Raw genomic sequence first — 57,671 nt, forward strand, 5'->3', positions numbered from 1 at the left:
GATCCCACTCACGCCAGGGCGCAATGACCTTGACGCCAGGCTTGAGGGCATAGGCACCCAACTCGAAGCGCACCTGATCGTTGCCCTTGCCGGTCGCACCGTGTGAAATGGCATCGGCACCGGTTTCATTGGCAATTTCAATCAGACGACGCGCAATCAACGGACGGGCGATGGACGTACCCAGCAGGTACTCGCCCTCGTAGATGGTGTTGGCGCGAAACATCGGGTATACATAATCGCGCACAAAGACTTCACGCAGATCCTCGATGTAGATTTCCTTCACGCCCAATGCTTCAGCCTTGGCCCTGGCCGGCTCTACTTCCTCGCCCTGCCCCAGATCGGCAGTGAAGGTCACCACTTCACAGTCATAGGTTTCCTGCAACCATTTGACAATTACCGAAGTGTCCAATCCACCTGAATAGGCAAGAACGACCTTCTTCACATCGGACATGCTTTTCTCCTCGTTGATGATGAAGCTCACGAAAATAGCGTATCGCTTTATTACGCGCAGGCGCCAGTTTCAATGATTATAACGTCCCTCTCCCGTGGCGAACACCGCTTCTGCCTACGCACGTGAGACGGCCCCATGATCACCTGTTACACTTTGCACTAACCCTTTTCACTTCACGTTTCATGTGTGTGCCCAGCGCGGCCTCCCAGTAAGGATACTTTATGACCGATGCCAGCCCGGCAGCTTTAATGGCTCGTCGTTTTCGTGGCTTCCTGCCGGTGGTAATGGACCTCGAAACAGGTGGCTTCAACTCGAAAACAGATGCCATTCTCGAGATTGCGGCCACCACCCTGACCATGGATGACCAGGGCAACCTGATGCCCGACGAAACATGGGCATTTCATATCACGCCCTTTGAGGGCGCCAATATCGAACAGGCCGCTCTTGATTTCACCGGCATTCAGCTGGACAGCCCGTTTCGAAAGGACATTGCCGTCAGTGAAAAGGAAGCGCTCGATGCACTGGTCAAGCCTGTACGCAAGGCCATCAAGTCACATAACTGCACACGAGCTATTCTGGTAGGCCATAATGCCGCCTTCGATCACGGCTTTTTAAATGCCGCTATCGAACGCCAGGGACTCAAACGCAATCCCTTTCATCCCTTCTCGAGCTTCGACACGGCTACTCTGGGTGGCTTCGTGTACGGCCAAACGGTTCTGGCACGCGCCTGTCGCGCTGCAGGTATTCCCTTTGACAGCCAGTCAGCTCATTCCGCCCGATACGATACAGAGCGTACTGCCGACCTTTTCTGCGCCATGGTCAATCGGTTCAAGGACCTTGGCGGATGGGAACAGGCACTCACTGAACAGCGCATGGATGACGAAGGCTGATACCGCCACGGACCTATGGTTACCATGGTTATGCCAAGCCACAGACCGATTCTGACACAATCGAGCAGACATAAAAAAAGCCGCCCCGAAGGGCGGCTTTTTAGCGGCAGTCATTCCCTGATCAGGAATCCTGCTCCATCTGCTGCTTGATCAGATCGCCGATGGTAGTCGGGCCTGATGCTGTATCAGCAGTGCTGTCCTGATCACGCATGGTACGCATGGTCTTGCGCGTATCAGACTGATCCTTCGCCTTGACAGACAGGTTGATGACGCGGTTCTTGCGGTCAACGTTAACGATACGTGCTTCGACGCTATCGCCTTCGTTCAGCACATTACGTGCGTCTTCAACACGGTCAGCGCTGATTTCAGAAGCCTTCAGCACTGCAACAACATCAGTTGCCAGTTCGACAAGCGCTTCCTTGGCATCAACTTCAACAACGCGACCCGTTACGAGAGCGCCCTTGTCGTTCACTGCCAGGTACTCGGATACCGGATCGCTTTCCATCTGCTTGATGCCAAGAGAGATACGCTCACGCTCGGGATCGATGGACAGGATGAGTGCTTCAGCTTCATCACCCTTCTTGTAGTTGCGAACCGCTTCTTCACCCGTCTCGGACCAGGAAATGTCGGAGAGGTGAACAAGACCGTCGATGCCACCGTCCAGACCGATGAAGATACCGAAATCAGTAATGGACTTGATGGTACCAGTGACGCGATCGCCCTTGTTGAAGTGCGTGTTGAACTCTTCCCAGGGGTTCGGCGTGCACTGCTTGATACCCAGGGAAATACGACGACGCTCTTCATCGATATCAAGAACCATGACACCTACGTCATCACCGACCTGAACAACCTTGGACGGATGAATGTTCTTGTTGGTCCAATCCATTTCGGATACGTGAACCAGACCTTCAACGCCTTCTTCCAGCTCGGCAAAGCAGCCGTAGTCGGTCAGATTGGTGACGCGTGCTTCAACACGTGTACCTTCCGGATAGCGCGCCTTGATGTTGACCCACGGATCTTCACCCAGCTGCTTGAGACCCAGGGAAACACGGTTACGCTCACGGTCGAACTTCAGCACCTTGACGTTGATTTCATCACCAACGGCAACGATTTCGCTCGGATGCTTGATACGCTTCCAGGCCATGTCGGTAATGTGCAGGAGGCCATCAACACCACCCAGATCAACAAAGGCACCGTAGTCAGTCAGGTTCTTGACGATACCATTGATCTGCTGGCCTTCCTGAAGGGTAGCGAGAAGCGCTTCACGCTCTGCACTGTTTTCAGCTTCCAGAACCGCACGACGTGATACAACGACGTTGTTGCGCTTCGGATCAAGCTTGATGACCTTGAACTCAAGTTCCTTGTTTTCAAGGTGAGTCGTGTCACGAACCGGACGAACATCTACCAGTGAACCCGGCAGGAAGGCACGGATGGAGTTGACGTCGACAGTGAAACCGCCCTTGACCTTGCCATTGATGATGCCCTTGACGACAGCATCATCCTCGAACGCAGCTTCAAGCTCTTTCCAGGCTTCAGCGCGCTTGGCTTTTTCGCGGGACAGACGAGTCTCGCCGAAACCGTCTTCAACGGCTTCCAGAGCGACCTTGACTTCATCGCCCACACTAATTGTCAGTTCACCATTGTCGTTTTTGAACTGAGCAGCCGGAATCTGGCCTTCGGATTTCAGACCGGCGTTAACCGTGATCCAGTCACCGTCAACATCAACCACTGTAGCCATGACAATGGCACCGGGTTCCATGTTGATGTCCTGAAGGGACTGCTCAAATAGTTCAGCAAAACTTTCGCTCATGATGTTCCTATGTCTCAACGTGAAGCGGCATTAACCGCCTGCTCTCCGCACCACCAGCAAGCACGGGCCAGTATAAAATCCCCGGGAGTGTTAGCGCTGGTTAGACGTGAACATGTTTTCTGATACGTACATGCTCACCCCATGACACTGTACCGGGGCCTTCGAACAAGGTAGGCGTTACGTCAGTTGCCGCGCCTGGGCAAGGCTCATGACGTGTGACACGACATCCTCGATGGAACTCGACGTGGTATCCAGGACGATGGCATCTTCAGCCGGCACCAGTGGTGACGTACTGCGTTCCATGTCCCGGGCATCACGCGTTTGAATCTCTTTCAGAAGATCGGGCAGGCTAGCATGTATGCCTGCCTCCTGCAACTGACGCCACCGGCGCTGCGCTCGCTCATCGGCGCTGGCGGTCAGGAATATCTTGAGTGCCGCCGTCGGGAAAACCACGGTCCCCATGTCGCGCCCGTCGGCTACCAGCCCCGGTGACATGGCGAAATGACGCTGACGATCCAGCAGGGCCTGCCGAACCGATGGCAGGGAAGCCACACGGGAGGCATCACCTCCTGCCTGCTCGGTTCGAATCGCACAACTGACATCTTCGCCACCGAGCAGGACACGAGTGGTAGCCTCCTCCGGCTCAAAGGCAATATCGAGAGCCCGAGCGAGCTCAGCTACCCGACCCTCATTATCCAGTGCCACCCCCTGTCGGCGACAGGACAGCGCGGCAAGCCGGTAGATGGCACCGGAATCCAGCAAATGCCAGCCAAGTGCTTCGGCCACAAGGCGGCTGATAGTGCCCTTGCCCGCACCGCCTGGCCCATCGAGCGTAATAACCGGGTAGCTCATTACGCCTCCTCGGCCTGCACACGCATCCCGATGGATGCTGACAGCGACAGAAAATCCGGAAAGGACGTCGCGACGTTTGCGCAGTCCTGAATCGTGATGGCTTCACTGGCGCAAAGTGCGGCCACGCTGAACGCCATGGCAATACGATGATCTCCCAGACTATCTACCGTACCCCCGCCATACTGACCGCCAACAATATCGATACCATCTTCCAGTACCGTATGCTCAATACCCAGCACGGCCATCCCATCAGCCATGGCCTGGATACGATCCGACTCCTTGACCCTAAGCTCTTCGGCGCCGCGCAGACGTGTCTTACCTTCCGCATTGGCAGCGGCGATAAACAGAACAGGGAACTCATCAATGGCCAGAGGAACCTGATTCGGGTCGATATCAACACCCTTGAGTGGCGCGTAGCGAACATGAATATCTGCTACCGGCTCACCGCCGACTTCCCGTTCATTTTCAAGACGCAGGTCAGCACCCATCGCCTGAAGAATGGCAATCACACCGGTACGCGTAGGATTCACACCAACGTGTTCGAGCACAAGGTCTGCGCCAGGAGTAATGGACGCCGCCACCAGGAAAAAGGCAGCAGATGAGATATCTGCCGGCACATCAATCGGCCCACCGGTCATGCGGCCACCACCTGCAAGGCGCGCCTCATTGCCGCTGCGCTCTACCGGATAGCCAAACCCGTTGAGCATCCTTTCCGTATGGTCGCGAGTCGGGGCTGGCTCGCGCACCCGGGTTTCACCTTCGGCATACATGCCTGCCAGCAGAATGCAGGATTTGACCTGTGCGCTTGCCATGGGCAAATCGTAATCCAGCCTTTGAAGCACCTGCCCCCCCTTGATACGCAGCGGCGGCCGATCACCCTCGCTCGCCTCGATGTGTGCTCCCATCAGGCGCAGCGGATCAACCACCCGCCCCATGGGGCGACGTGTCAGCGAAGCGTCACCAGTCAGCTCGGTATCAAATGCCTGGCCAGCCAGCAGACCGGCAAAAAGACGCATGGCGGTTCCCGAATTTCCTACATACAACGCGCCAGCCGGAGCCTGAAGGCCATGCATACCCACACCATGAATCACGACGCGACCATCATGAGGCCCTTCAATCACCACACCCATTTCGCGAAATGCCTGCAGCGTGGCCAGGCTGTCCTCGCCCTCGAGAAACCCGTCGACCTCGGTAACACCGTCTGCCAGCGCTCCAAGCATGATGGACCGATGAGACATCGATTTGTCGCCCGGCACACGAATACGGCCCTGCACATGACCGCCAGCGCTCGCACGATAGGTAATATTGCGTTGTTCCATTGACTGATAGCTCGCTTGATTCAACAATGTTTCAAAATAATGTCGCGCATGGCTCGCCCGTGAGAAGGCCCCCAGCATGGCATCATCATCGTCAGCCTCGATCGCCTGGCGAAGCCGTGACACTCCCTGCTCAAACTCATCGAGCGCGCCCAGCACTGCTGTCTTGTTGGCCCTGAACACATCACGCCACATCACCGGGTCACTACCGGCAATTCGAGTAAAATCGCGAAATCCGCCCGCGGCATAACGGAAGATGTCCAGTCGCTCATCCTGGCGCGCCAGCGTATCCACCAGCGAGAATGCCAGTAGATGCGGCAGATGACTGGTACGGGCAAGCACATCATCGTGGCGCTCAACGCCCATCTCGAGCACATCCGCCCCCAGCCGTTGCCACAACGCATGTACTCTGGCCAGCGCCGAACGACAGCTATCTGCCTCTGGTGTCACAATAACCTTGTGACGCTCAAAGAGGCCTGCCTGCGCCGCCGTCACGCCACTGCGCTCGGACCCGGCAATGGGGTGCCCCAGTATCATGTTCGGCGGTATATATCCAAACACCCGCGCCACCGACTGTCGCACGGCCTGCTTGGTACTACCGACATCCGTTACAACCAGATCATCGCGCCATAACGGAGCCATGGCTTCCAGCACGGATTCAATGGCAAGCACCGGCACGGCAATAACCACCAGCGTTGCCTGGGGAATCAGCTCGTCAAGCGGTCCACTGCCATCGATGATCCCCATCGACAGACCGGTCTGAATATCAGCCTCGCGCCGGTCACTTGCCAGCACGCGCCCACCAAAACCGACAGCCTTCAGACCGGCTGCCACCGAAGCCCCCATCAGTCCCAGCCCGATGACAAGCACGGTTTCCCGGTCGAGTGCACTCGCTGGCACAAAGGCTGTCACAACACCCCCACCGGATAGGACCCCAGCACCTTGAGTTCGGCAGCACAGGCCTGAGCCTCATCCAGAGCAGCCCGGACCTTTTCGTCATTCTGGTGCCCCTTGAAGTCTATGAAAAAGACATAGCTCCAGGCGCCATTGCGGGAAGGCCGACTTTCGAGACGAGTCATGTCGATGCCATGGCGCTGGAAAGGCTCCAGCAGATCATGCAGTACACCGGGCTTGTTCCGCATCGCGGCCACAATGGATGTCTTGTCGTCACCGCTCGGTGGTACATCGTGGGTTCCGATGATCAGGAAACGGGTTGAATTGTCCGGCTGGTCCTCGATCTTTTCAGCTACCCGCTCAAGCCCGTAGCGTTTGGCCGCCATGTCTCCGGCGATGGCGGCACTATGCCATTCGCTTTTCACCAGGCGCGCGGCTTCAGCATTGGACGACACGGCAATACGCTCGGCGTGCGGATAATGAGCATCAAGCCATTTACGGCATTGAGCGAGCGACTGGCTGTGCGAGTAAATACGAGAGATCTGATCTCTCCGGGTACGTTCGGAAACCAGCAGATGCTGGTGAATCCGCAGAACGACTTCACCGTTGATCTTCAGCGATGGCGAGGCAGCCATGAACGAGTCCAGCGTGTGGCTGACGATACCTTCAGTGGAGTTTTCCACCGGCACGACCCCGTAATGGGTCGCACCAGCCTCAACCTCACGGAAGACTTCATCGATGGCATTGGTGGACACATGCACTGCACTGCCCCCGAAGTGTTTCAGGGCAGCCTGCTCGGTAAAGGTACCTTCCGGCCCCAGATAAGCCACGCGCACCGGCTGCTCAAGCGCCAGACAGGACGACATGATTTCGCGGAAAAGGCGCGCCATTTCCTCGTTGCTGAGCGGCCCCTGGTTGAGCTCCATGATCCGACGCAACACTCCTGCTTCCCGCTCGGGACGATAAAAGATGGCATCGGGGTTTTCAGCCAGCTTGACGTTGGCCACGTCCTGCGCACAGCGGGCGCGCTCACTGATCAGATTCAGAATATCCTGATCGAGCCGATCAATACGCTGCCGAAGCGTGTCCAGCGTCTCGCTATCCTGTGAAGGCATGTGATCCGACATACGGTTTACCCTTTCCAGTGACGTTGTTCAAAGGCTGCCATGAAATCTACCAGCGTATCCACGCCTTCTTCCGGCATGGCGTTGTAAATGCTGGCCCGCATGCCACCCACACTGCGATGCCCTTTCAGCGTCAACAGTCCTGCAGCTTCACTTTCCCGCAGGAAAGGATCATTCAGAGCCTCATCCTTCAATGTGAACGGTATATTCATGATGGAGCGACTACCCACAGCAATCGGGTTGTCATAAAGGCGACTACCATCGATGGCACGATACACCTTCTCCGCCTTCCGGCGATTGACGACAGCCATTGCCTCTACTCCACCCTGCTCCTTCAGCCACTCAAAGACCAGACCGGCAAGGTACCAGGCATAGGTAGGGGGAGTGTTATACATCGAGCCGTTTTCAGCCATGACCTTCCAGGACAACATGGACGGAATGCTGTCCTGCGCCTGCTCCAGAAGATCATTACGCACAATCACCAGAGTCAGGCCGGCCGGGCCGATATTTTTCTGGGCGCCGGCATAGATCACGCCATAGCGGGAAATATCCAGCGGGACAGATAGAATGGAAGACGACATGTCACAGACCAGAGGTACATTCACCTCGGGCAGGCGATCAAACTGAACACCGCCGATGGTCTCGTTATCGGTAAAGTGCAGATAGGCCGCATCATCGCTGAGCTGGATGCTGTCCGACGCCGGCGTGGCCGTATAGCCATTGGACTTGCTGCCTCCAGCAAGATGCGCCCCTGTCAGGCGCTCGGCTTCAGCCATCGCCTTGCGCGACCAGATGCCGGTATCAAGAAAGTTGGGCGTACCACCCCTGCCGGTCAGGTTAAGCGCACTGGCCGAGAACTGCGTTGCCGCGCCACCCTGCATGAACAGCACACTATAATTGTCCGGCACCCCAAGAAGGTCGCGGAAATCCGCTTCGGCCTTTTCTGCAATTGCCATGTAATCGCTGCTGCGATGGCTCATCTCCATCACGGAAAGCCCCTTCCCACGATAATCGAGCATCTCGGATTGAGCGCGCTCAAGTACCGCAAGAGGCAGCGTGGCCGGGCCTGAACAGAAATTATAGTGTCGAGTCATCTGACGTGCGTCCTTCAAACCGGGAGGGCACGGCGGCCCTCCCCTGTAACGGAAGCAATGCAGGTCACGGACCTGCATTGCAGATCAAGTTAATACACGTGCCCGATGCACAGTGCCCAACAGCGTCTCGGGAAATAGCCCCGAGGCAAACCATCAGTCATCCGTGTCGGTAGTGTCCATCGAGGATTGCTCATCAACCGAAGTATCAGCCTGTTCTTCCGACTCGGTCGTCTCGCTTGACGGCTCTTCAACATCCAGCTCGTCCAGGCGCACGGTGGACACGAGCTGCTCATCGGTCGCCGTACGAATCAGGGTAACCCCCTGAGTGTTTCTGGAGCTGATCGAGACCTCACTGACACGCGTACGTACCAGGGTACCGCGATTGGTGATCATCATCATCTCGTCCTGCTCCGCCACCTGAATGGCTGCGACCAGAGCGCCGTTTCGCTCCGAGGTCTGCATGGCAATCACGCCCTGCCCGCCTCGACCCCGCAACGGAAACTCCTCAAGACGAGTGCGCTTGCCATAACCGTTTTCAGATGCGGTCAGGATATAAATCTGCTCGGACTGGCCATCCTGAGCTGACGGTACGGCTACCGTTTCATCAGCATCCTCGGCGTCTGCAGCAGCATCAATAACCGTGGAGCCCGGGATAATCAGGCTGATCACTCGAGCATCACCCAGCAGTCGCATACCACGCACACCGCGTGCGGTACGACCCATGGCGCGGACATCGTTTTCATCGAAGCGAATGGCCTTGCCATTGGAGGAGCACAGAATGGCATGATCACTGCCCGAAGTAATGGACGCGCCGACCAGCCGATCACCGTCTTCAAGGTCCAGGGCAATCAGCCCGGAACTGCGTGGCCGGGAGAACTGGTCCAGCGTGGTGCGCTTGACCGTACCGTTGGCCGTGGCAAAGAAGATATAGCTGTCTTCGCGGTATTCACGCACCGGCAGTATGGCCGTAATCCACTCGCCATCATCCAGCGGCAGCAGGTTGACCATGGGACGACCGCGCGAACCACGACTTGCCTGAGGCATTTCGTAGACCTTGAGCCAGTACACCTTGCCACGATCCGAAAACAGTAGAACCGTATCGTGTGTGGAAGCCACCAGCAGGTGCTCGATCACATCTTCGTTTTTCATGACCGTGGCCGACTTGCCGCGCCCGCCACGCTTCTGAGCCTGATAATCCGACAGCGGCTGCGTCTTGACGTAGCCGGAGCGGGACATGGTCACGACCATATCCTCTTCGTTGATCAGGTCTTCGATGGTGAGATCAAGCCGGCTCGTCTGGATTTCCGTACGCCGCTCATCACCATACTGGGCCCGGACAGCTTCAAGCTCCTCACGGATGACTTCCATCAACCGGTCAGCAGAGGCCAGAATGCGGGTAAGCTCGGCAATACGGTCAAGGATGGTCTTGTATTCATCCAGCAGCTTTTCGGTTTCAAGACCGGTCAGGCGGTGAAGGCGAAGTTCGAGGATGGCCTGCGCCTGAACCGGAGTAAGCCGGTATTCGGTGCGGCTGTCGGAAAGACCGAACCCGGACGGCATGTCATCCGGCTCACAGGCCGATGCACCGGCGCGGTCGAGCATGTCAAGCACCTGCCCCGGCGACCAGACGGCTGCAATCAGCTTTTCCTTCGCCTCTGAAGCCGATGGCGAGGCCTTGATCATCTCGATGACACTGTCGATGTTTGAAATGGCAACAGTCAGGCCCTCAAGGATATGCCCCCGGTCCTTCGCCTTTCTAAGTTCAAACAACGTACGACGGGTCACCACCTCACGACGGTGACGGATGAATGCCTCAAGCATCTGCTTGAGGTTCAGGGTACGGGGCTGTCCGTTATCCAGCGCCACCACGTTGATGCCGAATACGGTCTGAAGCTGCGTCTGTGCAAACAGGTTATTGACGATGACATCGCCACTTTCGCCCCGCTTGGCTTCAATCACGACGCGCAGGCCATCCTTGTCAGACTCATCACGCAGCTCGGCAATGCCCTCGATGCGTTTTTCCTTGACCAGTTCGGCAATCTTTTCGATCAGACGTGCCTTGTTGACCTGGTAAGGCAGCTCGGTGATCACGATATGATCGCGCCCGGTCTTTTCGTGATACTCAACGGTGTGGCGTGCACGCACATAGATTCGACCACGTCCGGTGCGGTATGCATCGATGATACCAGCGCGACCATTGATGATGGCTCCTGTCGGAAAATCAGGGCCGGGAATGTATTCCATGAGGTCATCAATGGTGAGCTCATGGTTATCAATCAGGGCCAGACAGGCATCCACGACTTCCGTCATGTTATGCGGCGGCACATTGGTCGCCATGCCGACAGCAATACCCGAGGCACCGTTGACCAGCAGATTGGGCACCCGTGTCGGCAGTACGGCGGGAATGCGCTCGGTACCGTCGTAGTTGTCGACCCAGTCAACCGTTTCCTTTTCCAGGTCGGAAAGAAGTTCGTGGGACAGACGCGCCATGCGTACTTCGGTATAACGCATGGCTGCGGCACTATCGCCGTCGATCGACCCGAAGTTCCCCTGGCCATCGACCAGCACGTAGCGCATCGAGAAGGTCTGCGCCATACGCACGATCGTGTCGTAGACGGCGCTGTCACCGTGCGGGTGATACTTACCGATCACATCCCCTACTACACGTGCAGACTTCTTGTAAGCCTTGTTCCAGTCATTACCCAGCTCGTGCATGGCAAACAGAACACGGCGGTGAACCGGCTTGAGGCCATCGCGCACATCAGGCAGGGCCCTCCCGATAATGACACTCATCGCATAATCAAGGTACGACTGCTTGAGCTCATCCTCGATATTGACTGGCAGAATTTCTCTGGCGATCTCACCCATGGGTCGTCGAATCCTTTATACAGCGTTCGGCAGGCGCAGCACCGCAAGCTAGGGCTCACACAGTAAGCTGGCTGCCTGATAACATGATCTCGTCACGGCACAACGTCTACCGACGCCCAAGACGGTTGGCAAACGCGACGAGTGTATCATATTCGAAGGTCGTGGCGGCACGCTCGCGTTGCGACGTATGGATCATCTTCGGCAAACCACAACGCTGGCCGAGCGCGCTTTCCTTCGACATAATATGGCGCTCTCAAAGGGAAGGTCATCATGTGGTTCAAGCATTTACATCTTTATCGCCTGCATGACGAGCAGGTTATACCGCTCGACGCGCTGGAAGACGCCCTCGACGCTCAGGCCTTCAGGCCGGTGGGGCCCCACGAAGCCAAACGCGCCGGCTGGTCTCGTCCGGCAGGTCGTCACGGCCGCTCGCTGGTACACGAAATTCAGGGCCATCGCCTGCTGACACTTAGCCGTCAGGAGCGCCTGCTGCCCTCATCAGTGGTCAAGGAACTGCTGGAAGAGCGTTGCCTTGAGCAGGAAGCTCGTCAGGGATACGCCGTCACACGCCGTGACAGGCTTGCCATCAAGGAAAAGCTGGTAGAGGAACTGTTGCCCCAGGCCTTCACCCGATCTACCCGGATCGATGTCTGGTGGGATACACGACGCCGGTTGATCGGCGTGCACTGCGCCAGCGTCAAGCGGGCCGAAGATACCCTTGATGTGCTCCGCCAGTCCCTGGGCAGCCTCAAGGTCACGCCCGTGACCGTTTCGATACCGCCAGGCAGGACCATGACGGAGTGGCTCACCAAACCTGAAACTCGCCCGGACACCCTGCTGCTGGGCGATCAGATCGAGTTGCGCGCTGCCAGCGAGGAAGAAGGGGTATTTCGCGGCCGCCAGGTCGATCTCGAGGGCGAGGAAGTGCAGGCAGCGCTCGATGCCGGCCGACGCGTCAGCCAGCTTCGGCTGTCCACGGAAGGCCAGATGAGTTTCACGCTTCACGAGGATCTTGCCATCAAGTCCATTCGTTTCAGCGATAACCTGGTGGATGAGGCCAATGACAGTACGGACGATGAAGATCCGATCCTCAAGCTCGATACCGAGTTCTCACTGATGGCCCATACCCTGACCTCCACACTCGGCCAGCTGATAGACTGGCTGGGCGGTGAAACAGAGACACCTCCTGCCACGCCATGATGACTGACACGACAGAAGACCCGTATGCCAGCATTCGCCCTTATCATGACGATGAGGTCGCTCCCGTCATCAAGCGCCTGACGGAATGTGACGAATTTCTGGGAACCATTACACGTTACCGGCTTCCCCGGCTGTCTCGTTATTCTCCCTGGCTTGCAAGGCGGCTGGTGAGCCTGGGCCTCAAGCGAAAACTGAAGGACGTCAATAGCGTCAAGGCGTTTCAACAGCATATCGCCTACTACATGGATCAGATGATCAAGCGCAGTACCGACCATTTCGAAGTGGAAGGGCTGGAAAAGCTTGATGGCAGTCAGGCCTGGTTCTTTATCGGCAATCACCGGGATATTTCCCTCGACCCGGCCTTTGTCAATTACGCCCTGTATCAGCAGGGACGTGACACCGTGCGCATCGCCATCGGGGACAATCTGCTGCAGAAGCCTTACGTGACCGACCTGATGCGCCTCAATAAAAGCTTTGTGGTGCCTCGCTCCGCCAAGGGCAAGCGTGCCATGCTGGCCGCTTACCAGATGCTGTCAGGCTACATCCGTCATTCCATTGTCAGTGATAATCACCCTGTATGGATGGCACAGCGTGAAGGTCGCGCCAAAAACGGGATAGACAGGACAGACAGCGCCATCATCAAGATGCTCAGCATGGCCGGCCGCCAGCAGGACAAGGAGTGCAGTGTAGGGCGTGCTGTATCAGAGCTGCATGTAGTGCCGATCTCGATCAGCTATGAATTCGATCCATGTGACATTCAAAAGGCGCGTGAGCTCAAGGCGGCAGACGAAGGCCAGCCCTATCAGAAAAAGCCCTTTGAAGACATCATGTCCATCGCAGCAGGTATCTCTGGCCACAAGGGACGCGTCAGACTGGTTTTCGGCACCCCACTGAAAGATCTTCCTGACAGCGCCGAGGCCATTGCAGCCGTCATTGATGCCCAGGTACTTGAGCACTACACCCTGTTCCCGAGCCACTATCTGGCTCTTGAGGCACTTGGTACTGCGCCCGAACTGGTCAATCATCAACACATCACCCCGGCCGATCGACTGCGATTCAAGGCGCGCCTTGACGATGTCCCCGAGGCACTCAGGCCCTGGTGGCTGATGCAGTATGCCAACCCGGTACTTAACAAGGCCGGCCGCCTGTAGCGATGATCATCAATTTAAAGGGGACGCTTAAAAGGCGTCCTTTTTTTATGTAAAAACACCGATTGTTCTCCCCTACCAAAGAAATTCTTTTACCGCCTTGCAGCCCTGAAGCCTGGGTCTACACTTTCCATAGGAAAAAACTTATTTAATAGTTTCCTTCAAACGAAGCGGGACGCTTATTGCCGAGAGCCTTTAAAGATGCCCACCAGACAGTCTCCGTTTAATGCATTTTTCAATCCGTTCGGCGCCCCAAATCTGGCAGGATTCGATATCCCCCTGTTCAGCACGGACACGATCCAGAAATGGTTTGCAGGATTGCCCGGCATGGAAGATGTGACACCACGGGAAAAGCACCCTGACTTTCCGCGAGTACCTCCGGACAAGCTGATGAGCCTCAGCAGTCAATACACCCTGGAGCTGACCCAACTCTGGCAAAATGTACTGATGGCCAGTATTCCGGCACTTGAAGATCCCCGCTTTTCCGGACCCGCCTGGCAGCAACCAGGCTACGGCTCCATAGCAGCGCTCTATCTTTTAAACGCCCGCTTTGTAATGAGTCTTGCCGACGCGTTGACCGGTGATGCCAAGACCTGCACCCGCATCCGCTTTTGTGTCGAACAATGGGTAGCTGCCAGTGCTCCCAACAACTATCTGGGTACCAACCCCGAGGCACTGGAGCAGATTGAAAAAACCGGAGGTGAAAGCCTGCGGCGTGGCATGGAGAATTTCTGGGCCGATCTGGCGCGCGGTCGAATTTCCCAGACCGATGAAGATGCCTTTGTTGTTGGCCGTGACGTGGCCCAGACGCCTGGGCATGTCGTATATGAAAACGACCTCATTCAGGTCATTCAATATACCCCCACCACGCAGAAGGTACATGAGACCCCCCTGCTGATCGTACCGCCCTGCATCAACAAGTTTTACATTCTCGACCTGCAGCCGGCCAATTCCCTGGTACGCTACACCCTGGACCAGGGGCATCAGGTCTTTTTGATATCCTGGCGAAATGCAGACCAAAGCCTGGCTCACAAGCAGTGGGATGATTATGTCGATGAAGGCGTAATCAATGCCATCAATGTGGTCACGGACATCAGCGGCACCAAAAAGCTCAATACCCTTGGATTCTGTATCGGGGGCACCCTGCTGAGCTGCGCATTGTCGGTACTCCAGTCTCGTGGGAGCAGACCGGCCAGCAGCATGACACTGTTGACATCCATGCTCGATTTCAGCGAAGCCGGCATTCTCGATGTATTCATCGACGAACAGCAGATCCGCTGGCGCGAACAGACCATCGGCGGTCAGGGCGGCGGGGCACCAGGCCTTCTCAAGGCGTCCGAGCTGGCCAACACCTTTTCATTTTTACGGCCCAACGATCTGGTCTGGAATTATGTAGTTGGCAACTATCTCAAGGGAGCCACTCCTCCGCCGTTCGATCTGCTTTACTGGAACAGCGACGGCGCCAACCTGCCAGGGCCCATGTTTTCCTGGTACCTGCGCCATGCCTACCTGCAAAACGATCTGAAAACGCCGGGCGCCGTCACTGTATGCAATGAACCGCTGGATCTGACCCACCTGGACGTCCCGGCATATCTTTACGCCTCGCGGAGCGATCATATCGTGCCCTGGCAAAGTGTTTACAACAGTGCCTGCGTGCTTGGTGGTACACCTCGCTTTGTTTTGGGTGCTTCGGGCCATATAGCCGGTGTCATCAACCCCCCGGTCAAGAACAAGCGCTGCCACTGGCTGGCAAATGACCCTTCCCTTCCGGATGACCCCGAACAATGGTTTGCGCAGGCTCAGGAGCTGCCTGGAAGCTGGTGGAACGATTGGTCAGAGTGGCTGAGTACCTTTGCCGGCAAACAGAAAGCCTGTCCGAAAAAAGCAGGAAACAGTACATATCGTCCGATCGAAGAAGCACCGGGGCGCTATGTTCGTGCCAGAGCCTGAAACCTGGCGATGAATATGTACCTACTCAACACACATACCATACGGTTGAATTCTTGATTGAAGGGAGTTGATATCATGGCACAACAGCGCATTGCATTTGTAACCGGCGGAATGGGCGGGATCGGAACCGCCATCAGTCAGCGCCTTTACAAGGATGGCTTCAGGGTCGTTGTCGGCTGCAGCGTGAATTCAAGCCGCAAGGAAAAATGGCTGGCAGATCAGAAGGCGGAAGGTTACGAGTTCGAGGTCAGTGAAGGCAATATCAACCAATGGGAATCGGCCAGGGAAAGCTTCCTCAAGGTGCGTGAGGAAATCGGCCCGATCAGCGTGCTTGTAAATAATGCCGGTATCACCCGAGACGCCGTGTTCAAGAAAATGTCTCCTGAAGACTGGAACGCTGTGATCAATACCAATCTGACCGGTCTTTTCAATACGACCAAACAGGTCATCGATGACATGCTGGAAAGCCAATGGGGACGCATCATCAACATCGCCTCAGTCAACGGTCAGAAAGGCCAGTTTGGACAAACCAATTACTCCGCTGCCAAGGCCGGTATCCATGGCTTTACCAAGGCGCTGGCACAGGAAGTCGCGTCCAGGAACATTACGGTCAATACCGTGTCGCCAGGCTACATCAAAACCGATATGACCTCCGCCATTCGAGAGGACGTTCTGGAAAAGATCACCAATGGCATCCCGACCAAACGCCTGGGGAACCCGGAAGAGATAGCATCCATTATCAGCTGGCTGGCTTCCGACGAAGCGGCCTATTCAACCGGCGCAGAGTTCTCGCTTAACGGCGGCCTGCACATGAGTTAGCCTATGGGGCAACTGCAATAATACTGATAAAGCCCGGCGCCGTCGGGCTTTCCTGCATGGACACCTCATGACAGAAAAAAATACCGCTCCCCGTCTGATCAAGAAATATCAAAACAGACGCCTTTATGACACGACAGCCAGCAGCTATATCACGCTGTCGCAAGTCAAATCACTGATTCTGGCTCACGAAGACATTACCGTCATTGATGCCAAAAGCGGCAGCGACATTACACGAAGTATTCTACTGCAGATTATTCTCGAAGAAGAAAGCGCCGGTGAACCCCTGTTCAACAGCGACATGCTGCAATCGCTGATTCGTTTCTACGGACATGCCATGCAGGGCCCAATGGGCGAATATCTGGAACATCATCTGGGATATCTCAACGATTTTCAGCAGCAGATCGCAGGTCAGGGCATCAACGCATACAGCCCGCAACAGGCACAGGAAGCATGGGAAACCATGCGACGCATACAGCCTGCATTTGTACGTGAACTGATGGATACAAACCTTCGGCAGTCCAAAGCCTTCATGGAGCAGATGCAGTCATTCTGGACAGCTCCGTTTCGCCCGGCTCGACGCAACGATGACAGTGATGAAGGCAGCCACGAATAGAACCAGCATTTCCCTGCTTGCCCCATGCAAAAGGCCCCTCGAACGAGGGGCCTTTTGCATGGGGCAAGCAGGGAAGCAATTCAACGCTGCGGGAAATCCAGCACCCGGGCCGAATCGGAATCAATGCGACGCGAAGCCTGCTCACCACCACTTTGTTCCTTCATCTGCTGGGCACGCTTGCGTGTCAGACATACCACACGAGGCGCCGGCGCTGATGAAACAGGAGTAGATGGCGCTGTAGAAGACCCGGTCACCATGGGCGGACGGCGCGCACCAGCGTCATCACGCACCAGCGTCAGAGGCGCCTTGAAGCCGTGCTCAGCCCGGTTCAGGCTGTTGTAGCCAACCACAACCTGTATGAATGCCGCCAGCAATGTAAGGGCACCACCACTCCAGGTCATGACAGTGGCATGTTCTGGATAAAGGCATACCGCAGAGAGGAAGCAGGTCAGAGCGATGTGACCAAACAGGCCACTGAAACGTGCTACCGAGCGGGACCTGCTTCTGGTGCGTGCATTAAGGGCCGGCGCTGTCGCGTGAAAGGCGCGTGCACCAATACTCAGCGCAGCCACGCCCAGCATGAGGGTGATGATGGCCGGCATGGGCACTGAGACGTACATGAAGAATACGGCGGCCAGCATGGCTGCGTAAAACAGGCTGTCCAGCGTCGTTTCCAGAAAACGTCCTGACGCCGTACTGACATCTGCCCATCGTGCGATGGCACCATCCAACGCATCCATTAGACGATTGACGACTATCGCACCAACAGCCCATGCCGGTTCACCGAGCCACAGGGCCGGGATGGCAAGCAGGCCGACCACAAAACCGAAAATGGAAACCTTGGTCGGTGTAATATTCCACGCCACCAGGTGACGTGCGACCCAATGCAATGGACGTTGAATACGAGCATGAAACCAGTTGTCGAACATACGCACCCATCCTCCTGAAGGAGGAATTCCCTGTGATCCTTGAATACGGGACATGTTGCAGCCTTCCTGTGGCATGTGCTGTGCAGAATAGTCAACTCTGGTACTTACGCATCAAAACAAACCGGTTCGGCACAATTTTATACTTGCTCGTCATTCTTTTTAACTAAAAAATAAAAAATAACGTGCCTTAACATTAGTCAACAGGAATGAGAAGGATGGGATAAAAGAAGGGATAACGACGGGTCTGACACCTCAGGAAGCATCAGGCCCGCCATGCGCTTACTTCATGGCCAGGCGGGCCGGTATATCCTTGGGAGTAACGGTACGACGAGCCTGCCAGTAATGGCGAGCCCAGTAAGGATTATCCAGCCGGGAAAGTCGCACGCCACTGGAGCTTGAAGCGTGCATGAAATAGCCATCACCGACATAAATGCCAACGTGCCGGTCACCACGGTAGGGCCTGAAGAAGACGAGATCACCAGGTTTAAGGGCTGTCTTGCTGATCTTGTCTCCCTCAAGCACCTGCCCCAGCGTGGTACGGGGCAGATCAATATCAAAGCTGTTACTGAAAATCTGCTGCACCAGCGCCGAACAGTCGATACCGCTTCGCGACTCACCTCCGTAACGATAAGGTGTCCCGGACCACTCATCGTATTCCGACATCAGGGAGTCGCGAATCGTGGACCACTGGACCACGGGCGATGTCTGTGCATCCGGTTTTTTCTGTTTGGCCCTTGCATTGGCCTTGGGCGCCGTGATCGACGGCATGGCTACATCATAATAGTGCGCTTGAGGGCTGCTCTGCTGTGTTGCACATCCAGCCAGAAAACCGGCCAGTACACATCCGCTGATCCATCGCCACATTACGATTATCCTGGTAACGCCAACACCTGCGATAGAGTGTCGGTCTGATATAAAAAATCATGTTCTACACGGCACTGATCAGAATCGATGAAACAGTCGAGTGCATCGAATTGTGCCGAACGTGACACGCATAATGCACGTATCGGCATAATTGACGCAATCCAAACCTCGTCAGCCTGCATATTTGGTGCATTTTCTTCAATTAAGGTTTTGTCTTGACGGCAGAACCGCACCGAATATCCAATATTTTAAACAAATGCTTTATTTACTGGACAGCACCGACCCTAATATAGTGGTTAAGCAGCGCCTCTTATCCCTGCCCGTCCAACTACAAACAGACACCACAGGGCCGGAGGCACTTCACGTCCTCATTCGATCAGTGTCAGACGCAGGAGTCGGTAATGAACAACAAGCAATTGAGCGAGCTGAAACAGGCTTATGTGGCCAGAGGCGCACCTCACATGATTCCCGCGTTTGCCGAACGTGCGGAAAATGCAGAAATCTGGGACGTGGAAGGTAATCGCTACATCGATTTTGGCGGCGGCATTGGCGTATTGAATCTGGGTCACCGGCACCCGAAGGTCGTTGAGGCCGTCAAGGCACAGCTGGACAAGGTCATGCACACCTGTGCCACCGTCATGCCCTACGCGCCTTATGTGCAACTATGCCAGAAACTGTGTGAAATGATGCCCGGCGATGGTGACAAGCGAGCCCTCCTGGTCAACTCCGGCGCCGAAGCGGTTGAAAATGCCGTGAAGATAGCGCGAGCCGGCACAGGCCGAAGTGCCGTTATCGCCTTTGATGGCAGCTTCCATGGTCGCACCATGATGACATTGGCCCTGACCGGCAAGGTGCTGCCTTACAAGCATGACTTTGGCCCAATGCCGGGAGATGTTTTCCGCGCGCCCTTCCCTGTTCCCGCTCATGGCATCAGTGACGAGGACAGCCTTGCAGCCATTCATCGACTGTTCAAGACCGACGTACCCGCACACCGGGTGGCGGCCATTATCATCGAGCCCGTTCAGGGTGAGGGTGGTTTTTATCAGGCTTCGCCGGCCTTCATGCAGGCACTGCGTGATCTGTGCGATGAGCACGGAATTGCCCTGATTGCCGACGAGGTACAAAGCGGCTTTGCACGTACCGGCAAACTGTTCGCCATCGAACATACCGGAGTAGTGCCGGATATCATCACCACGGCCAAAAGCCTGGCAGATGGCATGCCACTGGCAGCGGTAATCGGCAAGGCCGATTTAATGGACGCTTCGGGCCCGGGCTCACTGGGTGGCACCTATGGCGGCAACCCGCTCTCATGTGCTGCGGCGCTGGCCGTTATCGAAGCCATTGAAGAAGAAAACATTCTGGCCCGAAGCACGGCCATGGGTGAACGTCTGGCACAACGTTTCAAGCAATGGGAAGAGCAGTTCTCATGGGTGGCGCACAGCCGCAACACGGGCGCCATGGCAGCCTTTGAACTGGTCAATGACGCTGGCGAACCAGATCCCGAGCTGACCAGGAAGTTGACGAAAACGGCAGCTGAGCAGGGTTTGATCCTGCTGTCATGTGGCTTCTACGCCAACACCATTCGGATTTTGGTTCCCCTTACAGCACGGGATGAGCTGCTGGAAGAAGGGCTGGATATCATCGAGCGCTGCCTCGGTTTACTGCACTGAACATGCCCTGCAAAAAGAGGCCCTTATGGGCCTCTTTTTTATTGCCGGATACAGCGCGCATCATTCTTCGGGACGAGCCATTTTATCGGCGTGTGTGCTCTTGCGCTCACGATGAAGCAAGTGGCCCTGCAGCCAGTTCCGAACACGCACCACGAACTGCTCCTGAAATATAATGCAAAGAATGACCGTCATGATCAGGAACACGGGATACAACCAGATGGTAATGCCGCCGGCAGCGTCCAGGCAGCCTCTGAAACTGGAAAAACACATGCCCGGGTCACCGGACAGCACCCGCTCCACCCGAGAGAAAATGATATAAAGCGGCACATGCAGTGCAAACATCGGCAGCGATGCTCCGCCCAGCCGACCCGCCAGCCGACGTACCCACTCACGGCGAGGCATGGGAACAAGCAGACACAAGTAAATCAGGGACAACTGTGCCGGCAACAACAAGCCATTATGCATCAGGTAATACCAGGCATGCGCTCTGGGCAACAACAACTCAGCCGCAGTAATGGATACCACGATAATGCCCACCAGCATCCATATGTTGTTTCTCGTCAGCGTACGTCCCTGAGACCGCCTGCGTGCATACAGACCACATAGCAGGATGCCTGCCAGAAATTCCGGCAACCGAATGATCGGGTTACGATGTAAAATACCGGTTTCCGGCATACCGTAATCCGTAAAGGCAATAACCAGTAATGGCGGAATCAGATAAATCCCCATCGTCACGGCCAGTGCTCGCCATGAACGGCGGACACGCATCAGACGAGGTGCCACAAAGGGAAATACCAGATAAAAGAAAAACAGCGTGGAAATCGACCAGGACGGCGGGTTGAAGGTTAGATACAACGGGTTCCATGCATGCAAAAGCAGCAGGTTCAAAACAACATTCAGCGTCGCCTCGCCGCCACTCATGAAGTGATGTAGTGCATTGGGATCTGTCTGCCCTAGATCATTGTTCACGTCATAAATGGTAAACAGCGCCGATGTCTTGGCATCCTCGGGCAGGATGGCCAGATACGGAATGATCGACATCACGGCAATGGTCAGGAGAAACGAGCCGATATGGATAGGATAGAGGTTCGAAAACCGCTTGATCATGAAGCTTCTGGCGGGCTCTCGCATCTCGTTATTATCGTTGAGATAGACATGCGCCAGCAGGAACCCGGACAGAACAAAAAACGCACTGGTCGAGAAGAAACCAACCTGCGAGACGTAGTTCCCCCAGCCCCTGGCTTCCGGGTAATAATGCATGGTGTGAAAGATAACGATATAAAGGCCGAGCAGAAACCGCATCCACTCAAGCCCTATGAAGCGTTCCTTTTTCATAATGCGACCATCAGCGATGCAACGTGCCATCGCCCTTCCCTGTTATAAAATCGATGTACGATCAAGTCATGACGATGCCTGTCGCACCCCTGGATGGCGCCTATAGTGCCTTAAGGGGTTGAAAAAAGCTGTTTAATTTCGCTTAATCGGCGTCATTAAGGGAAGAGCCGGGGTTGCGCTTGAAATGCCTCGTACCGGGCTTGTGCGAAGCATCCGGTAAGCCGGCTCTTGAAGCCCATACGCGATCTACAGGCATTAAAAAAGCGCCGTCAAAGGCGCTTTTTTACATGCTTTCCTGCTTGATTCGGGGTCAATCACCCTTTTCGCTTGATCAACGAAACAACCCAAAGCAGTACCACGGCACCTATCACTGCGGTCACCAGAGACCCTATGATGCCACCGTTGGACGACAGGCCCAGCAAACCAATCATTGCACCACCGATCACCGCACCGACAATACCGACCACGATGTTACCTACAACACCAAAGCCGCCGCCCCGCATGATCTTGCCTGCAATCCAGCCTGCCAGACCGCCAATAATCAGCCACAGAATAATCCCCATTGCGCCCTCCTTTGATGCAGACAAGGATGTATAAAACCTTACATCACGCTTTTCCCTCAGCGAGTGGTTGGATTATAGAAGACATGGGTATTTATGCCAGCAGTACCGCAAAGAAGGTGTTTTGACATACATGAGAAAAGCTATGTCAGACAATTGGCCAATAGCACTTTTCTGAAAGCGTAATAAACTCGCCATGGTTCGAGGGTGAACATGCGCGTTTGCGCGCCAATAACCATTATAAATCTGGCAAGGACTTTTTCTCACCATGCACGCAATTACCATATTGTCGTTTTTGCTATTCACACTGGTGGTAGCAGCCATCACATGGAAGATGACGCGAAATGATGACCACCGTCACTCCAAGGGATACTTCCTGGCCGGCAGGAGTCTGTCCTTTCCCCTGATCGCTGGCTCACTGCTGATGACCAACCTGTCCACCGAACAAATGGTTGGGTTGAACGGTGCCGCTTTCGTGGATGGTTTCAGCGTCATGGCCTGGGAAGTCGTGGCGGTTATTGCCATGGTTCTGATGGCCCTGTTCTTTCTGCCACGCTTTTTGAAAAGCGGCATCACCACCGTTCCTCAGCTGCTGGAAATCCGTTTCGACAAGGGCACACAGCTGATCACCAATATTATTTTCCTGTTGGCCTATGCCGTTATCCTGCTGCCGATAGTGCTTTACTCCGGTGCGGTAGGCCTTCTGGGCATGCTGGACCTTCAGGGCCTTACCGGCATCGAATCCAATACCACCCTGTTGTGGGGAACGGTCTGGCTGGTAGGGCTGATCGGGGCAATCTATGCGCTGTTCGGTGGTCTTCGCACCGTCGCGGTGTCCGACACCATCAACGGCATAGGCCTTCTGATCGGCGGATTCATGATTGTGTACTTTGGTCTTCAGGCCGTCAGTGATGGCAATGGCGCCTTTGAAGGCTGGCGCATACTGAAGGAAGCCACGCCCGAGCGCTTCAACTCCATGGGCAACAATGAACAGTCCGTGCCATTTCACACCCTGTTCACCGGTGTCATTCTCCTGAACGTTTTCTACTGGTGTACCAACCAGCAGATCATTCAGCGCACCTTTGGCGCCAGCAGCCTGGCCGAGGGCCAAAAAGGCGTGCTTCTGACCGGATTTCTGAAACTGTTCGGCCCGCTGTATCTGGTTATTCCCGGTATGATTGCCTTTTATCTCTATGCCAACCAGGGCATCAAGGCCGATGCAGCCTACGGCCATCTCGTCTTCAATGTACTACCGCCCTATCTGACCGGGTTCTTTGCTGCCGTCATGGTGGGTGCGATCCTGTCCTCGTTCAACTCGGCCCTCAACAGCACTACGACGCTGTTCAGTCTCGGTATCTACAAGGAGATACTGCGCAAGGACGCAAGCGATGAGGAAGTGGTCAAGTCAGGCAAGGTCTTTGGCTGGATCATGGCCATTGCGGCAATGACCATTGCTCCACTGCTGGCCGGGCAGGAAAGCCTGTTTGTCTACCTGCAGAAAATGAATGCCCTCTACTTCATTCCCATTCTGGCTGTCGTGGTAGTAGGTCTTCTGACCCGTCATGTTCCCCCGATTGCTGCCAAGCTGGCCCTGATTCTGGGCTGCGTTACCATTTTCCTGGTGTATTTCGTTCCGCCGTTCACCGGCCTGCTGGATTACATCCATGACTTCCATTTCATTGGTCTGGTATTTGCCCTTTTGATCGTCATGATGCTGATCATTGGCAAGCTCGCACCCACCTCGGAAGCCTGGATTCAACAGGACAGTGGTGAGGTCGATCTTACTCCCTGGAAAGGCGCTGTACCTTTCGGCATTTTCCTCGTGGTCTGTGTTCTGACAATCTACATCTCCTTTGCCTGATTACTTCAAGGCATGAAAAAGCCCGGCCATTGGCCGGGCTTTTTAACATTCATCCCCGTTATTTTCTGGAGGATGCTGCATTCTTGGAGGCTTCTGCAGCCTTCTGGGCCTGAGCGCTGGCATCCTTGGCCGTGGCTTCAGCCGTGCGGCTGGCTGTAGCCATTTGCGCTTCTGCAGTCTGCGCCGATTCCTTCACTGCAGACTGAGCCTCGCTGGCATACCTGGAACTCATTTCAGTCGCCTTGCGCGCCTGGTCATGAGCCGTGCTGGTCGCCGCTTCAAAGTTACGCTCCGCATTTTCAATTGTCTGGCGCACCATCTTCTGCATGGTGTCGTAGAAACTATTGGCAGCAGTGGTTGCAGACTTGGCCATGGAAACCGTGGACTCGGAGCCTACCGGCGCATTACGCGCCATATCATCGATATAGCCCTGAACCGCCTGGACACGCTGCGAGGTTTTTTCCTCGGCTGACTTGATCACGTCAGACTGCACACCAGACATGATGCGGTAGGCATTTTGCGTATAGGCCATGCTGCGCTCGGAAAACGGCTGGAACATGACGGTCTGCAGATTGAACACTTCCTGCGCTTCACGAGCCGAGAGCATCTTGCGAGTCATGTCGGACCCCTGCTCCATCATGTCACGCGTGGTACGCAGATTCAGTTCGGTCAACTGCTCGACGCCTTTCATCCACTGACGGGAAAAGCCCATCATGGAGTCCAGCTGATCGCGATACATGTCTTTCATTTTTTCAGGGTTGTTCATGGTATACATAATGCTTCTCCGTTCGGTGGTTCCACCGGTTACCTGGTGACTAGATGACACGTAGAACCTTGCGAACTTTGACGGGTGTCGCCAGATTCCCTTGCATTCGTTGTGCAGTGCACAAACACAGTATTGCTGCACCGCACAAAACTGTCAAGCCTGATTCGTATCTGCGTAACATTTAATGAACTCGAGCAACTGCGGATACAGCCGGGTACGAAAGCGCCGACCGGAAAAAATGCCGTAGTGGCCGGCCCCTTCCAGCATGATGTGATGATGACGCTTTGTATCGATACCCGTGCAAAGCTCATGTGCCGCAAACGTCTGACCATCTCCTGATATGTCATCGCGCTCACCTTCGACCGTCATCAGTGCGGCCCCCCTGATGCGGGAGGGATCGACGACCTGACCGCGTACTGTCCAGGTACCGCGTGCCAGACCATACTCCTGAAAAACCACTCGAATGGTATCGAGGTAATACTGTGCAGGCATATCCAGCACGGCGTTGTATTCATCATAAAACTGACGATGGCTGTCGGCGTCCTCATCATCTCCACTGAGCAGATGCTCATAGAAATCCCAGTGCGACTTGAGGTGAAGGTCCGGGTTCATCGCCAGAAATCCGGCATGCTGCAAGAACCCCGGATAAACCTCTCGACCGGCCCCCGGATAAGAGCCGGGGACACGATAGATCACGTTATCCTCAAACCAGCGCATCGACTTGTTGGTGGCCAGTGAGTTGACATCCGTCGGGCTTTTACGGGCATCGATCGGCCCTCCCATCATCGTGATGGTATTGGGCAGCGGCTCATCATCCGCCGCCATCAGAGACAGGGCTGCCAGTACAGGAACAGTAGGCTGACATACTGAAATCACATGTAGATTATCGGTGCCAATGGTGCGAATGAAGTCGCGGATGTAATCCACATAATCATCCAGATGAAAGTTACCCTCATCCAGCGGCACCATGCGAGCATCCTTCCAGTCCGTAATGTACACCTTGGTGTCATGCAGGAACTGGCGCACGGTATCACGCAGCAAGGTGGAGTGATGGCCTGAAAGCGGCGCGCACAACAGCACCCGCGGCTCGTTTTCAAATGCATGAGCAAGCTCGGCATTATCGGCATAGCGCTTGAAACGGATCAGCCGACAAAACGGCTTGTCTTCGACCACTTCTTCAACGATCGGCACGATGGAATCGTTCTTTTCGATCGTAGTAATGTTGAATGCCGGTTTTTCATAGTCCTTGCCCAGCCGATGCATCAATTCAAGACCTGCGGCTGCACGGTTGGACCAGGGCAGGTGAGAAAAGCTATAGCGTGAATCCGTCAGCACCTGTGCCATGACATTGGACATGGCCGATACCGGGTAAAACATCGATCGCTGAAATTCATAGAATTGATACAACATGGGAAGTCCCCTGTGTGTCAGGCAAAAGTAAACTGCCAGTAGGCATTACCAGCATACTGTGACGCATTTTGTGCAGTGCAGCAACGAAAGGCCTCGGTAATTGCCTTAGACATGTGCCCAATAAAAACGCCCCGTGGGTTGCACGGGGCGCATGATCAGCAAATGGACAGCCTGCTATTTTCGCCAGAACATCGGCGTTACCAGTACCAGCACGGTCAGGATTTCCAGACGACCCATCAGCATGCCGAAACTCAACAGCCATTTGGCCGCTTCCGGCAGGGAGGAAAAGTTGCCGGCGGGCCCGATCGTATCTCCCAGCCCCGGCCCCACATTGGACACTGCAGTAGCGGCACCGGACAGGGCCGTGATCAGGTCAAGCCCCATCATGGCCAGCCCCAGCGCGATCAACGCCACGGTAAAGAAAAAGAAGAATGAAAAGGCAATAACAGCGCGGACCACCTCATCGGTCAGCATGCGGCCATTATAGCGCTGGGAAAATACACCATTGGAATGTACCAGATGGCGCAGCTGATTGATGAGCATGATGATCCCCACCTGAAAGCGGAAGATCTTCATCCCCCCACTGGTCGACCCGGAACAACCGCCTATAAAGGTCAGGTAGAAAAAGCCCGCTACCGCCAGCGGCCCCCACAGGGTGTAATCATCCGACGCATATCCGGTAGTCGTCACCACCGAGATCACATTGAAGGCCACCTGAGTAAGGGCATCAAAGAATGGCACCCCCCGCGCCACCCGATACAGGGTCAGGCCGATAATGACCCATCCCAGCATCAGCAACATGCCACGCACCTGCTGATCCTTCCAGAAAGCACCGTAATGGCGTTCCTTGAACATTCGGATATAGAGCACAAACGGTACCGCGCCCATCAGCATGAAGACATCCGCCATCCACATGATCCAGGGCTTGTCGGCATAGACGCCGAAGGAGCTGTCGTAGTTTGAAAAGCCGCCGGTGGCTACCGAACTCATGCCATGCACCACCGCATCCAGTGGCGTCATGCCCGCCAGCCAATAGGTCAGGACGGCAATCAGGCTGATGACCAGATAAACCACACCGATCGACTTGGCGACCCCGCCGGAGCGAGGCAGGATCTTGTCGGACCAGTCCGAGGACTCGGTCTGAAACAGGCGCATCCCGCCAACCTGCAGGAAAGGCAGAATGGCAATGGCCATGACAATGATGCCGATACCACCGACCCACTGCATCAACCCCCGCCACAGCTTGATGCCGTCCGACAGGTTATCGATGCCTGTCAGTACGGTGGACCCTGTCGTCGTAATGGCAGACACCGACTCGAATACGGCATCGCCCATGGACAAATGCGGTGCACCGAATACCATGGGCAGGCTGGCATATGTGCTGATGGTGACCCAGCTCATGGTTGTCAGAATGAACATCTGGCGTGGCTTGAGCTGAATATCGATGCGGTGAGTAACCAGTAACATCAGGCCGGCACTCGACAGCGTCATTACTTCGGAATACAAAAAGGCCCACATATCATCATTTTGCTCGACCACCAGCATGATCAGCGGTATAGCCATCATGGCGGCCAGTACCAGCAAAAGCATCGCCAGAATACGAAGCACCGGCCCAGCGCCGGTTGCTCGTTGAAAAAGGGTCAGGCGTGACATGATATACCCTTATTACAAACTGTCGTTGGAACGCGCCACTATACGCGCTCGTGCGCGCCGGTGCAGCAAGGAACCCTTGACCTCATGAGTGATATCGACACCCGCGCGACAGATCGTAATGCCGCACAGCGTATTACCCTGATCGGCGCCCTGTTTGACACGTTGCTGGGCTTTTTCAAGATTCTGGTCGGCGCTGCCACCCACTCCAGTGCTCTGGTCGCCGATGGCGTTCACTCCCTGTCGGACCTGGTCACGGATGCCTTTGTGCTGCTGGCCACCCATTACGGACGTCAGGCTCCGGATAATGACCACCCCTACGGCCATGGACGCATAGAAACCCTGGGCACACTTGCACTGGGCATCATGCTGATTGCCGTGGCCGGCGCGCTGGCGTGGGACAGCATCCAGCGTCTTGTGGCCAATGAAGCCCTTTCCAGCGCCGGCATGGGCGCCATCGCGCTGACCGTGGCGTCCATGCTGATCAAGGAGATTCTCTTTCGCATCACCCTCAAGGTAGCCCGCCGACAGCGGTCACAACTGCTGGAAGCCAATGCATGGCACTCACGCAGTGATGCCCTCTCCTCACTGGTTGTCCTGATTGGCCTGATCGGCCTGCAGTTCGGCCTCGACTGGCTTGATAGCGTGGCTGCGATCGTAGTGTCATTAATGGTCGCCAGGGTCGGTGGCGAGCAACTCTGGCAGGCCAGCCGTGAACTGGTGGATACCGCACTCCCTCCCGAACAGCATCAGCGCATCAAGGCAGTAGCCCTTGAGGTTGATGGCGTTCACAACGTGCATGATTTAAGAACGCGCACCCAGAGTGGCTCCGTCATGCTGGATGTCCATCTGACCGTGGATGCCCGCATCAGCGTGTCCGAGGGTCACGAGATCGGCAACATGGTGATTCGCCGCCTGCGCGCGGAACACCCGGAGCTTCATGACATCGTGTTTCATATTGACCCGGAAGACGACTCCGACGCGCCCCGGGTTGAATTTCGTCAGGAACTGCCCCTTCGCCGTGATATCGAAGCTGCTCTGGCCCGGTGCTGGTGTCAGCATCCCATATGGGATGCTCATCTGGACCTGCAGTTTCACTACGTCACCCGCATGGAAAGCCGCGAAGTGGATATCGAACTGTATGTACCGGCCGGCACCCCCGTCACGGCCGAACAACGCCGCCAGCTTGAACACTGTGCCAGGGCACTGCCATGGATTGGCCACATCAGCCTGTGGCAGGAACAGCCTGCACCGTGATGAATGCGCCCATTCACGGTATGCTTGATCCCATATCACCTCAGGGGAGCACAACATGAGTACAGCAACGGAAATTCAGCAACAGCGGATGATCACCGAGCTTCGCCACTTCATCAAAAAGCTGCTGCAGGAACCGGACATCCTTTCAAGCTCACTGGCAATTGCGCGGGAACATCATGGCGAACCGGATGCCATGGCCCGCATTGCCAATGCCATTTCCGAATCCACCAATGTCAATATCCCGGAAGACCCCCGCCATCATTCCCCGGCAGATGGCCTGTTCCTGGCGGTACTGAAGGAAGTGGTCGAAGAAGAAAAGGCCATGTACTAGCCACCAAAAAGCCGGCATTTGCCGGCTTTTTCGTGAATTTCTACTTATCACTTAATCAGCAAGTGCCGTGGAGCACCCGTTAGGCCGATTACCTGCATCGATATCCGTTTTACATGTCCATGCGCCATTGCCATCACGCTGCAACTGAATTTTCTTTTTATCCAGATTGCCGCCAGAATAAAGGAACTGAAGCCCTCCTTTATCATCCAGAAGTGAGACTTTCCCCAGGTTACTGGCATCCTCAGGAGTGCCGATGTACCCCGCATCAGTAGAAGTCAGTGAGGGGGTATTACCGGTCAGTACTCGCTCTTCATAGGCGGTCTGAACACCCTTGATGGTAGCCAGTCCTGACGCCGCTTCAGAGCGTGCGACATAGTCCTGATATCGCGGCACGGCAATGGCCGCCAGTACCCCGATGATGGCCACCACGATCATCAGTTCGATCAATGTAAAGCCTGCCTGCCTGTTTGCTGACATGAGTCTGTCCCTTTTACAAACGCTTGAATAATGTGTGCCCCGCGCACGGATGCTCATAACCGCATCGCTGGTACTAACGACCACATCCCGGCAAAACTTTACGTTCGTTAACATTACTTGTCGGTCAGCGTTCAGTCGTCTTTTCACTTGCCGATAAAGACTTTCGATCCAGCTCATCTGTTGAATGGAAGTCATTCATGGCCACCTCCTCGCTCTACCCTGTTGGAAATGCCCTGCGCGGGCTGGCCAAACGGCTGGTCCAGGATGGCCTGTTAAGCGAAGAAGATGCCCTGGCGGCCAGCGAGAAAGCGCGCGAGCTCGAAACAACATTGATGGATTACCTGATCAGCCGCAGCTACGTTACTGGGCGTCAGGCCGCTCTGGCAGCAGCGCAGGAGTTCGGTCTGGGGTGTCTGGAGCTCGATGCCGTTCCACTGGCTCGCCTGCCCCTTCCCGGCAAGTTGCCGGAGGATTTGCTTCGTCGTCTGTCCGTGCTGCCGCTGATTCAGGGTGAGCATTCCCTGACCATTGCACTGGGCAGTCCGGCAGCGCTCAACGCGCTGGATGAACTGCAGTTCGTGACCGGTCATCGGGTAGAAGCCGTACTGGTACCGCCGGATCAGCTGGAACGTCGGCTGGAAGAATATCTGAATGCCCACTTCCAGGGCGCCATGGCGCTGCTCGACGACGATGGCTCGTTTGATGATCTGTCCATCGCGGATGAGGACGAAGCAGACGATCAGATCGTTTCACTGAATGATGATGCGCCGGTCGTTCGATTCGTCAACAAGCTGATGCTGGATGCCATACGGCGCAACGCTTCCGATATTCATTTTGAGCCCTACGAAACCAGCTACCGGATTCGGTTTCGCATCGACGGCATACTGACCGAGGCCGCCCGCCCACCGCAACAGATGCGCCAGCGTTTGGCGGCACGCCTCAAGGTCATGGCGAAGCTGGATATTTCCGAGCGGCGACTGCCTCAGGATGGCAGCATCAAACTCAAGGTCTCGGCCAAGAAACAGATCGATTTTCGCGTCAATACACTGCCTACCGTCTATGGCGAAAAGATCGTGATGCGCCTGCTGGACCCGTCCAGCGCCAGGCTAGGCATCGACAAGCTGGGTTTTTTACCGGCGCAGAAAACCAGTTTCGAAAAGGCGCTATCACATCCACAGGGCATGATTCTGGTCACCGGTCCGACCGGCAGCGGCAAGACCGTCACCCTGTATACCGCCCTGAACATTCTCAATACAGAAACACGCAATATCGCCACGGCGGAAGACCCGGTCGAGCTGAAGCTTGAGGGAATCAACCAGGTCAATGTCATGCCTCGCATCGGGCTGGATTTTGCCAGTGCCCTGCGCGCCTTTCTTCGTCAGGACCCGGACGTGGTCATGGTCGGTGAAGTCCGTGATATCGAAACGGCCGAAGTGGCCATCAAGGCAGCACAGACCGGGCACCTGGTACTGTCAACGCTACACACCAATTCCGCCACCGAAACCCTGACCCGACTGCGTAACATGGGCGTCGCGGCCTTCAATGTAGCCACCTCCGTTTCGCTGATCATCGCCCAGCGACTGGCGCGGCGACTGTGCGATCACTGCAAGGAGCGTGTCGACCTGCCGGAACTGACGCTACAGGAAGAAGGATTCACCGAGCAGGACCTGCGCACTCTGGTCCTGTATCGGCCCAGGGGATGTGCCCGCTGTACCCAGGGGTACAAGGGACGGGTAGGACTCTATGAAGTATTACCGATTTCGGATGCAATGAGCCGACTGATCATGGAAGACGGCAGCTCCATTGATCTGGCCGATCTGGCGCGAAGGGAGGGACATCATGACCTGCGTCGCAGTGGCCTGATCAAGGTCATGGAAGGCGTCACCACCCTTGAAGAAGTCAACCGGGTTACCAGGGGATAGTCATGGCCACATCACGTCAACATCGCGGCGCGGGTATCGAGCAATTCAGTCAGTGGCAATGGCGCGGCAAGAATGCCCGGGGCGAGCTTCAAAAGGGCATCGTGGTCGCGAACGGCAAGGAAAGCGCCCGCAGTCAACTCGTCAAACAGGGCATCATGATCAAGCAGTTGCAGAAAAAGCGACAGCTTGTCTCATTCGGTCAGCGCGTCACTGGCGCGCAGGTTGCGGTATTTACCCGCCAGCTGGCCACCATGATCCGGGCTGGCATCCCGCTGCTGCAATCACTAACAGCCATCGGGGACAGCACCAATCATGCCGGCATGCGCCATATGATTCATCGTCTCCACAGTGACATCTCGGAAGGTAAAAGTCTGGCCCAGGCCCTGGAGGCCCACCCCCGTACGATCGATGCCCTGTTCGTGAACCTGGTAGCCGCCGGGGAACAGGCCGGTGCCCTGGATCGCATGCTGGAGCGCGTAGCAGACTACAAGGAAAAGATTCAGGCACTGAAATCAAAGGTGCGCAAGGCGCTTTATTACCCGGCCGCGGTCATCAGTGTCGGACTGGGGGTGACAGCCATGCTGCTGATCAAGGTGGTTCCCCAGTTTGAAAGCATGTTCAAGGGATTTGGTGCCGACCTGCCAGCCTTTACCCAGCTGACACTCAACCTCTCGGCCATGGCACAGGCCTATTGGTGGCAGGCCCTGCTGGTTACAGGCGCCGGCCTGATGACGCTCAAGGCAATGCTCAAACGTTCGCCACGACTGGTTCTCGCTCGTGACCGGCTCGCGCTCAAGTTACCCGTGCTGGGGCCGATTCTGGAGCGCTCGGCCGTGGCGCGCTTTGCCCGCACCCTGGCCACCAGCTTCGCTGCCGGGGTTCCCTTGATTGATGCACTGGAAACCTCGGCAGGGGCGGCCGGCAATCGCCTGTTCGAACAGGCCATCCTTGGCATGCGCGAAGATGTGGTCAATGGCCAGTCACTTAATTTTGCCATGCGTAATACCGGTTTGTTCGGAGGCATGGCGCTGCAAATGGTAGCCATCGGCGAAGAAGCCGGGTCACTGGACGCCATGCTCAACAAGGTCGCGGATTTTTTCGAGCAGGACGTGGAGGATCGCGTGGATACGCTGACCTCTCTGCTCGAACCCTTGATTATCGTAGTTCTCGGGGTACTGGTAGGCGGTCTGGTGCTCTCCATGTATCTGCCCATTTTCGAGATGGGGAATGCCATCTAAACGGCACCCGCACTCAAGAGGCTTTTTATGCTGACTTACTCACTGGCAGGCTGGATGTTTCTGATATTTGTCGGTCTCTCGTTCGGCAGCTTTCTCAATGTCGTCATAAAGCGGCTGCCGGCAATGCTGCAGCACCGGTGGCAGAGAGAAGCACTGGATATCATGGAAACGCGTGAAACCACGCCGCCCGATACCGGTACGCGTTTCTCATTGATGCACCCCAGGTCACACTGCCCGTCATGTCGTACCCCCATCCGCTGGCATGACAACATCCCCCTGCTGGGCTGGTTCAAACGCGGCGGACGCTGCGCTGCCTGCGGCGCCTCCATCAGCTGGCACTATCCTGCAGTCGAGGCAGCCTCGGCATTGCTGGTCATTCTGGCCATTGCCATTCATGGGCCAGGCGTTGAGGGCCTGTTCATTGCTGCGGCGCTGCTGATACTGCTGACGCTGGCTGTCATCGATGCCGAAACCCTGCTGCTGCCCGACTCCCTGACCCTGCCGCTGCTATGGCTGGGCCTTTTGTTCCATGTCGTGGCGCAGCCTGAGGCACTACAGGGCGCCGTGCTTGGCGCCATGATTGGCTATTCACTGCTCTGGTCGTTTTTCTGGCTGTTCAAGGTCATTACCGGGAAGGAAGGCATGGGCTATGGCGACTTCAAGATGCTGGCTGCGCTGGGAGCATGGACCGGCTGGCTGGCGCTGCCGTTGATCCTGATTCTGTCGGCAGGACTGGGAGCTCTGGTCAGTATCGCCATCCAGTTGCTGGTACCCTCAACACGCCAGAAGATGATCCCCTTCGGCCCCTACCTGGCGATGTCGGGTATAGTGATGCTGCTCTTTGGTGATACGCTGATGCGCCTTTACACCCTATAAGGATGTTTCAGCCATGACGCTGACCATTGGTGTGACCGGCGGTATCGGAGCCGGAAAAACCACGGTAGCCCGCTGCTTCGGTGCGCATGATATTGCCTGGATGGATGCCGATCAGGCCGCCCGGGATATCGTTCGTCCGGGTGAAGCCGCCCTCGAGGAGATCTGCACGGCCTTCGGCCATCAGATGCTTGACGCTTCCGGCGAGCTGAATCGTCGAGCATTGAGAGCACTGGTGTTTGATGATGCGGAAGCCCGCCGACAGCTTGAGGCCATTACGCACCCGCGCATTCGAGAGCATCTGGTCACCTTTCTGGAGACGCCCAAATCATCGGCGTATCAGCTGCTGGTCTCACCGCTGCTGCTTGAAACCAGCCAGAAGGCGCTGGCTGACCGCATACTGGTAATTGATGTGCCATCCGAGGTGCAGGTGTCGCGTACTACCGCCAGGGACCAGACCGATGAGGCGCAGGTCAAGGCCATCATGGCAGCTCAGCTGAGCCGTCAGGAACGACTTGCACTGGCAGACGACGTTATCGACAATCAGCGGGATATTCACCATTTGCGCCGGCAGGTCGCTGCATTGCATAAGCAGTACCTGACTCTGGCAGGAGCATCATCATGACCACATCCCCTGCATCTCCACTTACCGTCAATTGCCCTCATTGTCAGAAGGCAGTTGTCTGGAACAGTGACAGCACCTGGCGGCCCTTTTGCTCCAAACGCTGCCATCTGATCGATCTGGGCGCCTGGGCCAATGAAGATCATCGCATTGCCGGTGAGCCCGCCATGGATAACATCGACATAGATGCCTTGATGGCCGGCATTGAACGCTGATCATCCATGCATGAAAAAAGCCCCCGTTGCGGGGGCTTTTTTATTCGGTACAGGATACGGCTCAGTCCGGCAAAAAACTCCGAATGGATGCCACACCCTGCGCTCCCACTGCACGCGCCTGATCGATGTCGTCCAGTGTCGTGCCTCCCAGCCCGAAGACAGGCATGGCAGCGTACTCCACCATCTGCTGAAAATCATGCCAGCCGATGGTCACTGCATCCGGATGACTGGGTGTATCACGCAGGGGTGACAGCGTAACAAAGTCACACCCAAGGCGTGCCGCCTGATCCAGCTGCTCCTTGTTGTGCGTGGACGCTGACAGCCACTTGTCTGCGGGAACGGTTCTTTCCTGCGCGCTCATCAGCGCCTTGCTGGTCAGGTGAATACCGTCGGCATCCACCTCATTGAGCAGCTCGGGAGCACCGTTCAGTACAAGCCTTGCCCCATGAGCACGGCACAACTCAAGCGCCTTGTGAGCACGCTCAAGGTAACGTTCCGCACTCAGGGACTTGGCACGCAGCTGAACCAGCAGCCCATTACAGTTCTCGAGGGCATGGGTCAACGTGGACACAAAGGCTTCATCATCATCGATCTCATCGGTGATGACATAGGCATGAGGCAGGCCAACGGCTTTCACGATGGGCCCATTTGCCGGCGGGAAGGGATAGCGCGACAGGCCATCGATGTCTACCCAGCGAACTGCCTGACCTTCACAGCCATAGGGCTCACCGCTGAACTGACGTACTTCCCAGACATCCAGCAATATGAACTTGTCGGGATATTCGTAGTGCACCCGAATCAAGGGCTGGGCGTGCTCGATCTCGATCCCCAGCTCTTCCTTGAGTTCGCGCTTCAGTGCTTCACGCCCGGTTTCGTAAACCTCGAGCTTGCCACCGGGAAACTCCCAGAGGCCACCCTGATCTGCGATGGAGGGGCGACGGGCGATCAGCACCTGGCCCTGATCGTTGTAAATGGCTGCCGCAGCAACGTGTACCCTTCGTTTCGGCATTATCCGAACTCTTCCTGTGTGTGATTCAAAACATGCTCTTTCAAATGGATCAACTGCGATAATCTGCATTGATCGAAACGTAGTCATGCGACAGATCCGAGGTCCAGACGCACTCACTGCATTGACCACGCCCCAGTGCAACCCGGATGGTAATATCTTCAAGGGCAACCGCTGCACTGCCCTGTTCCTCGCTGTACCCTTCGGCACGCCCGCCGTGCTCCGCCAGACGAACACCATTGAGATCAAGCGTGACCTGATCGACATCCAGTCCGTCTACCGGGGCCTTGCCGATGGCCATCAACAGGCGCCCCCAGTTGGCATCACTGGCATAAAGCGCCGTCTTCACCAGCGGCGAGTGAGCGATACTGAACGCCACCTCCAGTGCCTCTTCACTGCTTCCGGCCTCGACCACATCCACGGTAATGAATTTGGTAGCGCCTTCGCCATCACGAATAATGGCCTGTGCCAGTTCCTGCATCACCTCAAGAAGCGCCGCACGAAAGGCATCAAGCCCTTCGGCATCAAGCGGTTGCGTCTTTTGGGTAGCAATCAAGACACAAGCATCATTGGTGGAGGTATCGGAATCAACCGTAATTCGGTTGAAGGACAACGTGGTCGTCTCCTTCAACAGTGCCGTCAGCTCCGCCTGCCCCAGCGAGGCATTGGTGGCGACAAACCCCAGCATGGTCGCCATGTTGGGACAGATCATACCCGAACCCTTGGCTATTCCGCTGATATGAATGGTTTCTCCATTGATATCCAGACTGCGGCAGGCTCCCTTGGGTCGGGTATCGGTTGTCAGGATACCGCGAGCCGCCCGGTCCCACTGATCAGGCGCTGCCGATGCCAGCGCCTGCGGCAGCGCCGCCTTGATGCGGTCGACGAACAACGGCTCGCCAATGACACCAGTCGAAAACGGCAGCACGGTTTCAGGTGGCAATCCTTCCAGTGCCGCCAGCCCTTCGCAACAGGCTCGGGCATTACTGATCCCGGCCTGGCCGGTACCCGCATTGGCATTGCCGGTATTGATCAACAACCAGCGCGGCGCAGCATCAGCCAGATGCCGTTTGGCGACATGCACCGGCGCTGCGCAAAAGGCATTTCTGGTAAAGACCGCCGCTACTTGCGAACCGTCCTCGATGCCCACGACGACCAGATCATCATGTGCCGACTTCTTGATCCCGGCCTGAGCCACACCTAGGGTAATACCCTCGATAATCGGCAACCGAGGAAACTTCGCTTCACCTACAGCCACGTTACTCTCCTTGATCCAGAACGTCTGGCAGATATCAGCTCAAACGGCCGTGACACTGCTTGTATTTTTTACCTGAACCACAGGGGCAGGGATCATTGCGACCCACCTTGGGCTCATCACGACGGACGGTTTCCTGACCTGCTGCCATTTCAGCACCGGCCAGAGCCTCTTCACTCAAGGCATCCTCTTCCATGAACTCGTTTTCGCGGGTCTGCTCGCTCGCTGCCTGTTCACGGGCAAGGCTCTCGCGCCGCTGACGCTCAAGCTCATCCACTTCATCAGGCTGACGCACCTGCACATGGCTCAGGATGCGGACAACATCGCCCTTGATGTTTTCAAGCAGTATCTGAAACAGCTCGAAGGCTTCACGCTTGTATTCCTGCTTCGGATTCTTCTGTGCGTATCCCCGCAAGTGAATACCACGTCGCAGGTTATCCATTGACTGAAGGTGTTCCTTCCAGCGCGTATCCAGAACCTGAAGCATGACCTGTTTTTCAAACCGTCGCATGACGTCGGGACCAACGGCCTGCTCCTTGGCAGCAAAGGCATCGCTCAGCTGTTGATGCAGCCGCTCGCGCAACGCCTCTTCATGGAAGTGCTCATCCTGGCCTGCCCACTGAACCACGGGTGCGTCCAGATTGAAATCCTGTTGCAGGCTATGCTCGAGGCCTTCAAGGTCCCATTGCTCCGCCAGACTCTGAGGCGGTACATGTCTTGAAATCGTGTCATCAAGTACTTCGTTGCGAAGCGCCACGATATTGTCTGACACATCGGCCGCATTGAGCACATCATTGCGCTGCTCATAAATGACCTGACGCTGATCATTGTTGACGTCGTCGTATTCAAGCAGCTGCTTGCGAATATCGAAGTTGCGACCCTCAACCTTCTTCTGGGCTCGCTCAACGGCATTGGACACCATCTTGTGCTCGATGGCCTCCCCTTCCTTCATCCCCAGGGCGCCCATTAATCGCTGCACGCGATCGGATCCGAACAGGCGCATCAGGTTGTCTTCAAGCGACAGGAAAAAGCGTGTGGAGCCAGGATCGCCCTGACGTCCGGAACGTCCTCGCAACTGATTATCGATGCGCCGGGACTCATGACGCTCACTGCCGATCACGTGTAATCCACCTGCAGCAATGACCGCATCGTGCCGTTCCTGCCAGGCCTTTCGCACCTCGGCAATGGTGGCCTCATCCGGGTTATCGAGTTTTTCGATATCGTTTTGCCAACTGCCTCCGAGCAGGATATCCGTACCACGGCCTGCCATGTTGGTGGCAATGGTAATGGCGCCCGGGCGACCGGCCTGAGCAATGACCTCGGCTTCCCGTGCGTGCTGCTTGGCGTTCAGGACATTATGGGCAATACCCTGGTCACGCAGCAGATTGGACAGGGCCTCCGAGCTTTCGATGGAGGCGGTACCTACCAGTACGGGCCGGCCTGCGTCTACACGACCCTTGATGTCTTCGATGATGGCGTGGTACTTGTCGATCGTGGTCATGTACACCAGATCATTTTCGTCCTTTCTCGCCAACGGTCGGTTGGTAGGAATCACCAGCACATCCAGCGTATAGATCTGGCGGAATTCAAATGCTTCGGTGTCTGCCGTGCCAGTCATTCCGGACAACTTGTCGTACAGGCGGAAGTAGTTCTGGAATGTGGTCGAAGCCAGCGTCTGGCTTTCCTTCTGAACCGTCACGCCTTCCTTGGCCTCAACCGCCTGATGAAGGCCTTCCGACCAGCGCCGGCCGGGCATAGAGCGCCCAGTGTGCTCATCCACAATGACGATTTCATCATTGGCGACGATGTAGTCCACATCCCGAGTATAAAGATGGCGGCCACGCAGGGCAGCGTGTACGTGGTGCAGCAACCCGAGGTTCTGCGCAGCATAAAGGGAATCTTCTTCCGACAGCAGCGATGCCTGCTGCATCAGCTCCTCAACATGCTGATGCCCCTTCTCGGTCAGCTCGACCTGTTTCTGCTTTTCATCCAGCGTGAAATCGCCCGTGTCAGGATCTTCTTCATCCGTGCACTGCTGCAGGCTCTTCACCAGATTGTTGATCACTGCATACAGGTTGGTATCTTCATCCACCGGCCCTGAAATGATCAGGGGCGTTCGCGCCTCGTCAATCAGGATCGAGTCAACTTCATCGATGACGGCATAATGAAGTTTCCGCTGTACCTTTTCTTCCAGCGAGAACGCCATGTTGTCGCGCAGATAATCAAAACCGAACTCGTTGTTGGTGCCATATACGATGTCGCAGCCATAAGCTGCCTTTTTCTCGACAGGCACCTGACCTGCACGAATAATCCCGACACTCATGCCGAGAAATTCATACAGGGGGCGGAGCATTTCAGCATCGCGAGAGGCCAGATAATCGTTGACGGTGACGACGTGAACACCTTCTCCCGGCAATGCATTCAGGTATGCCGACAGGGTCGCAACCAGTGTCTTGCCTTCCCCGGTCTTCATCTCCGCGATGCGCCCTTCATGCAGCGCCATGCCGCCAATCAACTGAACATCATACTGCCTCATGCCCATGACGCGCATGGTGGCCTCACGTACGGTCGCAAAGGCTTCAGGAAGCAGCTTGTCGAGTGCTTCGCCCCCGGCAATACGGTCACGAAATTCCTGAGTACGAGCTCTCAGCGCCTCATCATCCAGCGCCTGCATCTTCTCTTCGAGTGCATTGATACCGGCAACAACCTTGCGCATTCGCTTGAGCTCACGCTCATTCTTGCTGCCTACAAATTTACGTACGAGACCTGTGAACATCCGTTTGTCCTGTCTTTATAAAAGAGAAATATACGTGGGCAATGACACAGGCGTGCGAGGTGGTCCGCGACGCGACATGACACTCATGTCGTGCGCCACAGACCAGACTGACGTCAATAACGTCAGGAAGGACGGGAACAGCGCAGTAAAACGGGGTGCCTGCACCGGCCTGCATACGGAATTGACACGCATTTGATGCGCGCGCAGGTCCGCCAGCGTATGAAGAACCAGTGAGGAACAGAAACAAAGCTGCAACTGGTGACGCGCTTCGACATTGTCTGTCCGCGCCTGGGCAAGGCCCAGTGGCAGCAAACAGCCAAACAGCAGGCCGGCCAGCCAGCGCGAGCCTGGCCGGTGCCAGCTACCAACGTTTCTGTCAGTGGGCCCGGATGTCATGGTAAATTGCAGTCATCTCTCGTGAGGTGATGGGCCATGAGTATAAAGGCTAAGAACCGACGCGCACAGCCCGTGTCGAAATTGATAGGTAGTTCAAGCAAGGGGCCGATGTCCCTGCTGATGAAAAAGGCTCGATTACTTGGCCAGGCACAACTGCATCTTGAGCAACAGCTGCCTGAGCACATGAGAAATCATGTCTTTGTCGGGGGATACTCTCAGGGACGACTGACGTTGATGACCAATCAGGCCACCCATCTGACATGGCTGCGTTATGAACAGCCTCGCCTTGTTACGCTTATGCGCCAGCTTGAAGGGTTTGAAGCGCTGATGGGGTTTCAGCTCAAGGTCCGTCCGATGCGCGTACCCCGCAAGCCACTTCAGCAACCTCGACACCTTGGCATGGAGGCGGCAGACAATCTGCTGGCATGTGCAGAAGATGTGTCCGACCCGCGCCTCAAATCCGCCATCGAGCGACTCGCAGCCCGCGCCCGAACAACGCCTTCCGATACGGACATATAAAAAAACGCCGGCCCGCAGGCCGGCGTCAAGAGTCACTTGAACCGTTTGATCACATGGCAAATGCAGGTGATGTATAGGAAATCGGGGACGTGGCTTCCTCGCCCTCAAAGGTCACCATTTCCCATGCGTCGGGCGTGGCCAGCAGCTCACGTACCAACAGGTTATTGAGACCATGACCGGACTTGTATCCACGGAACTCGCCGATCAGGCTAAAGCCGGTCTGGTAAAGATCACCGATGACATCGAGAATCTTGTGTTTGACGAACTCGTCTTCGTAACGAAGCCCTTCCTCGTTGAGGATACGATAATCATCCACCACGATGGCATTATCCAGGCTGCCACCCAGCGCCAGGTTACGCTCACGCATGGTTTCGAGGTCTTTCATGAAACCGAATGTGCGTGCTCGACTGACTTCCTTCACGAATGAGGTCGTCGAAAAATCAATGCTGGCTGTCTGCTTCTGACGGGCAAAGACCGGATGATCAAAATTGATCGCCAGACTGACCTTGAAGCCTTCATGAGGGATGAAGCTTGCAAACTTGTCGCCATCGGAAACCGATACTTCCTTCTTGATGCGGATAAATTTCTTCGCAGCAGACTGATCTGCAATGCCTGCAGACTGAATCAGGAATACAAACGGGCCGGCACTGCCATCCATGATGGGTACTTCGGCGGCGCTCAGTTCGACAAAGACATTATCAATTCCAAGGCCGGCCAGGGCTGACATCAAATGCTCTACAGTGGCAACTCGCACATCGCCCTGAACCAGGGCCGTGCACAGGGTAGTATCCTGTACATTTTCAGGATGAGCCTTGATATGTACGGCCGGCTCCAGGTCAGTACGTACAAATACTACGCCAGTATCCACCGGCGCAGGGCGCAGGGTGAGGTACACCTTCTTGCCGGAATGCAGGCCAACGCCTGTCGCACGAATGGTATTTTGTAATGTTCTTTGATAGATCATGATATAAGTGACCCAAGGTAATTCAAACGGTTGTTTATTATTCTACCAGCTGAACCGCGCCCTCACAACGAACAGTGTTCGATAAAGGCATAATTAATGTGAATCCGGTGGTATTGATAGCTGAAAGCCCCAGCGCAGGGCATGGGGCTTTCAGTAGATCAATCTGCCTTTCGACGTAGAAAGGCAGGTATATCCAGATAGTCGTCAAGCTCGCCGGAAGACTTCTGCCGCTTGCCGCGGGCATCCTCTTCCTTCTCGCGAGCAGGCTGCTGACGAGCCGCTGCGGTCTGCTGCTTGCTGCGGTAATCGTCACTTTCACCGACACGGCGTGCGCCGGCAGTTGACGAACGCTGGGAACCGGCAGCAGAGCCCGAACGCTGATGGGCCCCTTCAAGACCTGCCGCCACTACTGTTACACGAAGCTCATCGGTCATATCCATGTCAATCGAAGTGCCCACCACGATCGTGGCATCCTGAGAAGCGAACTCCTGCACCGTGGCACCCACATCATTAAACTCACCGATGGACATGTCCGGACCCGCAGTGATGTTGACCAGAATACCGCGCGCGCCATTGAGATCGATATCTTCCAGCAGCGGAGAGCGAATCGCCTTCTCGGCAGCTTCACGCGCCCGGTTTTCACCCGTCGCAGTGCCTGATCCCATCATGGCCATACCCATCTCGGACATGACCGTACGAACGTCGGCAAAGTCGACGTTGATGATACCCGGGCTGGTGATCAGTTCGGCAATCCCCTGCACCGCGCCAAGAAGCACATCATTGGCAGCGCTAAACGCCGTCAGCAGGCTGGCGCTCTTGCCCAGCACGGTCAGAAGCTTCTCGTTGGGGATCGTGATAAGAGAGTCAACGTGCTCGGACAGCTCCTTTACACCCTCCTCGGCAACGCGCTTGCGCTTGGGCCCTTCAAACGGGAACGGACGTGTGACGACCGCTACTGTAAGAATGCCCAGCTCCTTGGCAACCTGCGCCACGACCGGTGCACCACCGGTACCGGTGCCGCCACCCATACCGGCGGTAATGAATACCATGTCCGCGCCCTGCATCAGCTCGGCAATACGCTCACGGTCTTCCATGGCCGCCTGGCGGCCTACTTCCGGGTTGGCACCTGCACCAAGCCCCTTGGTAATTTCCGTTCCCAGTTGAAGAACAGTCTTGGCCGAAACGCGTTTGAGCGCCTGTGCATCGGTATTGGCACAGATGAATTCCACGCCCTCTATATTGCTTTCGACCATGTGGTTGACGGCATTACCACCACCGCCACCGACACCGATAACCTTGATGACAGCACTGCTTGAAGGTGCGTTATCCACTAGCTCGAACATAAGCCCCGTCTCCTGTGGCTATCGGTCGATAGCCCCCTGAAGTTATTAAAAGTTTCCTTTGAACCAGCGCTTCACTTTCTCTAGCGCGGAAAGCGCGTCCTGCGACTGGGTGCGCTCTGCGGGATATTTACGCGACGTATCACCGGGCTGGCGAGCCGGACCTTGGGGCGCCTGACGGGCATGCCTGATACCGTATAGCAGCAGCCCGACGCCTGTCGAATAAATCGGATTACGCACTACATCCGCCAATCCCCTGACATTCTGCGGGCAGGCGATACGCACCGGCATGTGGAAAATATCCTCTGCCAGTTCGACCACGCCTTCCATCCGGGAGGTGCCCCCCGTCAGTACAATACCTGCCGCAACCAGATCCTCGAATCCACTGCGACGCAGTTCTTCACGCACCAGCGTAAACAATTCCTCGTACCGCGGCTCGACCACCTGCGCCAGAGACTGGCGAGACAGGTCACGGGCCGGACGATCACCTACGCTTGGCACCTTGATGGTTTCATCACTGCTGGCCATCTGGGTCAGTGCACAGGCGTATTTGACCTTGATGTCTTCTGCATACTGCGTTGGCGTACGAAGCGCCATGGCAATATCATTGGTGACCTGATCGCCGGCGATGGGAATTACTGCCGTATGGCGAATCGCGCCTTCGGTAAAAACGGCGATATCCGTGGTTCCGCCACCGATATCCACCATGCAGACACCCAGCTCACGCTCATCTTCGGTAAGCACCGCATGGCTGGATGCCAGCTGCTCCAGAATGATGTCATCAACTTCAAGGGAGCAGCGATGGACGCATTTCTCGATATTCTGTACGGCATTGAGCGCCGCCGTGACCAGATGGACTCGTGCTTCAAGCCGAACGCCGGACATGCCCAACGGCTCACGAATACCTTCCTGAGTATCGATGGCATATTCCTGAGGCAGCACGTGAAGAATGCGCTGACCTTCGGAAATTGCTCGAGCACGGGCCGAGTCAATGACACGCTCGATATCCGAGGGCGACACTTCCCTGTCCTTGATGGCCACAACGCCATCGGAGTTCATCGAACTGATATGACTCCCCGCGATACCCACATATACTGAATGAATATCACAGCCAGCCATGAGCTCAGCTTCTTCGATGGCGCGCTGAATGGACAATACCGTCGATTCGATATTTATCACGACGCCTTTTTTCATGCCTCGTGAGGGATGAGAGCCAATACCTACAATTTCGACACCGCCATCATCGGCAGGCTGCCCGACAATGGCAACTACCTTGGATGTCCCGATATCCAGCCCGACAACCATATTGGATACATTGGATTCACCTGCCATAGGTCGGGCCTGCTCCTTGTCCAGCTCGGTATAAATATGAAAAAGATCACCGTGCACCTACCCTGGCAAACGGTAAAAAAACAGAAAACCACATATATTATGTCGAGAATACGGCGATTAACGCCTGAAAGAAATACCTGTAAGCAAAGTCGCTGTATAATTTAACGTATGAAAACGGGTTTTAACTTAAGGTAATAGAACCATTTTTAATCATTTCAGGTATTAATCTGCCGCCGCACTTTCACCATGCCAGGATACCGCTATCCCGTTAGGGTAGCGCAAATCAATATAACGAATCGATCGATGCCTGCTTTCAAGGTCGCGCTGCCAGGCGGCGATGAACCTCTTCAGGCGCTGCTCCCGGTCGTCCTGGCCTACCATGACCCAGAAATTGTCATTGGCCTGAAAGCGCCACGCACCGCGAGGTTCAAGTCGCAACTGGGATACGGACAACGACAGCGGCGTCAGAAGCCTTTGAAGGTAATCGAGGTAATCAATCACTTCCGGACCGCTGCCCGGCGGCCCTCCCAGATGCGGCAACTGACCCACGTTCGTCACCCCCTTGAGGGAAAAGGCCTCACCATCCTGGCCCAGCAACTGTCCGTCGTTCCAGTAGGCGACCGGCCGCCGCTCATCGATATCGACCACCAGCGTACTGGGCCACCGACGTGATATTCGTGCATTCCTTATCCAGCCGGCCTGCATGATTTTCGTTCTCAGATCCTGCAGGTCAACCGATAACCAGGTCTGCCCCTTCACCATGGGCAACACCTGCTGATTGAGGTAGGCCGTGTTGATGTGCCTGAGCTCACCCTTGATGGCAATACGCTGTATGGGCTTGTCCAGCCACAGCCACAGCGTGCGCCCCCCTGCCCCAAGCAGGGCAACGATCAACACCAGCCCCAGCAACCGATTGGAAACCACGCTTGCCATATTAAGCCTTCAACGAAGAAGAGGATGAGGCAGGCAGGGTCGTATCAAGAATACGACATACCAGCGCATCGAAATCGATCCCGATATGTGCAGCCGCCTGAGGCACCAGGCTATGACTGGTCATGCCCGGCGAAGTATTGACCTCAAGCAGCCAGAACCCACCCTGAGCATCACGCATGATATCAACACGTCCCCAGCCCTCGCAGCCGACGGCGTTGAAGGCCGCCAGACTCAGGGCTGCCAGCTCGGCCTCGTCATGCTCGCTCAGACCGCTGGGCAGCAGGTAGCGCGTTTCGTCGGAAAAGTACTTGGCCTCGTAATCATAAAAGCCATTGGGTGCTTCCACGCGAATGGCCGGCAACACCTGCTGCTCAATGACCGATACGGTATATTCCTCCCCCTCGACAAATCGCTCAGCCATGACGGCATGGTCGTAGTGGCAGGAACGCTCCCAGGCCACCTTCAGGGCATCCCGGCTACGCACGATCGTAAGCCCGAGTGTAGAGCCTTCATTGACGGGCTTGATGACCATCGGCAGGCCGATGCGATCTGCCAGCGCATCCCAGTCGGTTGATGCATCAAGCCGCTCGCTTTGAGGCGTCGGTAATCCCAGTGCACTCCAGACCTGTTTGGTACGAACCTTGTCCATGCCCAGCGCCGAGGCCATCACACCGCTACCGGTGTAGGGAATATGAAGAAGTTCCAGCGCGCCCTGAAGCGTACCGTCCTCCCCTCCCCGGCCATGCAGGGCAATAAAGACCCGATCCGGCGCCAGAGCGATCAGCCCGGGCAGCCCGGCCTCGGCAGGATCATACCCAATGACATCGATGCCGTTTTTTTCGAGAGAGGCCAGTACTGCCCCACCACTCATGAGCGACACGTCTCGCTCGGAAGATGTACCGCCATACACCACTACCACGCGCCCATACTGCTCAGGAGCCGTCATGTCATGTCCTCTTCACTGATCTGCAGCTGGCACCGGGCCAGCGTCGTGCTGATACTGCCGATATCCCCAGCGCCCTGGGTAATCAGAATGTCACCATCACGCAACACGTTTTCAAGTAGCGTCGGCAAGGCCGACTTGCCCTCCACAAACAACGGGTCGACCTGGCCACGCTGGCGAATCGAGCCGGCCAGCGACCTGCTGTCTGCCCCGGGAATGGCGGCTTCGCCGGCACTGTAAACGTCCAGCAGCAGCAGGGTGTCCACATTCGAAAGCACCCTGACGAAATCTTCATAAAGATCATGCGTACGGCTGAAGCGGTGTGGCTGATACAGCATGACAAGACGTCGCTCCGGCCATCCTTCCCGTACGGCCTTGATCACCATTTCCACTTCACGCGGGTGATGACCATAGTCATCCACCAGCATGACCTGTCCCTTGCCACCTGCGATTTCGAAGTCACCATGAACCTGAAAGCGGCGCCCGACCCCTGCAAATCCGCGAAGGGCTCGCACGATAGCATCATCACTGACCCCGGCATCACATGCCACCGCAATGGCTGCCAGCGCGTTCAGGGCATTATGTTCGCCAGGCATCGACAGACAGACCGGCAGAGGGACACCCGAAGGACGCTCCACCGTAAAACGCACCAGGCCCGCATCCTGTGTGAAATCGGTGATGCGGTAATCGGCTTCGGCATCAAACCCGTAGGTTACAAACTGCCGTTGCACCCGGGGCATCAGCCGCCGAACGATCGGGTCGTCCAGGCACAGTACCGCCAGGCCATAAAATGGCAGGTTGTGCAGGAACTCCAGGAAGGTATCCTGCAGCCGCTGAAAATCCCCTTCATAGGTGGCCATGTGATCGGCATCGATGTTGGTCACGATCGAGGTCATGGGCTGCAGGTGCAAAAATGAAGCGTCAGACTCATCCGCCTCTGCCACCAGGTAATCCCCTTCACCCAGCCGCGCATTGGTTCCTGCACTGGTCAGCCTTCCCCCGATGACAAAGGTCGGATCCAGGCCGCCTTCAGCCAAAAGGGTGGCGGTAAGACTGGTGGTGGTGGTCTTTCCATGTGTACCCGCCACCGCAATGCCATGGCGAAAACGCATCAATTCCGCCAGCATTTCCGCACGGCGGACAATGGGAATGCGGTGTTCCCGGGCGTGCTGAATCTCGGGGTTGGTCGTATCAATGGCGCTGGACACCACCACGACGTCCACGTCGTACGCGTGCTCGGCCTGATGACCGATATAGACACGGATACCGTGCGCCATCAGATGTTCGGTGACTGACGAGGCATTGAGATCACTGCCGCTGACATCAAACCCCTGCGTTTTCAACACCTCGGCAATCCCGCACATGCCCGAACCGCCGATACCGACAAAGTGGATGCGGCGAATGCGGCGCATACCGCTGCGAGACTCTTGATTACTGATCAAACCCTATCTCCATGCAGTCTCTGGCCATGATGGTCATGGCCTCCAGTTTTGCCTGCGCGCGTGCCTTGTGTGCCATGTCGGCAAGCACATCAGCAGACAGCAGCGTCTCAAGCGTGGTAGCCAGCCCCTCATCATTCAACGAAGACTGTCGAATCATGACCGCAGCGCCATGGTCAACCAGAAAGCGCGCATTGACAGCCTGATGATCGTCAACGGCAAACGGATAAGGCACCAGCACGGACGGCTTCCCTGCGGCAGCCAGCTCCGAAACGGTCAGCGCTCCGGAGCGACAGATCATCACATCAGCCCACTGATAAAGCGCGGCCATATCGGTCACGAATTCCGACACTTCGGCTTGTATACCAGCCTGTTCATAAGCCGCACGCGCCGCATCCCCCTTGCCGCGACCGGCCTGATGGCGCACCAGCGGACGCTTCGCGTCAGGCAGGCGCGCCAGGGCGGCTGGAACCGTGTCATTGAGTGACTGTGCGCCCAGAGAGCCTCCGGTAATTGCCAGATGCAATGGCCGGTCAGTCATGTCCGCAACCTCACGGGGCGGCTCGCCCAGCATCGCAATGTCATTACGCACCGGATTACCTACAACAATGGCTCCTCGCCGGTCCTTGAATGCCCCGGGAAAGGCGGCATACGTCCGGGTCGCCAGGTATGAAAGCAGTGTGTTGGTCATGCCGGCCACTGCATTTTGCTCGTGGATCACCAGCGGGCAGCCACCGAGTCGGGCGGCCACTCCCCCAGGGCCACTGGCAAATCCACCCAGGCCAATCACGATGCCAGGCGACACGGCACGAATCACCTGCCGCGCCTGGTGCAGCGCCGCTACCAGTTTGAAGGGCGCCTTTAACCAGCCGGCAGCGCCATTGCCACGCAGTCCGGCCACGCGTACATGATGCAGTGGGTACCCGGCCTCAGGCACCAGTGTATTCTCGATCCCACGAGGGGTGCCCAGCCAGTGCACCTCCACCCCAAGCTCGGTCAACGCCCGGGCCAGTGACAGGGCCGGAATAACATGTCCGCCCGTCCCCCCTGCCATGATTAGTGCGCGTCTCGGCGTACTCATGCCTGACCTCCCTGCTCAGCCTTTTTGACCTCACGCCTGTTGCGCTTGCTGACATCTGCGGCAATACGGCGACGTGCCCGCGTCTCACCATCAACCCGCAAAAGCAGCCCTACCATGGCACCGCTGACAATCAGGCTGGAACCACCATAACTCAGAAGTGGCAACGTCAGCCCCTTGGTCGGGAGAAAGCCGATATTCACGGCAATATTGACAAAGGACTGAGCCGCAAAGACCAGCCCGATGCCATAACAGACATAGGCTGAAAAAAGCCGTCCCGAGGTTTCGGCCGTGCGTCCCACCACAAAGGCCCGCGAGATGAGAATGCCGAACAGGATCACGACCCCTACCGCGCCGGCCATGCCCAGCTCTTCCGCCAGAACAGAAAACACGAAGTCGGTATGCGCTTCCGGCAGATAAAACAGCTTTTGAACGCTATTGCCCAGCCCGAGCCCTTCCCAGCCACCGCGTCCGAAGGCGATCAATGCCTGGGTCAGCTGATAGCCGGTGCCGTACTGATTGGCCCAGGGATCAAGAAAACTGGTAATACGCTGCATACGGTACGGCTCCGCCACCGCCATGAAGGCCCCCAGAACGACCACGCCGCCGGAGAGCAGCATGAAACGCCATAGCGACGCCCCGGCCAGCAGCAGCACTCCCATGGCGGTAGACAGCAGTACCACGGTTGCTCCGTAGTCCGGTTCAAGAATCAGTAGTGCACCCAGGCCGAAGGTCAGAAACAGCGGTGCAAGAAACCCCCACCAGGTCGTGCGTACCCGCACCAGATGACGCTCGATATAGCCACTGAGATAAACCACCATGAACAGCTTGGCCACCTCGGAGGTCTGCAGATTGATGGGGCCTAACGATATCCAGCGGCGGCTGCCGTTGACCTCGCGCCCGACCACCAGCACCGCCGCCAGCAAAATGGCTGCAATCAATAGCAGTGTTGGACCATTACGGCGCCACCACACCATCGGCACCCGCATGACCACAAAGCCGCATACTGCAGCCATCAGTACGAAGATGCCATGACGGATACTGTAGTAATACGCGTTACCGGTCAGACTGGTCGCCACCTCGGTGGACGCAGAGGTCACCATGATCCAGCCGATGGTCATCAGCGAAATGGCCGACAGCAACAGCCAGCCATCGATGACATGATGCTCGGTAGACCAGCGGCGCTGCCATTCACTCCACTTCATGAGCCTGCTCCTGCTGCGTCACATACTGCCGAAACGCCTCACCGCGCGCTTCAAAATTTTCGAACTGATCAAGGCTTGCACAGGCGGGCGACAAGAGCACCACATCACCGGAACGGGAACATGCGACAGCGGCCTGGCAGGCCTCTGCCAGCGTATCCACACACTGAACAGCCACATGGGGTGCCAGGGCCACCTCCAGCAACGCCCGATCACGTCCGTAGACAATGGCCTGCCCGCAGCCACGCAGGGCGCGAGCCAGCGGCGAAAAATCCGCCCCCTTGCCAATCCCGCCTGCCAGCAGAATCAGCTGTCCATCGCACTCGGCACGGAGGCCGTCGATAGCCGCCAGGGTCGCGCCGACATTGGTTCCCTTGGAGTCATTGATCCAGGCCACCCCCTTATGATGTGTGATCAGCTCCATCCGATGAGGCAGCCCCTTGAAGCTTGCAAGAACCCGGCACATCGAGGCCATCGACCAGCCCATGGCCTCGCCTATGGCAAGCGCTGCCAGCGCATTGGTCAGATTATGCTCGCCCTGCATGACGACGTCGGCCGCCTTGATCAGGGGAATCTCGCCGTGCATCAGCCAGCGTTCGCCGTCGCGATCGGCCAGCCCCCATTCATCTGGGGATCGGGGCGCCTTACGGGTAAAGAAGGCCGTCGGCATCGAAGGCACCACCGGGTGGGTCAACGGATCCTGGCGGTTGGCAATGGCCAGATGCGCTCCTTCGAACACGCGCTGCTTGGCCCGGCCATATCCTGAAAGATCCCCATGGCGGTCCAGGTGATCCTCGCTGAGGTTCAAATAACAGGCCACGTCGGCATGGAGCGGCTCGGTGGTTTCCAGCTGAAAGGAAGACAGCTCCAGGATATACACATCAGCGTCCTCGGGCAGCTCCAGAGCGGCCAGCCCCAGATTACCTCCCACCGCCGCCTTGATACCCTGCGCCTGGGCCATGGCTCCGACCAGCGTGGTCACGGTGGACTTGGCATTGGAACCGGTAATTGCCACCAGCCGCGACGCCGGAAAACGTTGACGGCGACGAGCAAACAGGGCCAGTTCGCCCACCACACGGGATGGCAGGCCTGGCGTCAACGGCGATACCCCAGGACTGATAACCACCTCGCGGGCCAGACGCATGTCCAGTGCCGACAGCTCACCGGTGTAGACAGCCACCGCTGGAAATTCAGCCTGAAATGCCGCAAGCCCCGGAGGCGCGACGCGCGTATCGGCCATCATGAAAGGCACGTCTTCGCAGGCCAGGTGACGTGCGATCGCCATGCCGGACACGCCTAGTCCCACTACCAGTGTTACGCCGTCAGGCACCTGATTGATCATCTCAGCGCACCTTCAACGTAGCCAGCCCCAGCAGCACCAGCACTACGGTAATGATCCAGAAACGCACAATGACACGCGGCTCGGGCCAGCCCTTGAGCTCGTAGTGATGATGTAGCGGCGCCATGCGGAACACGCGCTTGCCGGTCAACTTGTAGGAAGTGACCTGAATCATGACCGAGAGCGTTTCGGCCACAAACACCCCACCCATGATGAACAGCACGATCTCCTGACGCACTACGATGGCGACGGTACCCAGTGCAGCGCCGAGAGCCAGCGCTCCCACGTCGCCCATGAACACCTGAGCGGGATACGTGTTGAACCACAGAAAGCCCAGCCCGGCACCAACAATGGCCGCACAGAAGATGGCCAGCTCCCCCGAACCCAGAATGAACGGAATATGCAGGTAGGAAGCGAAGACACTGTTGCCACTGGCGTAGGCAAATACAGCCAGGCCCATGGCCACCAGTACGGTCGGCATGATGGCCAGACCATCCAGGCCATCCGTCAGGTTGACGGCATTGGAACTGCCGACGATGACCAGGTAGCTCAGCACCATATAGAAGGCACCCAGCGGAATCACGATCTGTTTGAAAAACGGCACGATCAGGCTGGTTTCGGCTGGCGAGTGCGCCGTGGCATACAATACGACAGCGGCAATCACGCCAATGACGGATTGCCAGGTATACTTCCATTTGGCCGGCAGGCCGCGAGGATTCTTCTCGACCACCTTGCGGTAATCATCAACCCAGCCAATGGCACCGAAGCCCAGCGTTACAAGCAGCACCAGCCAGACATAGATATTGCGCAGATCGCCCCATAGAAGCGTCGATACCGCGATCGACACCAGAATCATGACGCCCCCCATGGTGGGCGTTCCTGCCTTGGAAAGATGTGACCTGGGACCATCGTCCCGCACGGCCTGGCCAATCTGCCCGTCGACCAGACGACGGATCATCCAGGGGCCTATCAACAGGCACATCAACAGTGCTGTCAGCGTGGCAAGGATCAAGCGCAGCGTCAGATAACCAAACACATTGAAACTGCTGTTGATGTGGGACAGCAGTTCACTCAAAAAAAGCAACATAGTATTTTTTTCACCTGCTTCTAATTACCGACCTGCCGACAGCGCCTCGACAAGACGCTCCATTCGCGCTGAGCGCGACCCCTTCACAAGCGCACTGGCACCGGCAGGCAAGTGCTGCAACGCAAACGCTTCAAACGCGTCCCAGTCGTCAAAGTGCCGCCCTTCGGAACCAAATGCCGCCGCCGCAGGCTGTGCACCTTCTCCAAACGTGCAGATCATGTCGAGCCCGGCCTTGCGTGCATACGCGCCAACCCGATAATGGGAGTCTTCGCTGGTGCTTCCCAGCTCACCCATGGCCCCCATGAAAAACCAGCGGGGGCCCGGCAGCGAGGCAAGCACGTCTATCGCCGCACACATGGCACCGGGATTGGCATTGTAGGAATCATCCAGCAGCCGGGTACCTCGACATCCGGCGACCGCACGCATGCGCCCCCTGCCGGATTCAAACGACGCCAGCCCGGCAAGGATGGTATCCCCGTCAAGACCCGCCAGCTGCGCTGCTGCTGCTGCTGCCAGCGCATTACTGACGTTGTAGCGACCGAGCACACCCAGCTGAACTCGCCCGAGACATTCGCCATGAGCCATCAGATCGAAGGCATAGTGCCCATCGGCGTCACACGTCAGCGCCTCCGCCCGGACATCCGCCCGGGGATCAAATCCAAAACTGACCACTCGCCGGGGAGAGGCACAGGCAGACCAGAATGGAAAATAGTGATCGTCATGATTGAGCACTGCGACCCCATCATCAGGCAGCGCCGCAACCAGCTCCCCCTTGGTCTGGGCGATCAGTCCCGGACTTCCAAACTCACCGACATGCGCCCCCGTCACATTGGTTACTACCGCGATGTTCGGTTCGGCCAGTGACGCTGTCCAGGCAATTTCACCGGTATGATTGGCCCCCAGTTCGATCACGGCACGACGATGATCAGGCAGTAACCGAAGCAATGTCATCGGGGCGCCAAAATCGTTGTTGAGATTACCCTCGGTCACCAGGGAAGGCGCCTCTCGAGACACGATCGCCCCCAGCATTTCCTTGACCGTGGTCTTGCCGCTGTTACCGGTCACGGCCAGTACCTGGCCTCCCCACTGACGCCGAAAGGCCCGTCCCAGCAGCCCCAGCGCCAGCCGTGTGTCCGGCACCACCAGCTGACGGACATCATCATCTTCCGCCTGCTCGACCAGGGCCGCTGAAGCTCCCGCCTGGAGTGCCTGTGCCACGAACCGGTGGCCATCAAACTGCTGGCCTCGCAGCGCAACATATACGTCCCCGGGCTCAAGACGCCGGGTATCGGTCACGATGCGATTGAATGTACCACCGAGCCCCTCGGGTATTGTGATCTGCAGTACGTCAGCCAGCCGGCGCAGTTCATGCATCATGACGCGCCTCCAGTGCTGTCCTGGCGATATCGTGATCGGAAAAGGGATGTTTGATGCCGGCGATCTCCTGATAGGTTTCGTGGCCCTTGCCGGCAATCAGAATCACATCGGACAGGGCCGCTTCGCGAATCACCTGCTCGATTGCCTGACGACGGTCAGCCACGGCCTGCACTCCCGGCACGTCCTTCACGCCGGCCAGCATCTCGTCACGAATCGCGGCGGCAGATTCGCTGCGTGGATTATCATCGGTAATCACCAGCCGGTCTGCCCCATCACACGCAGCGCGAGCCATCAACGGACGCTTGCCGCTGTCCCGGTCACCACCACAGCCGACCAGGCACCAGAGCCTGCCCGGCACGTGATCCCGAAGGGCTTCAAGGGCATTGGTCAAGGCATCAGGCGTATGCGCGTAATCGATGATCACGGTGGGCCCGGGTGCGGCGATACGCTCCATTCGGCCTGGCACCGGCGCCAGTTGCGCCATCGCCTCAAGAAGCACCTCCAGCGGCGCCAGCGCCTGACCGTAGGCGGCGGCCAGCGCCAGCAGGGCGTTGGTCAGGTTGAAATGCCCCATCAGCCCCAGCGATAGTGTGACCTCGCCCTCCGGCGTCATCACGCGTGCAGACTGCCCCGTATCCTCGGGGTGATGTGACAGCACCCTGAAGTCGGCGCTGTCGCCATGACCAACACGAAGGACCCGAACTGCCGGGCCGCAGCCCGCCACCATCAGCCGCGACAGAGGATCATCCTCATTGACCACCGCCAGAGCCAGTTCCGGTCGACGAAACAGTCGCGCCTTGGCTGCGGCGTAGGCCGCCATGCTGCCGTGATAATCCAGATGATCCCGGGTCAGGTTGGTAAATATGGCGGTGTGAATCGGCGTGGCCGCCAGGCGGTCCTGATCCAGAGCATGCGAGGAAGCCTCGAGCACGACCCGCGTCACCCCATCGGCTGACAACGCCCCCAGTGCGGCCTGAATGCCCACGATGCCCGGCGTCGTCAGGCCGGTATCCGTCAACTGCCCTGGACGCCCTACGCCCAGCGTACCCATAAGCCCGCATGGCCCCGCGACCGCTTCGGTCAGTGACGCCAGGTAATGGGCTACCGAGCTTTTGCCATTGGTACCGGTCACTGCCGACACGAACAGGCTGTCCGACACCTGATGGATTCCTCTGGCCAGCACGCCCAGCCGGCCCTTCAGGTCAGTTACGGCCATCACGCGGTGATCGCCTTCAACCGGCCCTGCTTCAGCATCGTCATCCACATGAGCAAGCACCAGGCCAGCTTCTGCCTGCAGAGCCTGGACGATATAGTCTCGTCCATCGGCGACTACGCCAGGCACCGCCAGGAAGACATCACCGGCCCTGAGCAGGCGTGAATCCGTTACCAGACGTGTTCTGGCCGGCAGAACCGGCCAGACGTTACCCGGCCAGAGGGTTTCAAGCATCTGCAACACACTGGCGCGCGTGACCGTGTCGCTTCCTGAATTCATCGTGTGGCCTCCGCGGTATCATGAGGGTCATCCGGGGGCACATCGAGCAGTCGGAGCGCCTTGCCGGCAACCCGGGCAAAGATCGGCGCCGCCACCTGGCCGCCGTAGAATTCCTTGCCCTTGGGGTTATCGATCGAAATCATGGTAATGATCCGGGGATTACTGGCGGGCGCGATGCCGACAAAGTTGGCACGGTACGCCTTGCGCTGATATCCCTCGGCACCCACCTTGCGCACGGTACCGGTCTTGCCGGCTACCCGATAACCGTTCACGGCCGCCCGATGACCACTGCCGCCGGGCTCTACCACCGTTTCCATCATCTTGAGCACCTGATGGGCGATTTTGGCCGACACCACCTGCTTGCCCTTGACCGGATCGCGCCGTTTGAACAGGGTGGCCGGAATACGCTCGCCATCGTTGGTAATGGCCGTATAGGCCGCTGCAATCTGCAGTGCCGATGCCGACAGACCATAACCGTAGGCCAGCGTGGCACGCTTGGCCTTTGACCAGCTGAAGGGCGATGGCAGGCTGCCGTCCCCTTCACCCGGGAAATTGATCTGCTCCGGGGGCTGCCCAAGTCCCATTGCGTTGTACATGTTCCAGACTGCCGCGTCAGGCAGCGCCAGCGCCATATGTGTCATGCCGATGTTCGAGGACTTGGTAATGATGCCGGTCATGGTCAGTTTGCCGAAATCGAGGCTGTCCTTGATGGTGTAGCGGTGGTCCAGCACCATCCAGCCAGGCGACGTATCAATAACGGTATCCGGCGTAAACTTGCCTGAGGCAAGGCCGGCGCACATGGCAAGCGGTTTCATGACGGACCCGGGCTCAAAGGCATCGGTAATCGCACGATTCCTGAGCCCGGCCGGGTCGAGGTTGGCCCGGTTGTTCGGATTGAAGGACGGCGCATTGGCCATCGCCAGCACCTCGCCGTTGCGGGCATCAATCATGACCAGTGTACCGGCATCGGCATGGTGCTCGGCCACGGCAGCCTTGAGTTCGCGATAGGCCATGTACTGCAGACGCAGGTTGATGGACAACTGCATATTGCCGCCGGGTTCAGCGTCACGAATCAGGTGCAGATCACGGACCAGCCGCCCCTTGCGGTCCTTGAGGACGCGGCGCTTGCCGGGCGTACCGGTCAGGTAATCGTTATAGGCCAGCTCCAGCCCTTCCTGCCCCTTGTCGTCGATATTGGTCACCCCCAGAAGCTGGGCCATGACCTCGCCGGTAGGGTAATACCGCTTGTACTCATGCTGGCCGTATACACCGGTAATCTGCAGATCCAGCACGCTCTGGGCCGGCTCCGGCGTTACCTGACGCTTGAGATACATGAAGGATTTATTGCGGTAGTTATCCACTCGCGAAATGAAATCCGCCGGTCTCTCACCCAGCGCCTGGGCCAGTTGCGTCAGCGTGGCCTTGTCCGTGGGCAGTTCCTGGGGATTGGCCCAGAGCGTCACTACCGGCGTGGACACCGCCAGCGGCTCACCATCACGGTCGGTAATCATTCCCCGGTGGGCATCTATGGTTTCAACACGGAGCGTACGGGCATCACCCTGCCCCTTCAAAAAGGGCTGATCCACCACCTGCAGATACACGATGCGCCCGGCCAGTACCACCAGCGCCATCAGAATCAACAGGACAATGAACCGAAACCGCCACGGAGACATGGCATGGTGCGTCGAGGAAGAAGGCGCCTGATTGCGTCGCTGGCTCATGGACGAATTACTCTACTTTCATTGACATCAGGCACATGCATATCGAGGCGCTTGCGTGCCAGTGCCTCGATCCGGGAGGGAGAAGACCAGGTACTTTCCTCCAGCAGCAGACGACTCCACGTCGTCTGCAACTGATCATGCTGGCGCTCCATCTTTTGCAGGCGCACATACTGGACCCGCGTATGGTGTGCGCTGGAAACCACGACAAATGCCGAGATAACCACCAGCAAAAACAGAATACCCACCCCGACATACGTCACCCGAAAGCGCGGACTGAAGGGGAGCTGTCCGAGAAATTCATACCGTAGCTGTGAGCGCCTGCGCTTCGCCATACGTCCTCTTATGCCAGTTTTTCCGCTACACGCATGACAGCACTTCGGGCCCTGGGGTTCATTTCTATTTCATCCCGGGTCGGTTTGAGTGCCTTGCCGACAAGCGTCAACCGCTTGTTGAGCTGGTCATC

Annotated in this window: 50 protein-coding genes (2 of these 50 only partly in view); 16 read left to right on the forward strand and 34 right to left on the reverse strand. The window is 56.8% G+C overall.

Annotated elements, in window-relative coordinates:
* Window positions 1–451, reverse strand: the beginning of a protein-coding gene (locus tag OQ287_RS05605; protein WP_250937532.1) for an argininosuccinate synthase. It extends 770 nt beyond the left edge of the window; only the first 451 of its 1,221 coding nucleotides appear in the window; the start codon lies at window positions 449–451; the stop codon falls past the left edge of the window.
* A gap of 221 nt (window positions 452–672) precedes the next feature.
* On the opposite strand from OQ287_RS05605, the gene rnt reads away from it, so the two are divergent.
* Complete coding sequence (rnt, locus tag OQ287_RS05610) at window positions 673–1,341, forward strand: ribonuclease T (protein WP_250937533.1); 669 nt, start codon at window positions 673–675, stop codon at window positions 1,339–1,341.
* A 121-nt stretch (window positions 1,342–1,462) separates the two neighbouring features.
* Here rnt and rpsA read toward each other — a convergent pair whose 3' ends face one another.
* The 6 genes from rpsA to gyrA all read right to left on the reverse strand — a co-directional run bounded on the left by rpsA (window position 1,463) and on the right by gyrA (window position 11,299).
* Window positions 1,463–3,151 carry a 30S ribosomal protein S1 gene (gene rpsA, locus OQ287_RS05615; RefSeq protein WP_250937534.1) on the reverse strand — a complete coding sequence of 563 codons (1,689 nt, stop codon included), beginning with the start codon at window positions 3,149–3,151 and terminating at the stop codon, window positions 1,463–1,465.
* Window positions 3,152–3,328: 177 nt separating this feature from the next.
* Complete coding sequence (cmk, locus tag OQ287_RS05620; RefSeq protein ID WP_250937535.1) at window positions 3,329–4,003, reverse strand: (d)CMP kinase; 675 nt, start codon at window positions 4,001–4,003, stop codon at window positions 3,329–3,331.
* Window positions 4,003–6,231, reverse strand: a complete 2,229-nt coding sequence (locus OQ287_RS05625) for a bifunctional prephenate dehydrogenase/3-phosphoshikimate 1-carboxyvinyltransferase (RefSeq protein ID WP_265895801.1) — start codon at window positions 6,229–6,231, stop codon at window positions 4,003–4,005. The genes cmk and OQ287_RS05625 overlap by 1 nt, the downstream gene beginning before the upstream one ends.
* Window positions 6,228–7,340, reverse strand: coding sequence for a prephenate dehydratase (pheA, locus tag OQ287_RS05630; protein ID WP_250937536.1), 1,113 nt, complete (start codon window positions 7,338–7,340; stop codon window positions 6,228–6,230). Before pheA ends, OQ287_RS05625 begins: the two co-directional genes overlap by 4 nt.
* Window positions 7,341–7,345: 5 nt before the next feature.
* Entirely contained in the window at window positions 7,346–8,431 is a 1,086-nt protein-coding gene (gene serC / locus OQ287_RS05635; RefSeq protein WP_265895802.1) for a 3-phosphoserine/phosphohydroxythreonine transaminase, read from the reverse strand.
* 153 nt (window positions 8,432–8,584) lie between these two features.
* Window positions 8,585–11,299 carry a DNA gyrase subunit A gene (gene gyrA / locus OQ287_RS05640; RefSeq protein ID WP_265895803.1) on the reverse strand — a complete coding sequence of 905 codons (2,715 nt, stop codon included), beginning with the start codon at window positions 11,297–11,299 and terminating at the stop codon, window positions 8,585–8,587.
* 270 nt (window positions 11,300–11,569) lie between these two features.
* Here gyrA and OQ287_RS05645 point away from each other — a divergent pair, with 270 nt between their 5' ends.
* The 5 genes from OQ287_RS05645 to phaR all read left to right on the forward strand — a co-directional run bounded on the left by OQ287_RS05645 (window position 11,570) and on the right by phaR (window position 17,029).
* Entirely contained in the window at window positions 11,570–12,499 is a 930-nt protein-coding gene (locus OQ287_RS05645) for a recombination-associated protein RdgC (RefSeq protein ID WP_265895804.1), read from the forward strand.
* Window positions 12,496–13,650: a 1-acyl-sn-glycerol-3-phosphate acyltransferase gene (locus OQ287_RS05650; protein ID WP_407658230.1), complete on the forward strand. Its 1,155-nt coding sequence runs from the start codon at window positions 12,496–12,498 to the stop codon at window positions 13,648–13,650. The genes OQ287_RS05645 and OQ287_RS05650 overlap by 4 nt, the downstream gene beginning before the upstream one ends.
* A gap of 198 nt (window positions 13,651–13,848) precedes the next feature.
* On the forward strand, window positions 13,849–15,597 hold the full coding sequence (gene phaC, locus OQ287_RS05655; protein ID WP_250937547.1) for a class I poly(R)-hydroxyalkanoic acid synthase: 1,749 nt from the start codon (window positions 13,849–13,851) through the stop codon (window positions 15,595–15,597).
* Between the two features lie 75 nt (window positions 15,598–15,672).
* Window positions 15,673–16,416 carry an acetoacetyl-CoA reductase gene (gene phbB, locus OQ287_RS05660; RefSeq protein ID WP_284732673.1) on the forward strand — a complete coding sequence of 248 codons (744 nt, stop codon included), beginning with the start codon at window positions 15,673–15,675 and terminating at the stop codon, window positions 16,414–16,416.
* A 67-nt stretch (window positions 16,417–16,483) separates the two neighbouring features.
* On the forward strand, window positions 16,484–17,029 hold the full coding sequence (gene phaR, locus OQ287_RS05665; protein WP_250937552.1) for a polyhydroxyalkanoate synthesis repressor PhaR: 546 nt from the start codon (window positions 16,484–16,486) through the stop codon (window positions 17,027–17,029).
* 80 nt (window positions 17,030–17,109) lie between these two features.
* On the opposite strand, the gene OQ287_RS05670 is transcribed toward phaR, so the two are convergent.
* Window positions 17,110–18,012 (reverse strand): CDP-alcohol phosphatidyltransferase family protein, encoded by a 903-nt coding sequence (locus OQ287_RS05670; RefSeq protein ID WP_250937553.1) that lies wholly within the window; start codon window positions 18,010–18,012, stop codon window positions 17,110–17,112.
* 225 nt (window positions 18,013–18,237) lie between these two features.
* Entirely contained in the window at window positions 18,238–18,822 is a 585-nt protein-coding gene (locus OQ287_RS05675; protein WP_265895805.1) for a C40 family peptidase, read from the reverse strand.
* Between the two features lie 401 nt (window positions 18,823–19,223).
* Between OQ287_RS05675 and gabT the strand changes: the two genes are divergently transcribed.
* Window positions 19,224–20,492, forward strand: a complete 1,269-nt coding sequence (gene gabT, locus OQ287_RS05680; RefSeq protein WP_265895806.1) for a 4-aminobutyrate--2-oxoglutarate transaminase — start codon at window positions 19,224–19,226, stop codon at window positions 20,490–20,492.
* Window positions 20,493–20,552: 60 nt separating this feature from the next.
* On the opposite strand, the gene OQ287_RS05685 is transcribed toward gabT, so the two are convergent.
* Both OQ287_RS05685 and OQ287_RS05690 read right to left on the reverse strand, forming a co-directional pair.
* Complete coding sequence (locus OQ287_RS05685; protein ID WP_265895807.1) at window positions 20,553–21,827, reverse strand: acyltransferase family protein; 1,275 nt, start codon at window positions 21,825–21,827, stop codon at window positions 20,553–20,555.
* Between the two features lie 314 nt (window positions 21,828–22,141).
* Window positions 22,142–22,390 (reverse strand): GlsB/YeaQ/YmgE family stress response membrane protein, encoded by a 249-nt coding sequence (locus OQ287_RS05690; RefSeq protein ID WP_250937557.1) that lies wholly within the window; start codon window positions 22,388–22,390, stop codon window positions 22,142–22,144.
* A 265-nt stretch (window positions 22,391–22,655) separates the two neighbouring features.
* Here OQ287_RS05690 and OQ287_RS05695 point away from each other — a divergent pair, with 265 nt between their 5' ends.
* Window positions 22,656–24,248 (forward strand): solute:sodium symporter family transporter, encoded by a 1,593-nt coding sequence (locus OQ287_RS05695; RefSeq protein ID WP_250937559.1) that lies wholly within the window; start codon window positions 22,656–22,658, stop codon window positions 24,246–24,248.
* Window positions 24,249–24,306: 58 nt separating this feature from the next.
* On the opposite strand, the gene phaP is transcribed toward OQ287_RS05695, so the two are convergent.
* From phaP to OQ287_RS05710, 3 genes are all read right to left on the reverse strand, one after another.
* Window positions 24,307–25,023 (reverse strand): phasin family protein, encoded by a 717-nt coding sequence (phaP, locus tag OQ287_RS05700; protein ID WP_250937561.1) that lies wholly within the window; start codon window positions 25,021–25,023, stop codon window positions 24,307–24,309.
* 144 nt (window positions 25,024–25,167) lie between these two features.
* The gene (locus tag OQ287_RS05705) at window positions 25,168–26,424 is read right to left on the reverse strand and encodes a polyhydroxyalkanoate depolymerase (RefSeq protein ID WP_250937564.1); all 1,257 of its coding nucleotides are present in this window, start codon (window positions 26,422–26,424) and stop codon (window positions 25,168–25,170) included.
* A 174-nt stretch (window positions 26,425–26,598) separates the two neighbouring features.
* Window positions 26,599–28,077 (reverse strand): TrkH family potassium uptake protein, encoded by a 1,479-nt coding sequence (locus tag OQ287_RS05710; RefSeq protein ID WP_250937566.1) that lies wholly within the window; start codon window positions 28,075–28,077, stop codon window positions 26,599–26,601.
* Window positions 28,078–28,161: 84 nt separating this feature from the next.
* On the opposite strand from OQ287_RS05710, the gene OQ287_RS05715 reads away from it, so the two are divergent.
* Both OQ287_RS05715 and OQ287_RS05720 read left to right on the forward strand, forming a co-directional pair.
* A complete protein-coding gene (locus OQ287_RS05715; protein WP_250937567.1) occupies window positions 28,162–29,331 on the forward strand; it encodes a cation diffusion facilitator family transporter in 1,170 nt (389 codons plus the stop codon).
* A gap of 55 nt (window positions 29,332–29,386) precedes the next feature.
* Window positions 29,387–29,662: a hypothetical protein gene (locus tag OQ287_RS05720; RefSeq protein WP_250937568.1), complete on the forward strand. Its 276-nt coding sequence runs from the start codon at window positions 29,387–29,389 to the stop codon at window positions 29,660–29,662.
* Window positions 29,663–29,713: 51 nt separating this feature from the next.
* Here OQ287_RS05720 and OQ287_RS05725 read toward each other — a convergent pair whose 3' ends face one another.
* Complete coding sequence (locus OQ287_RS05725) at window positions 29,714–30,139, reverse strand: pilin (protein WP_265895808.1); 426 nt, start codon at window positions 30,137–30,139, stop codon at window positions 29,714–29,716.
* Between the two features lie 197 nt (window positions 30,140–30,336).
* Here OQ287_RS05725 and pilB point away from each other — a divergent pair, with 197 nt between their 5' ends.
* Genes pilB through yacG form a run of 5 tightly spaced genes read left to right on the forward strand, consistent with a single transcriptional unit; the run spans window position 30,337 to window position 35,009 of the window.
* Window positions 30,337–32,061, forward strand: coding sequence for a type IV-A pilus assembly ATPase PilB (gene pilB / locus OQ287_RS05730; protein ID WP_265895809.1), 1,725 nt, complete (start codon window positions 30,337–30,339; stop codon window positions 32,059–32,061).
* Between the two features lie 2 nt (window positions 32,062–32,063).
* Window positions 32,064–33,299: a type II secretion system F family protein gene (locus OQ287_RS05735; protein ID WP_250937570.1), complete on the forward strand. Its 1,236-nt coding sequence runs from the start codon at window positions 32,064–32,066 to the stop codon at window positions 33,297–33,299.
* A 27-nt stretch (window positions 33,300–33,326) separates the two neighbouring features.
* The gene (locus OQ287_RS05740) at window positions 33,327–34,175 is read left to right on the forward strand and encodes a prepilin peptidase (RefSeq protein ID WP_250937571.1); all 849 of its coding nucleotides are present in this window, start codon (window positions 33,327–33,329) and stop codon (window positions 34,173–34,175) included.
* Between the two features lie 13 nt (window positions 34,176–34,188).
* Window positions 34,189–34,797 (forward strand): dephospho-CoA kinase, encoded by a 609-nt coding sequence (gene coaE / locus OQ287_RS05745; protein WP_265895810.1) that lies wholly within the window; start codon window positions 34,189–34,191, stop codon window positions 34,795–34,797.
* Window positions 34,794–35,009, forward strand: a complete 216-nt coding sequence (gene yacG, locus OQ287_RS05750) for a DNA gyrase inhibitor YacG (protein ID WP_250937576.1) — start codon at window positions 34,794–34,796, stop codon at window positions 35,007–35,009. Before coaE ends, yacG begins: the two co-directional genes overlap by 4 nt.
* A gap of 61 nt (window positions 35,010–35,070) precedes the next feature.
* Here yacG and OQ287_RS05755 read toward each other — a convergent pair whose 3' ends face one another.
* The 4 genes from OQ287_RS05755 to OQ287_RS05770 are packed head-to-tail and all read right to left on the reverse strand — an operon-like array spanning window position 35,071 to window position 40,442.
* A complete protein-coding gene (locus tag OQ287_RS05755; RefSeq protein ID WP_250937578.1) occupies window positions 35,071–36,018 on the reverse strand; it encodes a Nudix family hydrolase in 948 nt (315 codons plus the stop codon).
* Window positions 36,019–36,067: 49 nt separating this feature from the next.
* Window positions 36,068–37,273 (reverse strand): bifunctional glutamate N-acetyltransferase/amino-acid acetyltransferase ArgJ, encoded by a 1,206-nt coding sequence (argJ, locus tag OQ287_RS05760; protein WP_265895811.1) that lies wholly within the window; start codon window positions 37,271–37,273, stop codon window positions 36,068–36,070.
* 34 nt (window positions 37,274–37,307) lie between these two features.
* Window positions 37,308–40,046 carry a preprotein translocase subunit SecA gene (gene secA, locus OQ287_RS05765; RefSeq protein WP_265895812.1) on the reverse strand — a complete coding sequence of 913 codons (2,739 nt, stop codon included), beginning with the start codon at window positions 40,044–40,046 and terminating at the stop codon, window positions 37,308–37,310.
* A gap of 15 nt (window positions 40,047–40,061) precedes the next feature.
* Complete coding sequence (locus OQ287_RS05770; protein WP_265895813.1) at window positions 40,062–40,442, reverse strand: hypothetical protein; 381 nt, start codon at window positions 40,440–40,442, stop codon at window positions 40,062–40,064.
* Between the two features lie 36 nt (window positions 40,443–40,478).
* On the opposite strand from OQ287_RS05770, the gene OQ287_RS05775 reads away from it, so the two are divergent.
* Window positions 40,479–40,961 carry a DUF721 domain-containing protein gene (locus tag OQ287_RS05775; protein ID WP_250937588.1) on the forward strand — a complete coding sequence of 161 codons (483 nt, stop codon included), beginning with the start codon at window positions 40,479–40,481 and terminating at the stop codon, window positions 40,959–40,961.
* A gap of 49 nt (window positions 40,962–41,010) precedes the next feature.
* Here the strand turns inward: OQ287_RS05775 and lpxC are convergent, their stop codons facing one another.
* The 15 genes from lpxC to rsmH form a co-directional block, all read right to left on the reverse strand.
* Entirely contained in the window at window positions 41,011–41,925 is a 915-nt protein-coding gene (gene lpxC, locus OQ287_RS05780; RefSeq protein WP_250937589.1) for a UDP-3-O-acyl-N-acetylglucosamine deacetylase, read from the reverse strand.
* Between the two features lie 158 nt (window positions 41,926–42,083).
* Complete coding sequence (gene ftsZ, locus OQ287_RS05785; protein WP_250937590.1) at window positions 42,084–43,268, reverse strand: cell division protein FtsZ; 1,185 nt, start codon at window positions 43,266–43,268, stop codon at window positions 42,084–42,086.
* A 45-nt stretch (window positions 43,269–43,313) separates the two neighbouring features.
* Window positions 43,314–44,597, reverse strand: coding sequence for a cell division protein FtsA (ftsA, locus tag OQ287_RS05790; RefSeq protein ID WP_250937592.1), 1,284 nt, complete (start codon window positions 44,595–44,597; stop codon window positions 43,314–43,316).
* A 222-nt stretch (window positions 44,598–44,819) separates the two neighbouring features.
* Window positions 44,820–45,530, reverse strand: a complete 711-nt coding sequence (locus OQ287_RS05795; RefSeq protein WP_250937594.1) for a cell division protein FtsQ/DivIB — start codon at window positions 45,528–45,530, stop codon at window positions 44,820–44,822.
* A 1-nt stretch (window position 45,531) separates the two neighbouring features.
* Entirely contained in the window at window positions 45,532–46,476 is a 945-nt protein-coding gene (locus OQ287_RS05800; protein WP_265895814.1) for a D-alanine--D-alanine ligase, read from the reverse strand.
* The gene (murC, locus tag OQ287_RS05805) at window positions 46,473–47,885 is read right to left on the reverse strand and encodes a UDP-N-acetylmuramate--L-alanine ligase (RefSeq protein ID WP_250938052.1); all 1,413 of its coding nucleotides are present in this window, start codon (window positions 47,883–47,885) and stop codon (window positions 46,473–46,475) included. The genes OQ287_RS05800 and murC overlap by 4 nt, the downstream gene beginning before the upstream one ends.
* Window positions 47,886–47,904: 19 nt before the next feature.
* Complete coding sequence (murG, locus tag OQ287_RS05810; RefSeq protein WP_265895815.1) at window positions 47,905–48,993, reverse strand: undecaprenyldiphospho-muramoylpentapeptide beta-N-acetylglucosaminyltransferase; 1,089 nt, start codon at window positions 48,991–48,993, stop codon at window positions 47,905–47,907.
* The gene (gene ftsW, locus OQ287_RS05815; protein WP_250937614.1) at window positions 48,990–50,195 is read right to left on the reverse strand and encodes a putative lipid II flippase FtsW; all 1,206 of its coding nucleotides are present in this window, start codon (window positions 50,193–50,195) and stop codon (window positions 48,990–48,992) included. The genes murG and ftsW overlap by 4 nt, the downstream gene beginning before the upstream one ends.
* Window positions 50,182–51,534 carry a UDP-N-acetylmuramoyl-L-alanine--D-glutamate ligase gene (murD, locus tag OQ287_RS05820; RefSeq protein ID WP_322974100.1) on the reverse strand — a complete coding sequence of 451 codons (1,353 nt, stop codon included), beginning with the start codon at window positions 51,532–51,534 and terminating at the stop codon, window positions 50,182–50,184. Before murD ends, ftsW begins: the two co-directional genes overlap by 14 nt.
* Window position 51,535: 1 nt before the next feature.
* Window positions 51,536–52,618 (reverse strand): phospho-N-acetylmuramoyl-pentapeptide-transferase, encoded by a 1,083-nt coding sequence (gene mraY / locus OQ287_RS05825; RefSeq protein ID WP_265895816.1) that lies wholly within the window; start codon window positions 52,616–52,618, stop codon window positions 51,536–51,538.
* A gap of 24 nt (window positions 52,619–52,642) precedes the next feature.
* Window positions 52,643–53,995, reverse strand: a complete 1,353-nt coding sequence (locus OQ287_RS05830; protein WP_250937617.1) for a UDP-N-acetylmuramoyl-tripeptide--D-alanyl-D-alanine ligase — start codon at window positions 53,993–53,995, stop codon at window positions 52,643–52,645.
* Complete coding sequence (locus OQ287_RS05835; RefSeq protein ID WP_265895817.1) at window positions 53,985–55,487, reverse strand: UDP-N-acetylmuramoyl-L-alanyl-D-glutamate--2,6-diaminopimelate ligase; 1,503 nt, start codon at window positions 55,485–55,487, stop codon at window positions 53,985–53,987. The genes OQ287_RS05830 and OQ287_RS05835 overlap by 11 nt, the downstream gene beginning before the upstream one ends.
* Entirely contained in the window at window positions 55,484–57,208 is a 1,725-nt protein-coding gene (locus OQ287_RS05840; RefSeq protein WP_250937619.1) for a peptidoglycan D,D-transpeptidase FtsI family protein, read from the reverse strand. The genes OQ287_RS05835 and OQ287_RS05840 overlap by 4 nt, the downstream gene beginning before the upstream one ends.
* The gene (ftsL, locus tag OQ287_RS05845) at window positions 57,205–57,540 is read right to left on the reverse strand and encodes a cell division protein FtsL (RefSeq protein WP_250937620.1); all 336 of its coding nucleotides are present in this window, start codon (window positions 57,538–57,540) and stop codon (window positions 57,205–57,207) included. Before ftsL ends, OQ287_RS05840 begins: the two co-directional genes overlap by 4 nt.
* A gap of 8 nt (window positions 57,541–57,548) precedes the next feature.
* Window positions 57,549–57,671, reverse strand: the final stretch of a protein-coding gene (gene rsmH / locus OQ287_RS05850) for a 16S rRNA (cytosine(1402)-N(4))-methyltransferase RsmH (RefSeq protein ID WP_250937621.1). 825 nt of this gene lie beyond the right edge of the window; the window shows 123 of its 948 coding nt (coding positions 826–948); its start codon lies beyond the right edge, outside the window; it ends in the stop codon at window positions 57,549–57,551.

The organism is Larsenimonas rhizosphaerae (genome assembly GCF_026240105.1).
Classification (GTDB): domain Bacteria; phylum Pseudomonadota; class Gammaproteobacteria; order Pseudomonadales; family Halomonadaceae; genus Larsenimonas; species Larsenimonas rhizosphaerae.

Coding starts and splice junctions, on each gene's coding strand:
- OQ287_RS05670 (WP_250937553.1), bottom strand. CDS start 18,012: ATGTCCCGTATTCAAGGATCACAGGGAATTCCTCCTTCAGGAGGATGG.
- OQ287_RS05720 (WP_250937568.1), top strand. CDS start 29,387: ATGAGTACAGCAACGGAAATTCAGCAACAGCGGATGATCACCGAGCTT.
- murG (WP_265895815.1), bottom strand. CDS start 48,993: ATGAGTACGCCGAGACGCGCACTAATCATGGCAGGGGGGACGGGCGGA.
- OQ287_RS05830 (WP_250937617.1), bottom strand. CDS start 53,995: ATGATGCATGAACTGCGCCGGCTGGCTGACGTACTGCAGATCACAATA.
- phaR (WP_250937552.1), top strand. CDS start 16,484: ATGACAGAAAAAAATACCGCTCCCCGTCTGATCAAGAAATATCAAAAC.
- OQ287_RS05775 (WP_250937588.1), top strand. CDS start 40,479: ATGAGTATAAAGGCTAAGAACCGACGCGCACAGCCCGTGTCGAAATTG.
- OQ287_RS05755 (WP_250937578.1), bottom strand. CDS start 36,018: ATGCCGAAACGAAGGGTACACGTTGCTGCGGCAGCCATTTACAACGAT.
- OQ287_RS05770 (WP_265895813.1), bottom strand. CDS start 40,442: ATGACATCCGGGCCCACTGACAGAAACGTTGGTAGCTGGCACCGGCCA.
- OQ287_RS05800 (WP_265895814.1), bottom strand. CDS start 46,476: ATGACGGCTCCTGAGCAGTATGGGCGCGTGGTAGTGGTGTATGGCGGT.
- pilB (WP_265895809.1), top strand. CDS start 30,337: ATGGCCACCTCCTCGCTCTACCCTGTTGGAAATGCCCTGCGCGGGCTG.
- yacG (WP_250937576.1), top strand. CDS start 34,794: ATGACCACATCCCCTGCATCTCCACTTACCGTCAATTGCCCTCATTGT.
- murC (WP_250938052.1), bottom strand. CDS start 47,885: ATGCGCCGCATTCGCCGCATCCACTTTGTCGGTATCGGCGGTTCGGGC.
- mraY (WP_265895816.1), bottom strand. CDS start 52,618: ATGTTGCTTTTTTTGAGTGAACTGCTGTCCCACATCAACAGCAGTTTC.
- OQ287_RS05725 (WP_265895808.1), bottom strand. CDS start 30,139: ATGTCAGCAAACAGGCAGGCAGGCTTTACATTGATCGAACTGATGATC.
- OQ287_RS05675 (WP_265895805.1), bottom strand. CDS start 18,822: ATGTGGCGATGGATCAGCGGATGTGTACTGGCCGGTTTTCTGGCTGGA.
- lpxC (WP_250937589.1), bottom strand. CDS start 41,925: ATGATCTATCAAAGAACATTACAAAATACCATTCGTGCGACAGGCGTT.
- OQ287_RS05835 (WP_265895817.1), bottom strand. CDS start 55,487: ATGAATTCAGGAAGCGACACGGTCACGCGCGCCAGTGTGTTGCAGATG.
- murD (WP_322974100.1), bottom strand. CDS start 51,534: ATGATCAATCAGGTGCCTGACGGCGTAACACTGGTAGTGGGACTAGGC.
- OQ287_RS05695 (WP_250937559.1), top strand. CDS start 22,656: ATGCACGCAATTACCATATTGTCGTTTTTGCTATTCACACTGGTGGTA.
- OQ287_RS05710 (WP_250937566.1), bottom strand. CDS start 28,077: ATGTCACGCCTGACCCTTTTTCAACGAGCAACCGGCGCTGGGCCGGTG.
- phaC (WP_250937547.1), top strand. CDS start 13,849: ATGCCCACCAGACAGTCTCCGTTTAATGCATTTTTCAATCCGTTCGGC.
- gyrA (WP_265895803.1), bottom strand. CDS start 11,299: ATGGGTGAGATCGCCAGAGAAATTCTGCCAGTCAATATCGAGGATGAG.
- ftsZ (WP_250937590.1), bottom strand. CDS start 43,268: ATGTTCGAGCTAGTGGATAACGCACCTTCAAGCAGTGCTGTCATCAAG.
- cmk (WP_250937535.1), bottom strand. CDS start 4,003: ATGAGCTACCCGGTTATTACGCTCGATGGGCCAGGCGGTGCGGGCAAG.
- OQ287_RS05795 (WP_250937594.1), bottom strand. CDS start 45,530: ATGGCAAGCGTGGTTTCCAATCGGTTGCTGGGGCTGGTGTTGATCGTT.
- OQ287_RS05685 (WP_265895807.1), bottom strand. CDS start 21,827: ATGAAAAAGGAACGCTTCATAGGGCTTGAGTGGATGCGGTTTCTGCTC.
- OQ287_RS05715 (WP_250937567.1), top strand. CDS start 28,162: ATGAGTGATATCGACACCCGCGCGACAGATCGTAATGCCGCACAGCGT.
- OQ287_RS05735 (WP_250937570.1), top strand. CDS start 32,064: ATGGCCACATCACGTCAACATCGCGGCGCGGGTATCGAGCAATTCAGT.
- secA (WP_265895812.1), bottom strand. CDS start 40,046: ATGTTCACAGGTCTCGTACGTAAATTTGTAGGCAGCAAGAATGAGCGT.
- ftsA (WP_250937592.1), bottom strand. CDS start 44,597: ATGGCAGGTGAATCCAATGTATCCAATATGGTTGTCGGGCTGGATATC.
- OQ287_RS05840 (WP_250937619.1), bottom strand. CDS start 57,208: ATGAGCCAGCGACGCAATCAGGCGCCTTCTTCCTCGACGCACCATGCC.
- rnt (WP_250937533.1), top strand. CDS start 673: ATGACCGATGCCAGCCCGGCAGCTTTAATGGCTCGTCGTTTTCGTGGC.
- coaE (WP_265895810.1), top strand. CDS start 34,189: ATGACGCTGACCATTGGTGTGACCGGCGGTATCGGAGCCGGAAAAACC.
- serC (WP_265895802.1), bottom strand. CDS start 8,431: ATGACTCGACACTATAATTTCTGTTCAGGCCCGGCCACGCTGCCTCTT.
- phbB (WP_284732673.1), top strand. CDS start 15,673: ATGGCACAACAGCGCATTGCATTTGTAACCGGCGGAATGGGCGGGATC.
- ftsW (WP_250937614.1), bottom strand. CDS start 50,195: ATGAAGTGGAGTGAATGGCAGCGCCGCTGGTCTACCGAGCATCATGTC.
- OQ287_RS05650 (WP_407658230.1), top strand. CDS start 12,496: ATGATGACTGACACGACAGAAGACCCGTATGCCAGCATTCGCCCTTAT.
- ftsL (WP_250937620.1), bottom strand. CDS start 57,540: ATGGCGAAGCGCAGGCGCTCACAGCTACGGTATGAATTTCTCGGACAG.
- OQ287_RS05740 (WP_250937571.1), top strand. CDS start 33,327: ATGCTGACTTACTCACTGGCAGGCTGGATGTTTCTGATATTTGTCGGT.
- OQ287_RS05690 (WP_250937557.1), bottom strand. CDS start 22,390: ATGGGGATTATTCTGTGGCTGATTATTGGCGGTCTGGCAGGCTGGATT.
- OQ287_RS05705 (WP_250937564.1), bottom strand. CDS start 26,424: ATGTTGTATCAATTCTATGAATTTCAGCGATCGATGTTTTACCCGGTA.
- pheA (WP_250937536.1), bottom strand. CDS start 7,340: ATGTCGGATCACATGCCTTCACAGGATAGCGAGACGCTGGACACGCTT.
- gabT (WP_265895806.1), top strand. CDS start 19,224: ATGAACAACAAGCAATTGAGCGAGCTGAAACAGGCTTATGTGGCCAGA.
- rpsA (WP_250937534.1), bottom strand. CDS start 3,151: ATGAGCGAAAGTTTTGCTGAACTATTTGAGCAGTCCCTTCAGGACATC.
- OQ287_RS05645 (WP_265895804.1), top strand. CDS start 11,570: ATGTGGTTCAAGCATTTACATCTTTATCGCCTGCATGACGAGCAGGTT.
- phaP (WP_250937561.1), bottom strand. CDS start 25,023: ATGTATACCATGAACAACCCTGAAAAAATGAAAGACATGTATCGCGAT.